The organism is Frondihabitans sp. GW821-FHT04F02, assembly GCF_059420045.1.
On the sequence record NZ_JBWKSZ010000001.1, the window covers coordinates 417,890 to 475,091 of the forward strand.

The 57,202-nt window shown below is 69.8% G+C and carries 55 protein-coding genes (2 of these 55 cut by a window edge); 38 read left to right on the forward strand and 17 right to left on the reverse strand.

Features of this window, described 5'->3' with window-relative positions; translation table 11 throughout:
- Positions 1–746 carry the 5' portion of an asparaginase gene (locus tag AC07TY_RS01995; RefSeq protein WP_494784186.1) on the reverse strand. Its footprint begins 274 nt before the window's first position, so only the first 746 of its 1,020 coding nucleotides appear in the window; its start codon is at positions 744–746; the stop codon falls past the left edge of the window.
- A 45-nt stretch (positions 747–791) separates the two neighbouring features.
- On the opposite strand from AC07TY_RS01995, the gene AC07TY_RS02000 reads away from it, so the two are divergent.
- The 16 genes from AC07TY_RS02000 to rbfA all read left to right on the forward strand — a co-directional run bounded on the left by AC07TY_RS02000 (position 792) and on the right by rbfA (position 18,361).
- Entirely contained in the window at positions 792–1,280 is a 489-nt protein-coding gene (locus AC07TY_RS02000) for an OsmC family protein (RefSeq protein WP_494784187.1), read from the forward strand.
- 93 nt (positions 1,281–1,373) lie between these two features.
- The gene (locus AC07TY_RS02005; RefSeq protein WP_494784188.1) at positions 1,374–2,366 is read left to right on the forward strand and encodes an FKBP-type peptidyl-prolyl cis-trans isomerase; all 993 of its coding nucleotides are present in this window, start codon (positions 1,374–1,376) and stop codon (positions 2,364–2,366) included.
- A 73-nt stretch (positions 2,367–2,439) separates the two neighbouring features.
- Complete coding sequence (gene dxr, locus AC07TY_RS02010; RefSeq protein WP_494784189.1) at positions 2,440–3,522, forward strand: 1-deoxy-D-xylulose-5-phosphate reductoisomerase; 1,083 nt, start codon at positions 2,440–2,442, stop codon at positions 3,520–3,522.
- Between the two features lie 104 nt (positions 3,523–3,626).
- Positions 3,627–4,994, forward strand: a complete 1,368-nt coding sequence (locus AC07TY_RS02015; RefSeq protein WP_488626420.1) for a M50 family metallopeptidase — start codon at positions 3,627–3,629, stop codon at positions 4,992–4,994.
- Positions 4,995–5,144: 150 nt separating this feature from the next.
- Positions 5,145–6,293, forward strand: a complete 1,149-nt coding sequence (gene ispG / locus AC07TY_RS02020) for a flavodoxin-dependent (E)-4-hydroxy-3-methylbut-2-enyl-diphosphate synthase (protein ID WP_199738177.1) — start codon at positions 5,145–5,147, stop codon at positions 6,291–6,293.
- Positions 6,290–7,318 (forward strand): AAA family ATPase, encoded by a 1,029-nt coding sequence (locus tag AC07TY_RS02025; RefSeq protein ID WP_123504804.1) that lies wholly within the window; start codon positions 6,290–6,292, stop codon positions 7,316–7,318. The genes ispG and AC07TY_RS02025 overlap by 4 nt, the downstream gene beginning before the upstream one ends.
- 3 nt (positions 7,319–7,321) lie before the next feature.
- Positions 7,322–8,209, forward strand: a complete 888-nt coding sequence (locus AC07TY_RS02030; RefSeq protein ID WP_494784190.1) for a DUF58 domain-containing protein — start codon at positions 7,322–7,324, stop codon at positions 8,207–8,209.
- Entirely contained in the window at positions 8,196–8,672 is a 477-nt protein-coding gene (locus tag AC07TY_RS02035) for a hypothetical protein (RefSeq protein WP_494784191.1), read from the forward strand. The genes AC07TY_RS02030 and AC07TY_RS02035 overlap by 14 nt, the downstream gene beginning before the upstream one ends.
- Entirely contained in the window at positions 8,663–9,664 is a 1,002-nt protein-coding gene (locus AC07TY_RS02040) for a VWA domain-containing protein (protein WP_494784192.1), read from the forward strand. The genes AC07TY_RS02035 and AC07TY_RS02040 overlap by 10 nt, the downstream gene beginning before the upstream one ends.
- Positions 9,661–10,692, forward strand: a complete 1,032-nt coding sequence (locus AC07TY_RS02045) for a VWA domain-containing protein (RefSeq protein ID WP_494784193.1) — start codon at positions 9,661–9,663, stop codon at positions 10,690–10,692. Before AC07TY_RS02040 ends, AC07TY_RS02045 begins: the two co-directional genes overlap by 4 nt.
- Positions 10,689–11,615, forward strand: a complete 927-nt coding sequence (locus AC07TY_RS02050; RefSeq protein ID WP_494784194.1) for a hypothetical protein — start codon at positions 10,689–10,691, stop codon at positions 11,613–11,615. Before AC07TY_RS02045 ends, AC07TY_RS02050 begins: the two co-directional genes overlap by 4 nt.
- Before the next feature lie 49 nt (positions 11,616–11,664).
- Complete coding sequence (locus tag AC07TY_RS02055) at positions 11,665–13,416, forward strand: proline--tRNA ligase (protein ID WP_494784195.1); 1,752 nt, start codon at positions 11,665–11,667, stop codon at positions 13,414–13,416.
- 62 nt (positions 13,417–13,478) lie between these two features.
- Positions 13,479–14,492 (forward strand): transcription termination factor NusA, encoded by a 1,014-nt coding sequence (gene nusA, locus AC07TY_RS02060; protein ID WP_123504797.1) that lies wholly within the window; start codon positions 13,479–13,481, stop codon positions 14,490–14,492.
- Positions 14,493–14,539: 47 nt separating this feature from the next.
- Positions 14,540–14,818 carry a YlxR family protein gene (locus AC07TY_RS02065; protein ID WP_494784196.1) on the forward strand — a complete coding sequence of 93 codons (279 nt, stop codon included), beginning with the start codon at positions 14,540–14,542 and terminating at the stop codon, positions 14,816–14,818.
- Positions 14,819–14,984: 166 nt separating this feature from the next.
- Positions 14,985–17,777, forward strand: coding sequence for a translation initiation factor IF-2 (infB, locus tag AC07TY_RS02070; protein WP_494784197.1), 2,793 nt, complete (start codon positions 14,985–14,987; stop codon positions 17,775–17,777).
- A gap of 83 nt (positions 17,778–17,860) precedes the next feature.
- A complete protein-coding gene (gene rbfA / locus AC07TY_RS02075; protein ID WP_494784198.1) occupies positions 17,861–18,361 on the forward strand; it encodes a 30S ribosome-binding factor RbfA in 501 nt (166 codons plus the stop codon).
- 97 nt (positions 18,362–18,458) lie between these two features.
- Here the strand turns inward: rbfA and AC07TY_RS02080 are convergent, their stop codons facing one another.
- Entirely contained in the window at positions 18,459–19,328 is an 870-nt protein-coding gene (locus AC07TY_RS02080) for an HhH-GPD family protein (RefSeq protein WP_494784199.1), read from the reverse strand.
- A 23-nt stretch (positions 19,329–19,351) separates the two neighbouring features.
- Here AC07TY_RS02080 and AC07TY_RS02085 point away from each other — a divergent pair, with 23 nt between their 5' ends.
- The 9 genes from AC07TY_RS02085 (at position 19,352) to AC07TY_RS02125 (ending at position 26,988) form a co-directional block, all read left to right on the forward strand.
- Positions 19,352–19,915, forward strand: a complete 564-nt coding sequence (locus tag AC07TY_RS02085) for a nucleoside/nucleotide kinase family protein (protein WP_494784200.1) — start codon at positions 19,352–19,354, stop codon at positions 19,913–19,915.
- A 31-nt stretch (positions 19,916–19,946) separates the two neighbouring features.
- Positions 19,947–20,864 (forward strand): tRNA pseudouridine(55) synthase TruB, encoded by a 918-nt coding sequence (gene truB, locus AC07TY_RS02090; protein ID WP_494784545.1) that lies wholly within the window; start codon positions 19,947–19,949, stop codon positions 20,862–20,864.
- Positions 20,861–21,229, forward strand: a complete 369-nt coding sequence (locus AC07TY_RS02095) for a hypothetical protein (RefSeq protein WP_123504791.1) — start codon at positions 20,861–20,863, stop codon at positions 21,227–21,229. Before truB ends, AC07TY_RS02095 begins: the two co-directional genes overlap by 4 nt.
- 46 nt (positions 21,230–21,275) lie before the next feature.
- Positions 21,276–21,743, forward strand: a complete 468-nt coding sequence (locus tag AC07TY_RS02100) for a hypothetical protein (protein ID WP_494784546.1) — start codon at positions 21,276–21,278, stop codon at positions 21,741–21,743.
- A 2-nt stretch (positions 21,744–21,745) separates the two neighbouring features.
- Positions 21,746–22,738: a bifunctional riboflavin kinase/FAD synthetase gene (locus tag AC07TY_RS02105; RefSeq protein ID WP_494784201.1), complete on the forward strand. Its 993-nt coding sequence runs from the start codon at positions 21,746–21,748 to the stop codon at positions 22,736–22,738.
- Positions 22,739–22,771: 33 nt separating this feature from the next.
- Positions 22,772–24,325 carry an SDR family oxidoreductase gene (locus AC07TY_RS02110; RefSeq protein WP_494784202.1) on the forward strand — a complete coding sequence of 518 codons (1,554 nt, stop codon included), beginning with the start codon at positions 22,772–22,774 and terminating at the stop codon, positions 24,323–24,325.
- Positions 24,322–24,897, forward strand: coding sequence for a GDSL-type esterase/lipase family protein (locus AC07TY_RS02115; protein WP_123504788.1), 576 nt, complete (start codon positions 24,322–24,324; stop codon positions 24,895–24,897). Before AC07TY_RS02110 ends, AC07TY_RS02115 begins: the two co-directional genes overlap by 4 nt.
- Positions 24,898–24,938: 41 nt before the next feature.
- Positions 24,939–25,313, forward strand: coding sequence for a DUF6804 family protein (locus AC07TY_RS02120; protein ID WP_488626409.1), 375 nt, complete (start codon positions 24,939–24,941; stop codon positions 25,311–25,313).
- A 148-nt stretch (positions 25,314–25,461) separates the two neighbouring features.
- A complete protein-coding gene (locus AC07TY_RS02125) occupies positions 25,462–26,988 on the forward strand; it encodes a stealth family protein (RefSeq protein WP_494784203.1) in 1,527 nt (508 codons plus the stop codon).
- 22 nt (positions 26,989–27,010) lie between these two features.
- On the opposite strand, the gene AC07TY_RS02130 is transcribed toward AC07TY_RS02125, so the two are convergent.
- The 3 genes from AC07TY_RS02130 to rplU all read right to left on the reverse strand — a co-directional run bounded on the left by AC07TY_RS02130 (position 27,011) and on the right by rplU (position 28,859).
- Entirely contained in the window at positions 27,011–27,976 is a 966-nt protein-coding gene (locus tag AC07TY_RS02130) for a phosphodiesterase (RefSeq protein WP_123504785.1), read from the reverse strand.
- A 301-nt stretch (positions 27,977–28,277) separates the two neighbouring features.
- Positions 28,278–28,532, reverse strand: coding sequence for a 50S ribosomal protein L27 (gene rpmA, locus AC07TY_RS02135; protein ID WP_123504784.1), 255 nt, complete (start codon positions 28,530–28,532; stop codon positions 28,278–28,280).
- Between the two features lie 15 nt (positions 28,533–28,547).
- Positions 28,548–28,859, reverse strand: a complete 312-nt coding sequence (gene rplU / locus AC07TY_RS02140; protein ID WP_488625879.1) for a 50S ribosomal protein L21 — start codon at positions 28,857–28,859, stop codon at positions 28,548–28,550.
- A gap of 133 nt (positions 28,860–28,992) precedes the next feature.
- On the opposite strand from rplU, the gene AC07TY_RS02145 reads away from it, so the two are divergent.
- Positions 28,993–29,562 carry a hypothetical protein gene (locus tag AC07TY_RS02145; protein WP_494784204.1) on the forward strand — a complete coding sequence of 190 codons (570 nt, stop codon included), beginning with the start codon at positions 28,993–28,995 and terminating at the stop codon, positions 29,560–29,562.
- A gap of 15 nt (positions 29,563–29,577) precedes the next feature.
- Here the strand turns inward: AC07TY_RS02145 and AC07TY_RS02150 are convergent, their stop codons facing one another.
- The 4 genes from AC07TY_RS02150 to AC07TY_RS02165 all read right to left on the reverse strand — a co-directional run bounded on the left by AC07TY_RS02150 (position 29,578) and on the right by AC07TY_RS02165 (position 33,889).
- Positions 29,578–29,985 carry a DUF779 domain-containing protein gene (locus AC07TY_RS02150; protein ID WP_488626406.1) on the reverse strand — a complete coding sequence of 136 codons (408 nt, stop codon included), beginning with the start codon at positions 29,983–29,985 and terminating at the stop codon, positions 29,578–29,580.
- A complete protein-coding gene (gene exaC, locus AC07TY_RS02155; RefSeq protein WP_494784205.1) occupies positions 29,985–31,526 on the reverse strand; it encodes an acetaldehyde dehydrogenase ExaC in 1,542 nt (513 codons plus the stop codon). The genes AC07TY_RS02150 and exaC overlap by 1 nt, the downstream gene beginning before the upstream one ends.
- A 113-nt stretch (positions 31,527–31,639) precedes the next feature.
- Positions 31,640–32,905, reverse strand: coding sequence for a GAF domain-containing protein (locus AC07TY_RS02160; protein WP_494784206.1), 1,266 nt, complete (start codon positions 32,903–32,905; stop codon positions 31,640–31,642).
- Positions 32,906–32,968: 63 nt separating this feature from the next.
- Complete coding sequence (locus tag AC07TY_RS02165; RefSeq protein WP_494784207.1) at positions 32,969–33,889, reverse strand: NAD(P)-binding domain-containing protein; 921 nt, start codon at positions 33,887–33,889, stop codon at positions 32,969–32,971.
- 115 nt (positions 33,890–34,004) lie between these two features.
- Here AC07TY_RS02165 and AC07TY_RS02170 point away from each other — a divergent pair, with 115 nt between their 5' ends.
- The gene (locus AC07TY_RS02170; RefSeq protein WP_494784208.1) at positions 34,005–34,730 is read left to right on the forward strand and encodes a TetR/AcrR family transcriptional regulator; all 726 of its coding nucleotides are present in this window, start codon (positions 34,005–34,007) and stop codon (positions 34,728–34,730) included.
- 7 nt (positions 34,731–34,737) lie between these two features.
- On the opposite strand, the gene AC07TY_RS02175 is transcribed toward AC07TY_RS02170, so the two are convergent.
- The 3 genes from AC07TY_RS02175 to AC07TY_RS02185 all read right to left on the reverse strand — a co-directional run bounded on the left by AC07TY_RS02175 (position 34,738) and on the right by AC07TY_RS02185 (position 39,966).
- On the reverse strand, positions 34,738–35,205 hold the full coding sequence (locus AC07TY_RS02175; protein ID WP_494784209.1) for a TraR/DksA family transcriptional regulator: 468 nt from the start codon (positions 35,203–35,205) through the stop codon (positions 34,738–34,740).
- A complete protein-coding gene (locus tag AC07TY_RS02180; RefSeq protein ID WP_494784210.1) occupies positions 35,202–36,239 on the reverse strand; it encodes a glutathione S-transferase family protein in 1,038 nt (345 codons plus the stop codon). The genes AC07TY_RS02175 and AC07TY_RS02180 overlap by 4 nt, the downstream gene beginning before the upstream one ends.
- Positions 36,240–36,468: 229 nt before the next feature.
- A complete protein-coding gene (locus AC07TY_RS02185; protein ID WP_494784211.1) occupies positions 36,469–39,966 on the reverse strand; it encodes a DNA polymerase III subunit alpha in 3,498 nt (1,165 codons plus the stop codon).
- A 303-nt stretch (positions 39,967–40,269) separates the two neighbouring features.
- On the opposite strand from AC07TY_RS02185, the gene AC07TY_RS02190 reads away from it, so the two are divergent.
- Entirely contained in the window at positions 40,270–41,646 is a 1,377-nt protein-coding gene (locus AC07TY_RS02190) for a glucose-6-phosphate dehydrogenase (RefSeq protein ID WP_199738176.1), read from the forward strand.
- Between the two features lie 185 nt (positions 41,647–41,831).
- Here AC07TY_RS02190 and AC07TY_RS02195 read toward each other — a convergent pair whose 3' ends face one another.
- The gene (locus AC07TY_RS02195; protein WP_494784212.1) at positions 41,832–43,688 is read right to left on the reverse strand and encodes a glycoside hydrolase family 15 protein; all 1,857 of its coding nucleotides are present in this window, start codon (positions 43,686–43,688) and stop codon (positions 41,832–41,834) included.
- Between the two features lie 60 nt (positions 43,689–43,748).
- Positions 43,749–44,090 carry a DUF6504 family protein gene (locus AC07TY_RS02200; RefSeq protein ID WP_123504773.1) on the reverse strand — a complete coding sequence of 114 codons (342 nt, stop codon included), beginning with the start codon at positions 44,088–44,090 and terminating at the stop codon, positions 43,749–43,751.
- Positions 44,091–44,255: 165 nt separating this feature from the next.
- Here AC07TY_RS02200 and AC07TY_RS02205 point away from each other — a divergent pair, with 165 nt between their 5' ends.
- Complete coding sequence (locus tag AC07TY_RS02205; protein WP_123504772.1) at positions 44,256–45,008, forward strand: SDR family oxidoreductase; 753 nt, start codon at positions 44,256–44,258, stop codon at positions 45,006–45,008.
- Between the two features lie 24 nt (positions 45,009–45,032).
- Here AC07TY_RS02205 and AC07TY_RS02210 read toward each other — a convergent pair whose 3' ends face one another.
- From AC07TY_RS02210 to AC07TY_RS02220, 3 genes are all read right to left on the reverse strand, one after another.
- A complete protein-coding gene (locus AC07TY_RS02210) occupies positions 45,033–45,521 on the reverse strand; it encodes a GNAT family N-acetyltransferase (protein ID WP_494784213.1) in 489 nt (162 codons plus the stop codon).
- A gap of 65 nt (positions 45,522–45,586) precedes the next feature.
- The gene (locus AC07TY_RS02215; protein WP_123505170.1) at positions 45,587–46,594 is read right to left on the reverse strand and encodes an App1 family protein phosphatidate phosphatase; all 1,008 of its coding nucleotides are present in this window, start codon (positions 46,592–46,594) and stop codon (positions 45,587–45,589) included.
- A 113-nt stretch (positions 46,595–46,707) separates the two neighbouring features.
- A complete protein-coding gene (locus AC07TY_RS02220) occupies positions 46,708–47,412 on the reverse strand; it encodes an SOS response-associated peptidase (protein ID WP_488626398.1) in 705 nt (234 codons plus the stop codon).
- A 92-nt stretch (positions 47,413–47,504) separates the two neighbouring features.
- Here AC07TY_RS02220 and AC07TY_RS02225 point away from each other — a divergent pair, with 92 nt between their 5' ends.
- The 9 genes from AC07TY_RS02225 to cydC form a co-directional block, all read left to right on the forward strand.
- Entirely contained in the window at positions 47,505–48,143 is a 639-nt protein-coding gene (locus AC07TY_RS02225; RefSeq protein ID WP_488626397.1) for a TetR/AcrR family transcriptional regulator, read from the forward strand.
- A 152-nt stretch (positions 48,144–48,295) separates the two neighbouring features.
- The gene (locus AC07TY_RS02230) at positions 48,296–49,141 is read left to right on the forward strand and encodes an ABC transporter ATP-binding protein (protein WP_494784214.1); all 846 of its coding nucleotides are present in this window, start codon (positions 48,296–48,298) and stop codon (positions 49,139–49,141) included.
- A complete protein-coding gene (locus tag AC07TY_RS02235; RefSeq protein ID WP_123504767.1) occupies positions 49,138–49,818 on the forward strand; it encodes an ABC transporter permease in 681 nt (226 codons plus the stop codon). The genes AC07TY_RS02230 and AC07TY_RS02235 overlap by 4 nt, the downstream gene beginning before the upstream one ends.
- Positions 49,755–50,561, forward strand: a complete 807-nt coding sequence (locus tag AC07TY_RS02240) for an ABC transporter permease (RefSeq protein WP_494784215.1) — start codon at positions 49,755–49,757, stop codon at positions 50,559–50,561. Before AC07TY_RS02235 ends, AC07TY_RS02240 begins: the two co-directional genes overlap by 64 nt.
- Complete coding sequence (locus AC07TY_RS02245) at positions 50,561–51,487, forward strand: ABC transporter substrate-binding protein (RefSeq protein WP_123504766.1); 927 nt, start codon at positions 50,561–50,563, stop codon at positions 51,485–51,487. The genes AC07TY_RS02240 and AC07TY_RS02245 overlap by 1 nt, the downstream gene beginning before the upstream one ends.
- A 254-nt stretch (positions 51,488–51,741) precedes the next feature.
- On the forward strand, positions 51,742–53,154 hold the full coding sequence (locus AC07TY_RS02250) for a cytochrome ubiquinol oxidase subunit I (protein ID WP_494784216.1): 1,413 nt from the start codon (positions 51,742–51,744) through the stop codon (positions 53,152–53,154).
- A gap of 17 nt (positions 53,155–53,171) precedes the next feature.
- The gene (cydB, locus tag AC07TY_RS02255) at positions 53,172–54,176 is read left to right on the forward strand and encodes a cytochrome d ubiquinol oxidase subunit II (RefSeq protein ID WP_488626393.1); all 1,005 of its coding nucleotides are present in this window, start codon (positions 53,172–53,174) and stop codon (positions 54,174–54,176) included.
- 21 nt (positions 54,177–54,197) lie between these two features.
- Positions 54,198–55,874 (forward strand): thiol reductant ABC exporter subunit CydD, encoded by a 1,677-nt coding sequence (gene cydD, locus AC07TY_RS02260; protein WP_494784217.1) that lies wholly within the window; start codon positions 54,198–54,200, stop codon positions 55,872–55,874.
- Positions 55,871–57,202 carry the 5' portion of a thiol reductant ABC exporter subunit CydC gene (gene cydC / locus AC07TY_RS02265; protein WP_494784218.1) on the forward strand. The gene runs 345 nt beyond the window's last position, so only the first 1,332 of its 1,677 coding nucleotides appear in the window; its start codon is at positions 55,871–55,873; the stop codon falls past the right edge of the window. The genes cydD and cydC overlap by 4 nt, the downstream gene beginning before the upstream one ends.

Genomic DNA, 57,202 nt, shown 5'->3' on the forward strand with positions numbered 1-57,202 from the left:
TTGGCGCGGCCGGGGCCGTCGATGGCCCACGCGTCCGAGAAGACAGCTCGCGCGAGGTGGCCGGCGTCGGGGTCGGCGTTCGTCGTCGCCGAGTGCACGAGCCGGCCGATGCCGCCGGCGAGCCCGGCGAGGGTGAGCGCGAAGACGGGAGCGCCGCAGCCGTCGATGCCGATCTGGTCGACGTGCTCGCCGAGGGAGTCCTCGACGGTCGCCCGCACGGCGGCCTGCAGCGGGTGGTCGAGGTCGTCATAGCGCGCGGGGTCCCAGCCGTTCTCGGCGCAGGCGAGGAGGAAGCCGGCGTGCTTGCCGCTGCAGTTCATCGTGAGGCGGCGGGGCTCGGCCGCGGCCCGTGCCGTCTCGCGGTCGAACGGCCAGTCGACGGGACACAGGAGGTCGGCCTCGGTCGCGTCGATGCGGGCCAGCATGTCGAGCACGACCCGCTGGTGGCGCTCGGTACCCGCGTGGCTCGCCGTGGCCAGGACGGCCTGCGGCCCGTCGAGCGACACGCCTGACCGGAGCACGGTGAGCGCCTGGAACGGCTTCATGCACGACCGCGGGTAGATCGAGGCCGAGGCATCGCCGAGCGACCGCACCAGGGTTCCGTCGGCGTCGACCACGGCCGCGGCGCCGATGTGGCGGCTCTCGACCATTCCCGAGCGGGTCAGCACCGCGAGCTCGACGCTTCCGGCGACCTCCAGCGGGTGGCGGGTGGCGAGATCGGCGAGTTCCTGGTGCTGGTGCGTCATGCCACCGAGTGTAACTTTGGAGGCCCGCAGCGACAGGAGCACCCCGTGATCGACCACCACTACGCGCTGAAGACCGTCTGGACAGGCGACCGCGGCCAGGGCACCGCCGACTACCGCTCGTACGGGCGCGACCACACCCTGTCAGTGGCAGGCAAGCCCGACATCCTCGGCTCCGCCGACAAGCCGTTCCGCGGCGACGTCGACCGCTGGAACCCGGAAGAGATGCTGCTCGGCGCCCTCTCGCAGTGCCACCTGCTGAGCTACCTCTGGGTGTGCACGACGGTCGACGTCGTGGTGACCGGCTACGTCGACGACGCCGTCGGGACGATGGTGCAGACGACAGACGGCGGCGGTCACTTCACGGAGGTGGTCCTCCGCCCGACTGTCAGCGTCGCCGACGAGTCGATGGTCGAGCGGGCCCGCGCAGCCCACCGCGAGGCGTCGGAGAAGTGCTTCATCGCGTCGTCGATGAACTTCCCCGTGCGGCACGAGCCGACGATCGTCGTCCGGGAGAGCACTCAGCTTCCCGCCTGATTCGTCGGCGAGACTGCTCCTTCCGCGCCCGGAAGCGCGCCCTGCCCGAGGGCCGGCCACGACGACCGGGTCAGCTCCCGATCGAAAGCCGTCATGCGCCGCAGAAACCTCAGCCTCCTCGCCCTCGTCCCCGTCGTCGCCGTCGCGCTGGCAGGCTGCACGTCGAGCGGCTCGGCCGACAGCACTGCCACCGCCACGGCGACCGCCAAGGCCGAGTCGCAGACGAACTGCACTGCTCTCGCGTCGGGCGCGGCGTCGAAGTCGGTGAAAGTCACCGGCGCGCTCGACGCCGCGCCGACGGTGAAGTTCGCCAAGGGGCTGTCGGTGTCGAGCACCCAGCGCTCCACCGTCATCGAGGGCACCGGAGAGAAGGCCCTGACCGGCACGCTGCTCGACGTGGCGTTCACGATCTACGACGCGAAGACCGGCAAGCAGGTGTCGCAGGCCGGCTACAAGGGCACGGACGCGACGCAGTTCACGGTCTCGAAGAAGCTCTACCTCGCCGGCCTGGTCGACGGCATGCACTGCGCCGCCATCGGCTCGCGCACCGTGACCGTCGCCGACGCCGCCGACATGTTCGGCTCCACCGGCTCCGAGTCGCTCGGCGTGGGAGCGAACGACGACATGGTCGTCGTCATGGACCTCCTGTCGAAGGTCGCGACCACGGCGACCGGCACCGATGTCGCGCCGAAGAGCGGGTTCCCGACCGTGAAGCTCGCCGACGACGGCAAGCCGACCGTCACGATCCCGAAGACGAAGGCGCCCTCGACGTTCAAGCTCGAGGTGCTCAAGAAGGGCGACGGTGCGAAGGTCGCCAGCGGCGCCACGGTCACCGTCCAGTACCAGGGCACCCTCTGGCGCACCGGAAAGGTGTTCGACCAGAGCTGGGGGAGCGGCCCCACCTCCTTCTCGACGTCGTCGGTCGTCGCCGGCTTCAAGAAGGCGCTCGTGGGCCAGACCGTCGGCTCGCAGGTCGTCGCGATCCTTCCGCCCGCCGACGGCTACGGCACCGGCGGCAACGAGACCGCCGGCATCAAGGGCACCGACACGCTCGTCTTCGTCGTCGACATCCTGGCGACCAACTAGCCAGGACCAGACCGCCAGCCAGGACCAGACCGTCAGCCGGAACCAGACCGCCAGTCGGAACTAGGCTGGCCGAATGCGACGCATCACGGTTCTCGGCTCCACCGGCTCCATCGGGGTCCAGGCCCTCGAGGTCATCGAAGCCAACCCCCACCTGTTCCAGCTCGTCGGCCTCTCGGCCGGCACCAACCGCGAGGCGATGGAGCAGCAGGCCGCGAAGTTCGGCGTGGAGCACACCGCGCTCGGCACCGAGGAGTCCGTGGCGCTGGTGCACGACGTCGAGACCGACGTCGTCCTGAACGGGATCACCGGGTCGGTCGGGCTCGGCCCGACGCTCGCCGCGCTGGAGTCGGGCGCGACACTCGCTCTCGCGAACAAGGAGAGCCTGATCGTCGGCGGCGACCTGGTGAAGGCGAAGGCCTCGCCCGGCCAGCTGGTGCCGGTCGACTCCGAGCACAGCGCCATCGCCCAGGCGCTCCGCTCGGGCACGGCGGGCGAGGTGCGTCGACTGGTGCTCACCGCGTCGGGCGGCCCGTTCCGAGGCCGGAGCCGCGACGAGCTGACAGACGTCACGCCGCGCGAGGCCCTCGCCCACCCGACCTGGGACATGGGCCTCGTCGTCACGACGAACTCGTCGACCCTGGTCAACAAGGGCCTCGAGGTCATCGAGGCCCACCTGCTCTTCGACGTCGACTACGACCGCATCGACGTCACCGTCCACCCGCAGTCGATCGTCCACTCGATGGTCGAGTTCGTTGACGGCTCCACCCTCGCGCAGGCGTCGCCGCCCGACATGCGGCTCCCCATCGCCCTCGGAATGGCCTGGCCCGACCGGGTCCCCGGGGTCGGCGTGCCGCTCGACTGGACGACGGCCTCCACCTGGACGTTCGAGCCCCTCGACGCCGAGGCGTTCCCGAGCGTCGGCCTCGCCAAGCAGGTCGGTACCGCAGGATCGACTTACCCCGCCGTCTTCAACGCCGCGAACGAGCAGGCCGTCCTCGCCTTCCACGCCGGCCGCATCGGCTACCTCGACATCGTCGACACGATCCGCGCCGTGGTCGACCTCCACGAGCCCGCAGCCGAGCTCGACCTCGAGGCGGTGCTGGCCGCCGAGGTGTGGGCGCGCGCGGAGGCCGACCGCGTGCTGGCCTCGCGCTAGTTCCGGCGCCCGAAAAGGGGCCCCGCGAAGGGAGCGCACCCCCAATCCGGGCTGGTTCCGCCCCGCTCGGCTCCCTCACTGAGTGAGTCCCGTACTGTGCACACGTGGAAACTGTCCTGCTCTACATCGTCGGCATCCTGATCGTCGTCGTCGGCCTGGTGCTGTCGATCGGCCTGCACGAGATCGGTCACCTGGTTCCGGCCAAGGCGTTCGGCGTCAAGGTGGGTCAGTACATGATCGGCTTCGGGCCGACCGTCTTCTCGCGCACGAAGGGCGAGACCGAGTACGGCGTCAAGGCGATCCCGCTGGGCGGCTACATCTCGATGTCGGGCATGTTCCCGCCGCAGAAGACCGCCGTCGTCGCCGAGGACGCCCTGGCCACGAACCACCGGGCGCAGGGCGGCCGCACGTCGACCACCGGCATCTTCCAGACCCTCGTGCAGGATGCCCGCACCGCCAGCGCCGAGACCATCGACGAGGGCGACGAGAAGCGCACCTTCTACCGCCTGGCCGTGCCGAAGCGCATCGTCATCATGCTCGGCGGCCCGGTGATGAACCTCCTCATCGCGATCGTGCTGTTCGGCGTCGTGCTCTGCGGCTTCGGCGTGCAGCAGGCGTCGACGACCGTGGGCAGCGTCTCGCAGTGCGTGCTCCCCGCGGGCTCGACCGAGACGACCTGCCCGGCGAACGCCACGCCGTCGCCCGGTGCCGCCGCGGGCATCAAGCCCGGCGACCGGATCCTGAGCATCGGCGGCACCGCCATCGACAACTGGGACCAGTCGACCGCCCTGATCCAGAAGGCCGCGGGCACGACCGTCGACTTCGTCGTCCTCCGCGACGGCGCCAAGACCACCCTCGAGGTCACCCCGCTGCTCACCAAGCGCTACGTGACCGATGCGAACGGCAACTACGTCACCGACTCGAGCGGGGCGAAAGAGACCCAGGAGGTCGGCTTCGTCGGCATCGGCGCCGCCTACGCCCGCACCCAGCAGCCGGTGACCGCGGTCATCCCGGCCGTCTGGTCGAACGTCACCAACGTCGGCAATCTCATCATCCACCTGCCGCAGCGCCTCGTCGGCGTCGCCCAGGCGGCCTTCGGCGGCGGCGAGCGCGATGCGAACGGCCCCGTCAGCGTCGTCGGAGTCGGCCGCATGGCCGGCGAGGTCGCCAGCCTCGACTCGGTGCCGATCCTCGACCGCGCCAGCTACCTCGTCGGCCTGCTGGCGAGCCTCAACGTCGCCCTCTTCGTCTTCAACCTGATCCCGCTGATGCCGCTCGACGGCGGCCACGTCGCCGGCGCGATCATCGAGGGAGTCCGCCGCTTCTTCGCGAAGCTCTTCGGACGCCCTGATCCGGGCCCGGTCGACACCGCCAAGGTGATCCCGCTCACGTTCGTGGTCGTGGCCATCCTCGGCGCCATGAGCCTCCTGCTGATCTACGCCGATCTGGTCAACCCGATCTCCGTCGGCTGATTCGGGAGAGCATCCAGGGGGGCCACTCGCCGCCCGCCGCGCCGGGGGCTCCCGCCGGCCCGTGCCGGGTTGCGTCCCTCTCGCCTGGCAGCCCGCTGAGCGACACACGCGGCTCGCGCCTCTTCCAGCCCGCGAGGCTTACGATGAAGCGTGCCTGCAGTCAATCTCGGAATGCCCAAGATCCCCGAAGTCCTTGCGCCGCGCCGCAAGTCGCGCCAGATCAAGGTCGGCAAGGTGCTCGTCGGCGGTGACGCTCAAGTGAGCGTCCAGTCGATGTGCACGACGCCGACGACGAACATCAACGCCACCCTCCAGCAGATCGCCGAGCTCACCGCCTCGGGCTGCGACATCGTCCGCGTGGCCGTTCCGAGCCGCGACGACGCGGAGGCCCTGCCGATCATCGCCAAGAAAAGCAACATCCCGGTGATCGCCGACATCCACTTCCAGCCGAACTACGTCTACGCGGCCATCGACGCAGGCTGCGCCGCCGTCCGGGTGAACCCGGGCAACATCCGCAAGTTCGACGACCAGGTCGGCAAGATCGCCGCGGCCGCGAAGGCCGCCGACGTGTCGATCCGCATCGGCGTCAACGCCGGCTCGCTCGAGCCGAGCATCATGCAGAAGTACGGCAAGGCCACGGCCGAGGCGCTCGTCGAGAGCGCCGTCTGGGAGGCCAGCCTCTTCGAGGAGCACGACTTCCACGACTTCAAGATCTCGGTCAAGCACAACGACCCGATCGTCATGGTCAAGGCCTACCGCCTGCTCGCCGAGCGCGGCGACTGGCCCCTCCACCTCGGGGTGACCGAGGCCGGCCCCGCTTTCCAGGGCACGATCAAGAGCGCCACGGCGTTCGGCATCCTGCTCTCCGAGGGCATCGGCGACACCATCCGCGTGTCGCTGAGCGCGCCCCCGGCCGAAGAGGTCAAGGTCGGCCTGCAGATCCTGCAGTCGCTCAACCTCCGCGAGCGCAAGCTCGAGATCGTCTCGTGCCCGAGCTGCGGCCGCGCCCAGGTCGACGTCTACAAGCTCGCCAACGACGTGACCGACGGCCTCGAGGGCATGACCGTGCCGCTCCGCGTCGCCGTCATGGGCTGCGTCGTCAACGGCCCGGGCGAGGCGCGCGACGCCGACCTCGGCGTCGCCTCCGGCAACGGCAAGGGCCAGATCTTCGTCAAGGGCGAGGTCATCGCGACCGTGCCCGAGGCCGACATCGTCGAGACGCTCATCCGCGAGGCGAACCGCCTCGCCGACGAGATGCCTCCCGGAGAGATCGGCTCGCCCGAGGTCGTCACCGCGTGACGGACGTCTCGACCACCCCCACGGCCGAGGCCCCCGGTCCTCGCCCGGTCACGGCGGCCGAGCTCGAGCGGGCGACCGCGATCGTGAAGCGGGTGTCGACGGCGTTCGAGGCGAAGGTCGTGGGCCAGACCGGTCTGCGCGAGGCGCTGCTCGTCGCTCTCCTGACTGGGGGCCACGTGCTGCTCGAGAGCGTGCCCGGGCTCGCCAAGACCACGGCGGCGCAGACTCTGGCACAGGCGGTCGAGGCGAGCTTCCGGCGCATCCAGTGCACACCCGACCTCCTGCCGAGCGACATCACGGGCACGCAGATCTACGACGCGCAGAAGGCGACGTTCGTCACCCAGCTCGGCCCCGTGCACTCGAACTTCGTGCTCCTCGACGAGATCAACCGCTCCAGTGCCAAGACGCAGAGCGCGATGCTCGAGGCGATGCAGGAGCAGCAGACGTCGATCGGCGGAACCGTGTACCGCCTTCCGCAGCCGTTCCTCGTCCTCGCGACGCAGAACCCGATCGAGCAGGAGGGCACGTACCAGCTGCCCGAGGCCCAGCTCGACCGGTTCCTCCTCAAAGAGGTGCTCGACTACCCGACTCCCGCCGAGGAGGCCGAGATCATTCGGCGCATCGAGTCCGGGGTGTACGACCGCGGCGACACTGCGACGGGTGTGCATCTCGACGATGTCACGTTCCTGCAGGATGTCGCGAAGCGCGTCTACATCGACCAGTCGATCGTCAACTACATCGTGCAGGTCATCTACGTGACCCGTCATCCGCACCAGTACATCCCCGGCACGATGGCCGACTACATCCAGTTCGGCGCCAGCCCTCGGGCGAGCATCGCGTTCACGCGCGCCGCCCGGGCACTCGCCGTGCTCAACGGCCGCGACTACGTGATCCCGGACGACGTCAAGCACCTCCGCCACTCGGTCCTGCGCCACCGCCTGATCCTCGGCTATGAGGCCGCGGCCGACGAGGTGAAGCCCGAGACGATCATCGACGCCATCTTCGGCGCCGTCCAGACCCCCTGATCCGTGGCGGGCCTCCTCCTCCGGGTGAAGACGAAGATGAGCCTCTTCGCCCACCGAAAGACCCTCGACCTGCTCGAGGGCGGCTACGCGTCGGTCCATCGCGCGCGCAGCCACGACTTCGACGACCTGCGCGAGTACGTGCCGGGCGACGAGGTGAAAGACATCGACTGGAAGGCCACCGCCCGCCACGGCGAGCCCCTGGTCAAGCGCTACGTCGCGGCCCGGCGGCACCACCTGGTGCTGCTCATGGACACCGGCCGCAACATGGCGGCGACCGCCGAGAGCGGCGAGCCGAAGAAGGACATCGCGATCATGGCCTCGGGAGCCCTGGCCTCGATCGCCACCGGCCACGGCGACGTCGTCTCGCTGATCGTCGGCGACGACGGCGGCTCGCGCAGCTACCCGCCCGGGCAGAAAGAAGAGCACCTCGAGCGGCTGCTCCGCGCCGTCGACGAGCGGATCACCCTCGAGTCGCCCCGCAGCGACGTCGTGGGCCTGCTCGAGCACGTGGCCCGGCGTCTCACGACCCGCTCGATGCTGCTGGTCGTCACCGACGACGTCCGGCTCGCCGACGAGCACTTCGCGCTGCTGAAGCGGCTCCGCGTGCGGCACGAGGTGCTCTGGCTCACGATCGGCGACGCCGACCTCATGCACCCGGCGCGCGGCGGTCGCGAGGTCTACGACGTTCAGGAAATCGCAGCGCTGCCCGCCTACGTGCGGTCGAACCGGTCGCTCCAGGTGCTGTTCGCTCAGGAGGCGTCCGTCACCGTCGAGTCCACCGAGCGCGAGCTGCGGCAGCTCGGCGTCACCAGCCACCGCATCGCCTCTCAGTCCGACGTCGTCCCCGGTCTGTTCGCCCTCCTCGAGAAGCACCGCCGTGCTGGACGATAGGGGCTTCTTCGGGCCGGCCCAGTACGACCGGTTCGTCCTGTACCTCGTGATCGGTGTGCTGCTGGTCGCGCTTCTCATCGCCTGGTACGTGTTCCTGGTGCGGTTCTCGCGCACGCGCTTCCCGCGCCCGGTGGTCGACGGCCCGAAGCCGCGCGTCGAGCTCGGCCTCCTGCAGGTGAAGTACGGCGCGATGATCGACGAGGTGAACGCGCTCTCCGAGACGGGCGAGCTCTCCGAGCGCGCCGTCCACGGCCGCCTCAGCCTGCTCCTGCGCTTCTTCGCCTCCGAGGCGTCCGGCATCGAGGCGCAGGTCATGACGCTGTCCGACCTCCGGAGCGCGTCGCTTCCGCGCGTCACCGGCGCCGTCGAGCAGTACTATCCGCCGGCGTTCCAGAAGCAGCACCCCGGCGACCCTGCCGCCGCCGTCGCGACGGCCCGCGAGGTGGTGCGCTCGTGGAGCTGATCTTCTGGTGGATGCCGCTCGCCGCCCTCGGCCTGGCGATCGTGGGCGCAGCGCTCTACGTGCGCTGGCGTCGCCGTACCCACGACCTCCTGCGCCGTGACGGCGTGCCGGTCGCGCACAGCGAGCGCCTCACCGAGCTGCCCGAGTACCGCCGCGTGATGCGCCGGTATCGCGCCCTCCTCGGCGCCCTGCTCGCCGTCGTCGTCGTCGCGGCCGGCTCGGGCGTGCTCCTGGCGTCGCGGGTGTCGAGCGTCGAGACCGTCGAGCCGCAGTCGTACAAGCGCGACATCATGCTCTGCCTCGACGTCTCGGGGTCGATGACCGACGTCGACGCGAAGATCGTCGACACCTTCGCCTCGCTCGCCGAGGGCCTGAACGGCGAGCGGATCGGCCTCACCGTGTTCGACAGCTCGGCCGTCCAGGTGTTCCCGCTCACCGACGACTACGACTACATCACCGCGCAGCTGAAGACCTACCGCGACTCGTTCCAGACGCAGGGCGACACCGGCGTCCGCTACTGGACCGGCACCGACCTCGGCCAGGGTGCCTCGCTCATCGGCGACGGGCTCGGCTCGTGCGTGCTCGGGTTCGACGGCGACACCTCGTCGAAGCGGCCGAAGTCGATCATCCTGGCGACCGACAACTACGTGAACGGCAGCCCGATCCTGACTCTGAAGCAGGCCGGCGCCCTGGCGACCAAGCGAGGCATCCGGGTCTACTCGATCGATCCGGTCGCCGGCTCCTCCGAGAGCACGAGCGACACGGTCGCCGCCGAGCTCAAGAGCGTCGTCGACTCGACGAACGGCGGCTTCTACGGCCTGTCGGGCACCGATACCGTGCCGGCCATCGTCAAGCGCATCGACGAGCAGGAGGCCGGCCTCTTCACGGGGGCGCGGCGGCTCGTGGTCGCCGACAACCCGGTGCCGCTCACGATCGCCGGGATCCTGCTGGTGATGGGGGCCCTGGGGCTGCTCTGGCGGGTGAGACTGTGAGAGACCTCGTCTGGCGTCCGGTCCTGCCCTGGCCGCTGCTCGTCGTGGCGGCGGTCGTGCTCGTGGGCTTCGTCGCCTGGCGCATCGTCTCGGAGCGCGGCGACCGCCGCATGCTGACCGCGTGGGTGCGGCGTGCCGCCATCGTGGCCCTGCTGCTGGTCATCGCCGCGCGTCCGGGCATCCCCGGCGGCACGGCCAAGGCGTCGGTCGCCGAGCTGAACGTCTTCTTCGTCGTCGACACGACGTCGAGCTCCGCGGCGGAGGACTGGGACGGCACCGAGCCCCGCCTCGACGGCATGCGCGCCGACATCGAGTCGATCACCGCCGACCTCGCCGGGGCCCGGTTCTCGCTGATCTCCTTCGACCAGACCGCCATTCAGCGGGTTCCGCTGACCGAAGACGCGTCGGCCGTGGTGACCTCGGCGAAGAGCATGCGGCAAGAGATCACCTACTACTCCAAGGGAAGCACCATCTCGGAGGCCGCCTCCCTCCTCGGGGACCGGCTCACGGCCGCCCACACGGCCGACCCGCGCCGCGCGAACGTCGTCTACTACCTCGGCGACGGCGAGCAGACCGCCGACACCGCCCCCGGCTCGTTCTCCGCCGACCGGGCGTCGACCGACGGAGGGGGAGTCCTGGGCTACGGAACCGCCGCTGGCGGACGCATGAAGGTCTTCGACGGCTACGGCGACCAGTACTCCGCCAAGGGCTACATCGAAGACAAGACGAAGTCGGGCTCGCCCGATGCCGTCTCGGTGATCGACCAGGGCAACCTGAACACGATCGCCTCGCAGCTCGGGGTGCCGTACCTGCACCGGGAGGCGGGAGGGTCGCTGGCCTCGGTCGTCGACGATGCGAAGAAAGGCCACGTCACCAGCGCCGCGGGCAGCACGGCCAGCACGCGCGACCTCTACTGGATCCCCGCGATCGCCCTGTTCCTGCTCCTGTTCGTCGAGATCGCCGTGGTCGCCCGCGCCCTCGGCGACGTGCGACCGCGCCGGATCGCGGCCGGGGGAGGTCGCCCATGACCACCACGCTCCTGCCGCCCGTCGCGCCGCCCCCGCCGCCCGACGACGTCGACGCTCTCGACGCCGCTCCCGAGGTGCCGACCGACCTCGTGGCCTACCGCCGTCGCTACCGGCGCCGCCTGTTTTGGTGGTCGCTCGTGCCGGTGCTCCTGGTCCTCGTCGTCGCCGTCAAGCTGGTCAGCATGCCGATTCTCGCCGGTGTCGCCCAGGGGCAGTACGAGCGCAGGAACTTCGACCAGGTCGTCGCCGCCTCGGACGGTCTCGGTCCGGGGAACGTCCTCGAGCCCTGGGTCCGCCACTTCGACCGCGGCACGGGTCTGGCGGGCATCGGGGTCCTCGTCGACTCCCGCACGGAGCTCGAACGCGCGCTCGCGCTCGTGCCCGCCTCCAACGTCGCCGCGACCTGCCGGGTGCAGACCGACCTGGCGCTGGTCGTCGAGCAGCAGGGCGACAGCGCGGTGCTCGACGGCGATCTCGACAAGGCGTCAGCCTTCTACACGCACGCTCTCGCGCTCATCGACCAGGCGCCGGACGGCTGCTTCGACGATCCCGAGAGCGCCTCGGCGCCGCCGAGCAAGAAGCCCCTCGACGACGCCAAGAGCCGGCTCGAGCAGAAGCAGCAGCAGGCGCAGGGGCAGGGGCAGTCCGGCGGCTCGCAGGGTCAGGGCGGCGACCAGCAGGGCGATCAGGGCCAGGGGGGCGGCCAGGGCGACCAGTCGAAGGGCGGCTCCGGCCAAGGCGGCGACTCCGGCTCGGGAAGCGGCTCGGGTTCCGACCAGGGGACCGGGAGCGGCTCGGGCTCCGACCCGCTCGACAAGCTGCAGCAGCAGAACGGCGACGCGCAGGAGCAGCAGCAGCGCAACAACGACCGCAACCGCCAGTTCGACCAGACGCCGAAGGACTACACGGGCAAGCCCTGGTAGGGGTGAGCGCGTGAATCCCGGAGTTGCGGGCGGTCGGTAAGCTTGCGGCGTGTCTACGCGCCTCTCTCAGCTCTTCGTCCGCACCCTCCGTGAAGACCCCTCCGACGCGGAGGTGACCAGCCACCGCCTGCTCGTGCGGGCCGGCTACATCCGGCGCCAGGCGCCGGGCATCTTCGCGTGGCTGCCGCTGGGGCTGCGAGTCAAGGCCAAGATCGAGGCGATCATCCGCGACGAGATGACGGCCGCCGGCGCACAGGAGGTGCACTTCCCCGCGCTCCTGCCCCGCGAGCCCTACGAGGCGACCGGCCGCTGGACCGAGTACGGCGAGGGCATGTTCCGCCTGCAGGACCGCAAGGACGCCGACTACCTCCTCGCGCCCACCCACGAGGAGGCCTTCACGCTGCTCGTCAAAGACCTGTACTCGTCGTACAAGGACCTCCCTCTCACCCTGTTCCAGATCCAGGACAAGTACCGTGACGAGGCCCGCCCCCGTGCCGGCCTCCTGCGCGGACGCGAGTTCACGATGAAGGACGCCTACTCGTTCGACTCGTCCGACGCCGGTCTCGACGCCAGCTACCAGCTGCAGCGAGACGCGTACGAGCGCATCTTCGCCAAGCTCGGGCTCTCGTACGTGATCGTGAAGGCCGACGCCGGCGCGATGGGCGGCTCGAAGAGCGAGGAGTTCCTGCACCCCATGGAAGCGGGCGAGGACACCTTCGTGCGCTCGGCCGGCGGCTACGCGGCGAACGTCGAGGCCTTCACCACCATCGTCCCCGACGAGATCGCACTCGAGGGGCTCGCCGAGGCGACCCTGCTCGACCCGCACGACACTCCCACGATCGCGACGCTCGTCGAGCACCTGAACGCCACGCAGCCTCGTGATTCCGGCGAGTGGACGGCGTCCGAGACGCTCAAGAACGTCATCGTGGCGCTCACGCACCTCGACGGCACACGCGAGATCATCGCGCTCGGCCTCCCCGGCGACCGCGACGTCGACATGAAGCGCGTCGAGGTGGCCTTCTACCCCGCCGAGGTCGAGGCCGCCGGCGAAGCCGACTTCGCGAAGAAACCGCTGCTCGTGAAGGGCTACATCGGCCCGCAGGTGCTGGGCTCGGAGAGCGAGTCGGGCATCCGCTACTACGTCGACCCCCGCGTCGTGTCCGGAAGCTCCTGGGTCACCGGCGCCAACGAAGACGGCGTGCACGTGCGCGACCTGGTCATGGGCCGCGACTTCGCCGCCGATGGCGTCTACGAGATCGCTCAGGTGCGCGAGGGCGACCCCGCGCCCGACGGCTCCGGCCCCATCGAGACCGCCCGCGGCATGGAGATCGGACACGTCTTCCAGCTCGGGCGCAAGTTCGCCGATGCCCTCGGGCTGAAGGTGCTCGACGAGAACGGCAAGCAGGTGACCGTCACGATGGGCTCGTACGGCATCGGCGTCACGCGCATCCTCGCCGTCATCGCCGAGTCAAACAACGACGACAAGGGCCTGATCTGGCCCGAGAACGTCGCTCCGTTCGACGTGCACGTGGTCGCCACGGGCAAGGACGCCGTCGTCTACGAGGTCGCGGAAGAACTCGTGTCGGCCCTCGAGGGCGCGCGCCTCGACGTGCTGTTCGACGACCGGCCCAAGGTCTCGCCCGGTGTCAAGTTCGGCGACGCCGAGCTGCTGGGCGTGCCGCAGATCGTCGTCGTGGGCCGCTCGGCCGGCGAGGGGATCGTCGAGCTGTGGGACCGCCGCACGGGCGAGCGGACCCCTGTTCCCGTGGCGGAGGCCGTCGCCGCTCTGACGACCAGGTAGACTGCTTGTTGCTGTTCGGCCACCGCTAGAACGGCACGATTCTTAAATATTGGAGGCCCTCAGTGGACATCGACCTGAGTGTGCTGCGACTCATGGAGCGCGAGCGCGAGATTCCCTTCGACGAACTCGTGGAGATCATCGAGCAGGCCATTCTCACGGCCTACCTGAAGCACGAAGGCAACGGCGAGGGCCACGGGGCCGAGGCACCCGGAGCCGAGTCGCGCTCGTCGGCCCGCGTCGAGCTCGACCGCAAGACCGGCCACGTCTCGGTCTTCTCGATCGAGCACGACGACAACGGCGAGGTCGTCGGCGAGGCGATCGAGACCCCGGACGACTTCGGCCGCATCGCCGCCTTCGCCGCGAAGCAGGTCATCAACCAGCGTCTGCGCGACATCGGCGACGACAAGGTCCTCGGGCAGTTCAAGGGCCGCGAGGGCGAGATCGTCGCCGGCGTGATCCAGCAGGGTCCCAACCCGCGCATGATCCACGTCGACCTCGGCTCGTTCGAGGCGATCCTGCCCCCCGAGGAGCAGGTGCCCGGCGAAGACTACTCGCACGGGCGACGCATCCGCGTCTACGTGACCAGCGTCTCGAAGGGCTTGAAGGGCCCCAGCGTGACCGTCTCGCGAACCCACCCCTCGCTGGTGCGCAAGCTGTTCGCGCTCGAGGTTCCCGAGATCGCGTCGGGTGTGGTCGAGATCGTGTCACTGGCTCGCGAGGCCGGCCACCGCACGAAGATCGCCGTCCGCGCGACCGAGCCCGGGGTCAACGCCAAGGGTGCCTGCATCGGCGAGCTGGGCCAGCGCGTCCGGGCCGTCACCGCCGAGCTCAACAACGAGAAGATCGATATCGTCGACTACTCGGCCGACCTGCCGACGTTCGTCGCGAGCGCCCTGTCGCCCGCCAAGGTGTCGAGCGCGTTCGTGATCGACGCCGCGACCAAGGCGGTCCGCGCGCTCGTGCCCGACTACCAGCTGTCGCTCGCCATCGGCAAGGAGGGCCAGAACGCCCGCCTCGCCGCCAAGCTCACGGGCGCCCGCATCGACATCCAGCCCGACTCGATCCTCGAGGATTAAGCCGGTTCGCTCGTGGCGTCTGGGCGTCCGAGCGAGGGAGGGGTAGAGTGGAACCCGTCAGAACGTGCATCGGCACTCGAACGCGCGCTCCACGATCCTCTCTTCTGAGGGTCATTGCCCTCGAAGGGCGCGTCGTACCCGATACGGCAGCGTCGCTCCCCGGGCGGGGCGCCTGGTTGACCCCGTCGATGCCGGCGTTCGAATCAGCAGTCAAGCGCAGGGCGTTTCGCCGGGCACTCCGACTCGATTCCGAACCCGACACCAGTGCGCTCCGCGAGTTTCTCGAGGCGCGTGCGACACCTCCCGCAGAAGTCGTCACCTCGTGACGGCCGCCGCGAACTAGCCAGTGGCGCCAACCGGGCGCCGCGAGTCACTACACAGACAGAAAAGGCTGATCAGCCCATGGACAACTAATGAGCACCTCGAAATGAGTTGCGTCCAGCACTAATGGCTTCCTCCTGACCCCGGGTGGAGGCCCGAGACAGGAGAACAGTGGCAAAACCACGCGTACACGAGATCGCAAGCGAGCTCGGTATCGAATCGAAAGCAGCGCTCGAGAAGCTGAAAGAGATGGGCGAGTTCGTCAAGGGCCCGTCGTCCAGCATCGAGCCGCCCGTCGCGCGCAAGCTGCGCGCCGCCTTCGCCGGCCAGTCCGGCTCGGCCGCTGCGGCACCGGCTGTCAAAGCACCCGCTGCCAAGGCGCCCGCCGCCACGGCCCCGGCGACCGCTGCCAGCAGCGCGCCGCGACCCGGCGCTCCGCGCCCCGCCGCGCCCACCCCCGGCCCGGCGGCTCCCAAGCCCCCCGTCGCCGAGACCCCGGCCCCCGAGGCCGAGCCGGCACCAGCCGCCGAGGTCCCGGTGACGCCGGCGCCCCTGACGGTCGCCGAGCGCCAGGCTCAGGCCGAAGCCGCTCGCAACGCCCCGAAGGCCGACGCGGACACCGCGGAGGCCACCTCGGGTGCGCCTCGTCCCGGCGGTCCTCGTCCCGGCGCTCCGCGTCCGGGCAACAACCCCTTCGCTTCCAACCAGGGCATGGGCCGCCCGTCGGCCCCGCGTCCGGGCGGAACCGGCGCAGCCGGTCCTCGTCCTGGCGGCGCCGCTGGTCCGCGCCCCCAGGCGCCGCGCCCCGGGGCACCCCGTCCGGGCGCTCCGCGTCCGGGTGGCGCACCGCGCCCCGGCGGCTTCGGCCAGCGTCCGGCCGGTGCGGGCTCGCGCCCCGGCGGCTTCCAGCGCCCCGGCGGCCCTGGTGCCGGCGCGGGTGCAGGCGCACCCGGTGGATTCCGACCCGGCTTCGGCGCTCCGCGCCCGGCCGGCGGCGGTGGCGGCGGTCGCGGTCGCGGCCCCGGTGGTGGTACCGCCGGTGCGTTCGGTCGCGGTGGCGGCAAGAGCAAGGCACGCAAGTCGAAGCGGACGAAGAGGGCCGAATTCGAGATGCGCCAGGCACCGTCGCTCGGCGGTGTCAGCGTCCCGCGTGGCGACGGCACGACCGTCGTCCGCCTGCGTCGCGGCGCGTCCATCTCGGACTTCGCCGACAAGATCGACGCGAGCCCCGGCAACCTCGTGACCGTGCTGTTCCACCTCGGTGAGATGGCCACGGCGACCGAGTCGCTCGACGAGGCCACCTTCGAGGTGCTCGGCGAAGAGCTCGGCTACCGCATCCAGGTCGTCTCGCCGGAAGACGAAGACAAAGAGCTCCTCGAGGGCTTCGACATCGACCTCGAGCAGGAGCTCGAAGACGAAGACGAGTCGGTTCTCCAGATCCGTCCTCCCGTCGTCACGGTCATGGGTCACGTCGACCACGGTAAGACGCGACTTCTCGACGCCATCCGCAACGCGAACGTCGTCGCGGGTGAAGCCGGCGGAATCACGCAGCACATCGGCGCCTACCAGGTGTGGGCTCCGCACGAGGGCGTCGAGCGCGCCATCACCTTCATCGACACCCCCGGTCACGAGGCGTTCACCGCCATGCGTGCCCGTGGTGCCCAGGTCACCGACATCGCGATCCTCGTGGTCGCAGCCGACGACGGCATCATGCCGCAGACGGTGGAGGCGCTGAACCACGCCCAGGCGGCAGGAGTGCCGATCGTGGTCGCGGTCAACAAGATCGACAAGGAGGGGGCCAACCCCGCCAAGGTCCGTCAGCAGCTGACCGAGTACGGGCTCGTCGCGGAGGAGTACGGCGGAGACGTCATGTTCGTTGACGTGTCGGCTCGCGACCACAAGAACATCGACAAGCTGCTCGAGGCTGTCCTCCTCACGGCCGACGCGGGTCTCGATCTGCGTGCGAACCCCGAGAAGGACGCCCGCGGTATCGCGATCGAGGCGCGACTCGACAAGGGCCGCGGTGCTGTCGCCACCGTCCTCATCCAGTCCGGAACCCTCCGGGTCGGAGACGCCATCGTCGCGGGAACGGCTTACGGCCGCGTCCGCGCCATGATGGACGAGAACGGCGACCCGGTCGACGAGGCCTACCCCTCGCGTCCCGTCCAGGTGCAGGGCCTCTCGAGTGTTCCGCGAGCCGGCGACACCTTCCTCGTCACCGAGGAAGACCGCACGGCCCGTCAGATCGCCGAGAAGCGCGAAGCCGTCGAGCGCAATGCCCAGCTGGCCAAGGCCCGCAAGCGCATCTCGCTCGAGGACTTCACCCGTGCACTCGAAGAGGGCAAGGTCGAAGCGCTCAACATCATCATCAAGGGCGACGTCTCGGGTGCCGTCGAGGCACTCGAAGAGTCGCTGCTCAAGATCGAGGTGGACGACAGCGTGCAGCTGCGCATCATCCACCGTGGTGTGGGTGCGGTCACCGAGAGCGACGTCAACCTGGCGACCGTCGACAACGCGGTCATCATCGGGTTCAACGTGCGCCCCGACACGAAGGCGCGCGAGCGTGCTGCCCGCGAGGGAGTGGACATCCGCTTCTACTCGGTCATCTACGGCGCCCTCGAAGACATCGAGAACTCGCTCAAGGGCATGCTCAAGCCCGAGTTCGAAGAGGTCCAGTCGGGCGTGGCCGAGATCCGCGAGATCTTCCGCTCCTCCAAGGTCGGAAACATCGCGGGTGTCATCGTCCGCTCCGGAACGATCACGCGCAACGCCAAGGCGCGCGTCATCCGCGACGGCGTGGTGGTCGGCGACAACCTCGCCATCGACTCGCTGCGTCGCTTCAAGGACGACGTCACCGAGGTCCGCACGGACTTCGAGGCCGGTATCGGTCTGGGCAAGTTCAACGACATCCAGATCGGCGACGAGATCGAGACCATCGAGATGGTCGAAAAGCCCCGCGTGTAGAACGTGAGGCACTGGGCCCGCAGGATCACGTGATCCTGCGGGCCCTTCCCCCTGCAAGGCCAGTACCCCGGAAAGAAGGCCCCATGGTCGACGCACAGCGCGCCAGCAAGATGGCCGATCGCATTCAGCAGATCGTCGCCCGCCGCCTCGAGCGCGGTATCAAGGATCCCCGCATCGGCTTCGTCACCATCACCGATGTGAAGGTCACGGGCGATCTCCAGCACGCCTCGATCTTCTACACGGTCTACGGCTCCGACGAGGAGCGCGCCGACACCGCCGCAGGACTCAAGGCGGCCACCGGCATGTTCCGCTCGGAGGTCGGCAAGAACATCACGGCGCGGCTCACCCCGTCGCTGGAGTTCATCCCCGACGGCATCCCTGAGAATGCGGCGGCCATCGACGCCCTGCTCATCGAGGCACGACAGCGCGACGCCGAGAGCATCGCGCTGGCCTCGACGGCCGAGTACGCCGGCGACGAGGACCCGTACGTCAAGCCGCGCGAGCTCCACGACGACGACGAGGCGGAGTACTCGCTCGACGGTCCCGCGGGCGGCTCGGAGGAGCCCGACGGCGGCACCCGCTAGTTCCTGCACCGGCTGAGGGCTGAACCCTCTCGATCGGCCTGGGCGCCAGTCCGCGGACACGTGCACTGGCCGATCCGAGGGGTCTAGCCCCCGCGCGTCAGTCGGGCAGGCCGTATCCGGCCGACGGCGTCCCGACCACCAGGCCGTCGCGCACGAGGCTGGCGAGTGCTCGCGACCGCTGCACGTCGTCGCCCCACACATCGTCGAGCTCCGAGGCGGGCACCGGGATCTCGCTCGCCCGCAGGGCCCCCAGCAGCAGGCCGCGGACCTGGCGGTCCGACCCCGCGTACTTCTTCTGCGTGCGGCGCGGCGGCCCGTCGTGGGCGGGACGGCCTCTGAGCACCCACGCGCACTGGGCCTCGAGGGGGCACTCGGCGCAGCGGGGCGAGCGGGCCGTGCAGACGAGAGCCCCCAGTTCCATCGTCCCGGCATTCGTGTCGTGCGCGTCGGCGAGGTCGTCGGGCAGCTGCGACTCCATCAGCGGCAGGTCGCGCTTCGCGTGGGGGGAGCCCGGTTCGGCCAGGCCCTCGACGGCCCGGGCCAGCACCCTCCGCACGTTGGTATCGACGACAGGGACTCGCTTGCCGTACGCGAACACCGCGATCGCCCGCGCGGTGTAGTCGCCGATCCCGGGCAGGGCGAGGAGCTCGTCGACGTCGGACGGCACGACGCCGCCGTGCTTCTCGGTGATGGCCACGGCGCAGGCATGCAGATTGAGGGCGCGGCGGGGGTAGCCGAGGCGATCCCAGGCGCGCACGGCCTCCGAGGCGGGGGAGGCGGCGAGCGACTCCGGGGTCGGCCAGCGCTCCAGCCAGGCCTCGAGCTTGGGGATCACGCGCACGACCGGGGTCTGCTGCAGCATGAACTCGCTGACGAGCGTGCCCCAGGCGGGGAAGCCGGGCTGCCGCCAGGGGAGGTCGCGGCCGTTCTCGCGGAACCACGAGACGATCGCGGGGGAGATTGTCACCCGTCGAGCCTAGGCTCTGAGCCATGATGCGATGGGCACCCGAGAAGAAAGACACCGTTCGCGCCCTGGCGGACGAGATCCTGCACAACTACGGCCGTGGCCGGGTGCTCGTCGCGGTCGACGGGCCCGACCGGGCCGCCGCGGCGGTGTTCGGCGACGACCTCGTCGAATCCCTGCACGAGGCCGGCCACGGCGCGTTCCGCGCCTCGGTCGACGACTTCCTGCTGCCCCGGGCCGAGCGCGAGCGCCGAGGCGACGACTCCGCGGTCGACGAGTCGGCGCTCCGCCGCATGCTGATCGAGCCGTTCCGCCTGGGCGGCAGCGCCGCGTGGGTGCCGGCGGCCTTCGATGCGGTGGCCGACCGGCAGGTCGAGGCCGACTGGGTCACCGGTCCGGCCGACGCCGTCCTGGTCGTCGACGGGGCGCTCGAGGGCCGTTCTGCTCTCGGCACCCTGTGGCACTATGCGGTCTGGGTCGAGGGCTCCGACGCGGGCGACCGCAGTCCCGATGGCCGAAGGCGCGCTCAGGCGACCATCGACAACACCGACCCCGAGCACCCGCGCCGTCTCTTCGACGACGCGTGCTGAGGCCGGCGCACCCCGCCCGCTAGGCTAGGCGATCGTGAACAGCGGCCCCCAGCACAGCGGCATCCTCCTCGTCGACAAGCCGCAGGGCACCACGAGCCACGACGTCGTGTCGCGTGTCCGCAAAGCCGCCGGCACGCGCAAGGTCGGCCACGCGGGCACCCTCGACCCGATGGCGACCGGACTCCTCGTCACGGGTGTCAACTCGTCGACCCGCCTCCTCACCTTCCTGGTCGGCCTCGGCAAGACCTACGAGGCGACCATCCGCCTCGGCTCCTCGACCGACAGCGACGACGCCGACGGCACGGTCACGGCGACGGCCGATCCCGATGCGATCGCAGCCGTGGCCGACGACCTCATCGCGGCGGGCGTGGCCGAGCTCACCGGCGACATCCAGCAGGTGCCGACGACCGTCAGCGCGATCAAGGTCGACGGCAGGCGCGCCTACGACTTGGCCCGCGAAGGTGTCGAGGTCGAGCTGAAAGCCCGGGCCGTCACGGTATCGCGCTTCGAGATCGTCGGGCGCCAGGATTCGTCCGACGCGATCGACCTCGACGTCGTCGTCGACTGCTCCTCCGGCACCTACATCCGTGCACTGGCGCGCGATCTCGGCGCGGCTCTCGGCGTCGGCGGCCACCTCACCGCCCTCCGGCGCACGAAGATCGGACCGTTCGACGTGGCCGACGCGATCGAGACGCTCGACGCCGAGTCGGTCCGGCCCGCGCTGCTGGCGCCCGCCGTCGTCGCCCGTCGGCTCTTCCCCGTGCTCGAGCTGACCGCCGAGCAGGCGGTCGACCTCGGTCACGGCAAGAAGCTGGCCGTCGACCTCGCCGACACGAAGCGCCCCGTCGCGGCGATCTCGCCCGGCGAGCGGCTCGTCGGGCTCGTCTCGGTGTCCCGGGGCACGGCCCGTCCCATCGTCAACTTCCCTACGGACGAGGTCCGGTCATGATCGAGTGGTTCACCTGGGTCCAGGCCGCCATCGGCGCCGCCGTCGCGCTGTTCTGCATCGTGATGGGGCTGGCCCGCCGCATCCCCAACGACTACACGCTCGGCGCCGTCGCCCTGGTCGAGCTGCTTCTGATCGCCCAGCTGGTGGTGGCGATCATCGCCCCGTTCGCCGGCAACCGCGCCTCGGGCAGCGTCCTCGAGTTCTTCATCTACCTCGTCGTCGCCCTGCTCCTGCCGCCCCTCGCGGTCGTGTGGGCTCTCGTCGACCGCACCCGCTGGAGCAACGTCGTGCTCGGCGCCGCCGTCTTCGCTGTCGCCGTGATGGTCGTGCGCATGCTTCAGATCTGGACGGCGACGGCCTCGTGACCGTCGCGGTCGCCGCCGGTGCCCGCCGGGTCATATCCTTGTCATGATGGTCCAGAAGCAGTCAACACGAGCGGTCGGCATCGGCCGCGTCCTCATCGCCGTCTACGCGATCCTCGCCCTCGCGGCGACCGGACGCTCGGTGTTCCAGATCGCGACCCAGTTCGAGCAGGCGCCGCTGGCGTACTCGCTCAGCGGGCTGTCGGCCGTCGTCTACATCGTCGCGACCATCGCGCTGATCGTGCCGGGTCGCAAGTCGTACGGCCTCGCCTGGGCGACGATCACCTTCGAGCTGGCCGGCGTGGTGCTGGTCGGCCTCATGTCGATCATCGCTCCCGAGGTCTTCGTGCCGAGCGCCGAGTACGCCCACTCCGACCACTCCACCGTCTGGACCTACTTCGGCATCGGCTACGGCTTCGTGCCGCTCGTGCTGCCGATCCTCGGGATGCTGTGGCTGCGCCGCACCCGCCCCTCCCGCGGCGACGCGCCCGTCGGGGCCGCACCGCGAGAGGTCTGAGCGTGGACTTCTTCACGAACCTCGCCGACGTGCCGGCGGGCTTCGGGCCCTCCGCGGTCACGATCGGCAAGTTCGACGGAGTCCACCTGGGCCACCGAGCCGTCATTGCGGCGCTCCAGACCGTGGCGCGCGACCGCGATCTCGTGTCGGCGGTCGTCACCTTCGACCGCCACCCGCTGGCGGTGCTCCACCCCGGCGCCGTGCCCGAGGCGCTGACGAGCAACCGCCAGAAGCGCGAGCTGCTCGAGTCGACCGGCGTCGAGGCGACGCTGATGCTGACCTTCGACGAGCACCTCCGCGACCTGACCCCCGAGGAGTTCGTCGACCGCGTGCTGGTCGAGGCGATGCAGGCCGAGGTGATCCTGGTCGGGGGCGACTTCCGCTTCGGCAAGGGCGGCGCCGGCACCGTCGACACCCTGCGCGAGCTCGGGCGCACGCGGGGGTTCGACGTCGAGCTGATCCCCGACGTGCTCTTCGAGATCGGCTCTCTCGTCGAGTCCGGGGCGCTCGTCGAGTCCGGAGCGCCGGAGCTGGGCGAACGCCGCGTCTCCTCGACCTGGATCCGCCAGCTCCTCGACGCCGGCCGCATCGTCGAGGCCACCGCCCTGCTCGGTCGCGCGCCGTCCGTCCGCGGGGTCGTCGTGCACGGTGAGATGCGCGGGCGCGAGCTCGGCTTCCCCACCGCCAACCTCGAGCCGAAGAGCGAGGGGTTCGTGCCGGCCGACGGCGTCTACGCGGCCGACGTCATCATCGACGGCCTGGCGCACGGTGCGGCCGTGTCCGTGGGCAACAACCCGACCTTCCAGGGCGTGCCCGAGAAGCAGGTCGAGGCGAACCTCCTCGACTTCGACGGCGACCTCTACGGCAAGGAGGTCACGGTGTCGTTCCTCAGCTGGGTGCGCGGCAACGTGAAGTTCGACGGGCTCGAGTCGCTGATCGCGCAGATCACGAGAGACGTGGCCGAGATCCGCGCCTATCTCGACGCCCGCGGCTGAGAGGCTGCCGCAACCGCGGCGTAGGTTGGGCCGATGCCCGACTCGCCAGAACAGCCTCACGCCCCGCAGCACCGCCGGTCGACGCCGAAGCGCCGTGTCCTGGTCACCGGAGCCACCGGCTACATCGGCGGCCGCCTCGCGCCCCGCCTCATCGAGGCCGGGTTCGACGTGCGCGTCTTCGTCCGCAGCCCCGACAAGCTCATCGGAGTGCCGTGGGCCGGTGACGTCGAGGTCGCCCAGGGCGACCTGACCGACGCCGACTCGGTCAGGGCGGCGCTCGAGGGCGTCGACGTGCTCTACTACCTGGCGCACGCCATGGCCGGCAAGGGGGCGTTCGAGGAGACCGAGGCCGAGGCGGCCCGGACGGTGGCGCCCGAGGCGAAGGCGGCCGGAGTCTCGCGCATCGTCTATCTCGGCGGACTGCACCCCGACGGGCCGCTGTCGCCCCACCTGGAGTCGCGCAAGAGGGTCGGCGAGATCCTGCTCGCCTCGGGGGTTCCGACTGCGGCCCTGCAGGCGGGTGTCGTCATCGGGTCGGGGTCGGCCTCGTTCGAGATGATCCGCCACCTCACCGACGTGCTGCCGTACATGCCCGCGCCGCGCTGGGTGCGCAACTGGATCCAGCCGATCGCCGTGCGCGACGTGCTCCACTACCTGATCGGCTCGGCCGACGTGCCCGCGGATGTGAACCGCGCCTTCGACATCGGCGGCCCCGACGTGCTCCGCTACGGGCAGATGATGAACGGCTACGCGGTCGAGGCGGGCCTGAAGCAGCGGCCGATCGCGCCCCTGCCGGTCCTGACCCCGTGGCTGGCGTCGCAGTGGGTCAACCTCGTCACACCCATTCCGCGGTCGTTGGCCATCCCTCTCGTGGCGTCGCTGCAGTACGACTGCGTGGTGCGCGAGCACGACATCGACAAGGTCGTGCCGAAACCCGAGGGCGGCCTGACCGGCTACCGTCGAGCCGTGCGCCTGGCCCTTGGCAAGATGCGCGACGGCGAGGTCGAGACCAGCTGGCAGGACGGCTCCGTCGACGGCGCCCCCAGCGACCCGCTGCCGAGCGACCCCGACTGGTCGGGCCACACCGTCTTCACCGACGACCGCTCCACCGACATGAAGGCGTCGCCCGAGCAGCTCTGGCGGGTCATCGAGGGGATCGGCGGCGACAACGGCTGGTACTCGTTCCCCTTGGCCTGGGCCGCGCGCGGCTGGATGGACCGGCTCGTCGGGGGAGTGGGCCTGCGTCGAGGCCGCCGCAGCCCCACGAGCCTCCGCCCCGGCGACGCTCTCGACTGGTGGCGGGTGGAGAGCATCGAGCGCAGGAACTTCCTGCGGCTCCGAGCCGAGATGAAGGTCCCGGGCAAGGCGTGGCTCGAGATGTTCGTGTCGGACGGCCCCGAGGGCGGGGCCCACTACCGGCAGCGTGCCGTGTTCTTCCCGACCGGGTTGAGCGGGCGGCTCTACTGGTTCGCGATCCTGCCCTTCCACGGAGTCATCTTCTCCGGCATGCTGAACAGGATCTCCGCCGCCGCATCGAAAGAACCGGTCGAGCGGCCGGCGGTCTCCGAGCAGGAAAGAAGGCGATGACGATGGGCGAGAAGCTCGTGTTCTTGGGCGACAGCCTCACCGAGGGCGGCGACTGGGCGGCGCGGTTCCCGAACGACGAGGTCGTGAACCTCGGTGTCGGCGGCGACACCACGATGGATGTGCTCGCGCGAATCGACGACGTCGTGGCGGCCGACCCCGACTCGATCGTGCTGCTGATCGGCACGAACGACTTCGCGTCGAAGCGGAGCGTCGAGCAGGTGGTGCGCAATATCGAGACCATTCTCGTCGACCTGCGGCGCCTGCTGCCGGGAGTCCGCCTGCTGCTGCAGTCGATCGCCCCGCGCGACGTCGAGTACTCCGCGCGCATCCAGGACGCCAACCGGCACCTCCGCCAGTTCGCGGCGACCGTTCGAGCGCAGTACCTCGACCTGTGGCCCGCCCTGGCCGTGGGCGACGCGCTCGACCCCGACTTCACCGAGGACGGCCTGCACCTCACGACGGCCGGCTACGACGCCTGGGTGTCGGAGCTCGAGCCCGGGCTCGAGCGGCTGCGCGAGGAGCCGCCGATGAGCAGGCCGATCACGATCATCCGGCCGAGCGAGGCTCGCTGACGCCGCCCGGCCGGTCCCGCCGCGGGCGCTAGGATCGGAGCATGCCCACACCGCAGAAGGCCGCGTTCACGCGTCCGGCGTTGGCACCGGGGCTGTTGGCCGCGATCGCTCTGATCGCCGGCGGTGCCCTGATCTCGAGCGATGCGTTCGTGCTCTTCCGCTACGTCGTGGCGATCCTCGCCCTGATCGTGCTGGTCTTCGCCTGGCGGGGCAGGGCGTGGGGCTACCTGCCGTTCCTTGCCGCGATCGCGGTGCTCTGGAATCCGGTGTGGCCTGTGCCGATCACGGGACAGCTCTGGCAGGGCATGCAGTTCGCGGCCGCGGCGGTGTTCATCGTCGTGGGCGTCCGGGTGAAAGTGGCGTCGGCCGACGCTCCGGCCTCGACGACTCCGGCTCGTACTCCTCGCTCTCGCTAGGCCCACCGCACCGGTATCGGCACCACGTCAGCGCAACCGGTCGCCGACAGAGTAAAATCGTCTAATTGCACTCATGGCCGCCCGGGCCGTCGCAGGAAGTGGAGTCTGAATGGCTACGGAGATCGTCGGCTCGGCGGAGAGTCCTCTCTTGACCCCCCGTTCCACCACCGGCGGTCGCGACCGCGAAGGCGCCGCTCTCAAGCGCGACGACCTCGTGATCCGCAAGGGGCAGTACACGCTCCTCAACGGCCATCTCACCCCGCAGCAGTCCATGCTCGAAGACCTCGCCTTCGTGAAGGGCGTGCTCGACGATTCCGGGATTCCGCACCTGCTCGTCCGTGGCAACGGGGAGCGTCCCGTCATCGCCGTCGACGCCGAGCGACGCGCCGAGTTCGAGACGGCCTTTCGCGCCGCAGCTCAGGGCGAGCCGTTCTACTCGAAGGGCAGCCACGGTCGCGCGGCCCTCGTGATCGCCGACGGCTTTGGCTCCGAGACCGAGCGCGTCATCCGCCTGTTCCGCCCGCGCGTCGAGCCGCTCGGCCGTCTCCGCTACGGCGCCGGCTTCGCTGTCCAGGTCGAGTTCTGGATCACCACCGAGACCGAGGTGCTCGCCCCGGTCGAGAACGCTCTCATGCGCAGGACCCTCCCGCTCGATGAGGCGAACCTGACCGACATCGAACGCTACGGCTTCCACTGGCAGACGATCGAGCACATGTTCGACGACCATGCGACCGACATCACCTTCGACGTCGACATCGTCTTCTCATGGGTCGACGGCAACTCCGTCGAGTACCAGCGGGCCCGAGCCGCCCGAGAGAAGAAGCACGTGCTCGGCGAGGGCGACGACGCTCCCGCCCGGTTCCGGCAGATCGACGAGCTCAAGTACGCTCTGCGCTCCGTCTACATGTTCGCGCCGTGGATCCGCACCATCTACATCGCGACCGACTCGCCGGCCCCGGCCTGGCTCGCCGATCACCCGCGCGTGCGCATCGTCCGCAGCGAGGAGTTCTTCGCCGACCCGTCCGTCCTGCCGACGCACAACTCGCTCGCCGTCGAGTCGCAGCTGCACCACATCGACGGCCTCAGCGAGCACTTCCTGTACTCGAACGACGACATGTTCTTCGGCCGGCCGGTCAGCCCGAGCATGTTCTTCTCACCGGGCTCGGTCACGAAGTTCATCGAGGCGGACACCAGGATCGGCCTGGGGCTGAACAACGCGACGCGATCCGGGCACGAGAACGCCGCCCGAGTCAACCGCCAGCTGCTGCAGCAGCGGTTCGGACGCGTCACCACTCGCCACCTCGAGCACACGGCCACGCCGCTGCGCAAGAGCGTGCTGTTCGAGATGGAGCACGAGTTCGCGGCCGACTTCGCGTCGACCGCCGCCTCGCCGTTCCGGGCCGCGACCAACATCTCGGTGACGAACTCGTTCTACCACTACTACGCGCTGGTCACGGGGCGCGCCATCGTGCAGGAGAACGCGAAGGTGAGCTACGTCGACACGACGATGGTCGCCGGTCTCGCCATCCTGTCCGAGCTCCTGAAGAAGCGCTCTGACGACTTCTTCTGCCTCAACGACGGCAGCTTCCCCGAGGTCACCGACGAAGAGCGCACCGCGGTCGTCACCGACTTCCTCGAGCGCTACTTCCCCTTCAGGGCACCCTGGGAGCACTGACCGTTCGAGGCGGGCCCAGCGGCTAGAGGGTGCCGATGGGGCCCGTGAGCGACAGGTCGCGCGTCGGAACGGTGAGCACGTCGGGCTCGGCGCGGTGGCGCGGACGAGCGGCGGGGATGACGACGCCGGCCTCGGCGAGTCGCGCGGCGACCTGCTCGGGGCCCACGTACTCGCCGACGGTGCGGTAGCTGCCGATGGGGACGACCGAGCTGACGATGGTCTCGGGGTAGACGTGCATCAGGTTGTACGACTGCGCGCCGTCCTGGCCGCGGGTCGCACCGGTCGGGATGTTGAGGTCGGCGGTGTAGCAGGTGGCTGAGGCGACCGAGACCGGGATGCCGGCGAACATGGCGTTCGTCGAGAAGTGCAGGTGGCCCGCGATGATCGAGCGCACATCGCTGCCTTCGACGACTTCGGCGAGCGAGGCCTGATCGCGCAGCTCGACGAGCACGGTGAGGTCTTTGATGCTCGGTACCGGCGGGTGGTGCATGGCCAGGATCGTGCCGTCGGGAGCAGACACCGACAGCTCTTCGGCCAGCCAGTCGAGCTGGGCGCCGGTGAGCTCGCCGTAGTGGTGGCCCGGCACGGTGGTGTCGAGCGTGATGATGCGGAGTCCGTTGACGTCGTAGACGAAGTCGACGGGGCGGTCGCTCGGAATCTGGCCGAAGAGCTCGGAGCGGAATGCGCCCCGGTCGTCGTGGTTGCCCATCGCCCAGATGATCTGGGCGCCGAGACGGAGCGCCACAGGCTCCATCAGCGCGCGGAGCTTGCGATAGGCTCCCGGCTCGCCCTTGTCGGCGAGGTCGCCGGTGACGACGATCGCTTCGGGTCGAGCCCCGGAGTCTTCGAGCTCGGCCAGGATCTGGCGGAGACGGCTGGCACTGTCGACATCGCCGTAGAGGTCGGAGTCGGCCTCGATGAGATGCGTGTCGCTGAGGTGGAGGATGAAGTGGTCGGGCCGAGCGTGCTCAGCCGTGCGGAGACCCATGATTCTCGCATTCGCGTGGTACAGATGGAGCCAGTCTGACGTGGGCGAGTGTGACGCTCACGCTCGTGCAAGGTGTTCGTAGCCAAGTCCACCATCTGTTTGCTGGTCGTACGGTGAATCAGACCGCGCGAGTCGGTTAACCATGTGAGAACAACTGCTGAACCCGGTCGACATTAGCGGGGTGCACCGGCCAGGGCGAGGCCCCCATTCGAGTCCTTGCCGACTTATTACCTTCTTCAATGACGGTGCGCGAAAAAGGCGGGCCACCGTGAGGTGGCCCGCCTTTTCGAGATTGCTGCAGTCAGACGCCTGCGACGATGTTGACGACCTTGCGGCCGCCCTTGGCGCCGAACTCGACGCTGCCTGCGGCGAGGGCGAAGAGGGTGTCGTCGCCGCCGCGGCCGACGTTCACGCCGGGGTGGAAGTGGGTGCCGCGCTGGCGGACGAGGATCTCGCCGGCCGAGACGACCTGGCCGCCGAAGCGCTTGACGCCGAGGCGCTGCGCGTTCGAGTCGCGGCCGTTACGGGTGGATGATGCGCCCTTTTTGTGTGCCATGAGTCAGCTCCTCGACTAGTTGGTGGTGATCTTGGTGATCTTGACGCGGGTCAGGTCGGCACGGAAGCCCATGCGACGCTTGTAGCCGGTCTTGTTCCTGTAGTTCTGGATCACGATCTTCGGGCCGCGGAGGTCGTTCAGGACCTCGCCCTCGACGGTGACGGTGCCGAGCTGGTCGCCCGAGAGGATGGTGTCGCCGTCGACGTGCAGGACGGGGACGAACGAGACGGTGTCGGACTCGGCGGCCTTGAGACGGTCGACGGTCAGAATCGTTCCGACCTCGACCTTCTCCTGACGGCCGCCGGCGCGCACGATTGCGAAAGCCATGGGTACTCCTTGAAGAAAGACTGTGGTGTTCAGTAGCGCGATGGTGCCCGGTTCGCCGGACAACTTGTAGAGTCTTTCACAAATGTCAGGATCAATCAAACTTCGCAGGCCGCCGCGATTCACGGCGGAGATCGTGGCCGACGCCCGTGAGCGGATCGCCGAGATCGTCGCCGACCTCGAGCAGCTCACGACCGACTACGCCGACGACATCGAGGTCTGGGGCTCGGCGGTGACCACCGCCGGCTGGGAGATCGCGAGCCTCGGCCAGTGGCTCGGCCTCGAGGGCGAGGCGACCCTGCTGCTCGGCGGCGCGTCGTACCCGGAGATCGCGGAGCACCAGGGCACCAGCCAGTCGAACGTCTACAACCGCGTCGGCCGGTCGCTGACCCTCGCTCCGTATGCCAAGGCGTCGGGCGCCGTGACCCGCGTGTCGGCCGAGGGCCTGGCCGACGCACGGCGCGAGTACGCGATGGACGAGCCGGGCGGGGCGGGGGAGCCGGGGCCCGACGCGTCGAGCCTCGCCGAGAGGATCCCCGAGTTCCTGCGCCCGGGGCCCTCGTCGACCACCGAGATCGTGGCGGGCCTGCCGGACTACCGCCGGTCGAGCGTGCTCTCGACGCTCTCGGTGCTCGCCCGCCGCGGTGTCGTGGTCAGGACAGGCCACGGCGTCTACGCTCTGCCGCCCGAACCGGGCAGAGCGTAGACGTCGCGGCAGCTCTCAGATCAGGTCGAAGGCCTTCAGCTCGGCGTCGTCGAGCATGCGCGACCGGATCAGGAAGCGCTTGCCCTCGGGGGATTCGACACTGAACCCGGCACCGCGGCCGGCCACCACGTCGATGGTGAGGTGCGTGTACTTCCAGTACTCGAACTGGCTCCTCGACATGTAGACCTCGATCGGGTCGATCCCGTCGATGTGCAGGTCGCCCAGGTGGACGTCGACCGCGCCGATCCGGAAGAAGCCGACCGGGTAGCACATCGGCGAGCTGCCGTCGCAGCACCCGCCCGACTGGTGGAACATCAGCGGGCCGTGCTGCTCCGTCAGCTCGACGAGGAAGGCGGCTGCCGCGGGTGAGACGTCGACCCGCGACAGCGCCTGCTGGGTATCGGACACCGAGGTGTCCGGCATCAGAAGAATCCCATCGGGCCGTCCGCGTACGACACGAGGAGGTTCTTCGTCTGCTGGTAGTGGTCGAGCATCATCTTGTGGTTCTCCCGGCCGATGCCCGACTGCTTGTAGCCGCCGAACGCGGCTCCCGCCGGGTACTGGTGGTAGGTGTTCGACCAGACGCGGCCGGCCTGGATGTCGCGGCCCGCCCTGTACAGCTGAGCGCCGTTGCGGCTCCACACGCCGGCGCCGAGGCCGTAGAGGGTGTCGTTGGCGATCTTGATGGCGTCGTCGTAGTCGCTGAAGCTCGTCAGCGAGAGGACAGGGCCGAAGATCTCCTCCTGGAAGATGCGCATCGAGTTGCGGCCCTCGAAGATCGTCGGGTTGACGTAGTAGCCGTCGGTGAGGTCGCCGCCCAGGTCGGCACGGTCGCCGCCGAGGAGCAGCTTCGCGCCCTCCTGCTTGCCGATGTCCATGTAGCTGAGGATCTTCTCGAGCTGGTCGTTCGACGCCTGAGCACCGATCATGGTGTCGAGCGAGAGCGGGTTGCCCTGCTTGACCTGCTTGACGCGCTCCACTCCGTCGGCGGTGAACTGGTCGTAGATGCTCTGCTGGACCAGCGCGCGGGACGGGCACGTGCAGACCTCGCCCGAGTTCAGGTTGAAGAACGAGAAGCCTTCGAGCGCCTTGTCGTAGAAGTCGTCGCGCTCGTCGGCCACGTCGGCGAAGAAGACGTTCGGGCTCTTGCCGCCGAGCTCGAGGGTCACCGGGATCAGGTTCTCGGATGCCATCTGCATGATCAGGCGGCCGGTCGTCGTCTCGCCGGTGAAGGCGATCTTCCGGATGTTCGGGTGGGAGGCGAGGGGAGCGCCCGCCTCGACGCCGAAGCCGTTCACGATGTTCAGGACGCCGGCGGGGAGGAGATCCTGAATCAGCTCCATGAACACGTGGATCGACGCGGGTGTCTGCTCGGCCGGCTTCAGCACGACGCAGTTGCCGGCCGCCAGCGCCGGGGCGAGCTTCCAGACGGCCATGAGGAGCGGGAAGTTCCAGGGGATGATCTGGCCGACGACGCCGAGCGGCTCGTGGAAGTGATAGGCCACGGTGTCGTTGTCGATCTCGCCGGTCGAGCCCTCCTGCGCGCGGATCGCGCCGGCGAAGTAGCGGAAGTGGTCGATGGCCAGCGGCACGTCGGCGGCGAGAGCCTCGCGGATCGGCTTGCCGTTGTCCCAGGTCTCGGCGACGGCGAGCATCTCGAGGTTCTGCTCCATGCGGTCGGCGATCTTGTTCAGGATGATCGCGCGCTGGGTGATCGTGGTCTTCTTCCACGAGTCGAAGGCGCGCCAGGCTGCCTCGACGGCCCTGTCGACGTCGGCCGCATTGCCGCGCGCGACCTCGGTGAAGACCTTGCCGTTGACGGGCGACGGGTTCTCGAAGTACTTGCCGGACGAGGGGGCGACGTACTCGCCGCCGATGAAGTGGTCGTAGCGGGGCTTGAACTGCACCTTGGCATCCGGGCTGCCGGGGTTCGCGAAGGTGCTCGGAGGAGTCGTGACGGTCATTGTCGTATCCCTTTCGACGTCGTTGTCGGTCGCCGCGGGTAGCGGCGTCCCTCCACGATACGAACGGGCAGGTTGCGAACGGTTGCGCTGCGCGCTGTGCACGGGCGCAGGAACTAGAGGCGGTCCAGCTGCTCCAGACGCGCCACTATCCCCGCCCGGCGCGGCGATCGCGGAGGCAGCATGCCGAGGGCGGCCATCAGGATCTCCCGGTCGGACTCGGCCGCCGAGCTCCTGGCGTAGTCGAGCAGCACGTCGACGCCGGCGTCCGAGAGGAGGGACTCGCGCACGCGGGCGGCCAGGAGGTCGCGGATCTCCTCGATGCCGGGCGCCGTCGAGTTCGGGAGCACGGGGCCGGTGTACGCCTCGACGGCCCGCCGGTACGAGCCGCGGTCGAGCAGCGACATCACCTTCCCGACGTCGGTCTCGAGCGGGCTGATCAGACGGTAGGGGCGCGAGAGGGGAGCCATCCGGGGGTCGAGCACCTCGAGGGCGTGACGCAGGCGCACCATCTCGGAGCGCAGGGTGACGATCGCATGCGGATCGCCGTAGACGAGGGAGGCGAGCTCGTTGGCTCCGAGGCCGCGCTGGTGCCAGGAGAGAAGCGTCATCAGCTCGCTGTGCCGGGCGCTCAGGCTGACGATCCGGCGGCCGTCCGACATGAGGGCGACGTCGCGCCCGAGGGTGGTGAGGCTCGCCGGGGCTGAGGCGGTCGGCCGGGCGATGCGCTGGCGGGCCGGCGTCGAGCGGGGCGGAGCCGACGTGAGGCGCGACACCATGAGCTCGGCCTCCATCGCGGTGGCCGTGGCCTCGAGGAGAGCGAGGGTGTGGGGGCCGACAGCCCGCTCGTCGCCGGTGATGTCGAGGAAGCCGAGGATCCGGCGGGTCACCGGGTCGTGCACCGGGACCGCGGAGCAGCTCCAGTTCTGCACGAAGACGTTGTAGTGCTCGTGGCCGCGGATCTGCACGCCGTGGTCGAGCACCAGAGCCGTGCCGGGAGCCGAGGTGCCCACTCGGCTCTCGGCCCAGCCTGCCCCCTCGACGAAGCGCATGTCCTCCGCAGAGCGCTTCGCCGAGTTGTCGCCCTCGACCCAGAGGAGGCGTCCCTGCTCGTCGCCCATGGCGACGATGAGACCCGAGCCCTCAATGTCGCGCAGCAGGAGGGTGCGGGCGACCGGGAGGAGAAGGGAGAGCGGGTGCGCGCTGCGGTAGTCCGCGAGCATGTCTTCGGGAAGCTCGACGTCGGCCAGCACGCTCTCGGGATCGAGACGGCGGCGGCGGGCGCGCTCCCAGGACTCGCTGACGATGCGGCGGTGGGCGGCCTGCGGGCCCCGCGGAACCTCCGGGGGGAATGAGGCCCACGGGCTCGGACTGAATGCCATGCCACACCAATCGACGGCGATTGCGCAGATGCTCTGATCAGCACCTGTGTGATGGGGGTCAGCCTAGACCTGGCGTCCGTACGAGTCCAGAGTGGCCGACAGCGCCTCGGCCCACGGGGTCGCGGTGATCCCGAGCGCCCGCTCCGACTCGGCCGAGTCGACGAGGAACGGCGCTGTGAACTGATACGACATCGCCTTCACCTCGCGGATGAACGGCATCGCCAGCGCCATCGCGCCGAACACGACGCCCGGGTAGCTGCGGGCCGTTCCGTTCCGGCCGGTGATCGAGTTGACCTGGGCGACGATCTCGCGGCGGGAGATGCTCGTCGAGTGCGGGGCCATCCACGCGCGGCCGGTCTGGTCGGCGTCGGCTGCTGCGATCAGCGTGTCGACGACGTCGGGAAGGTAGGCCCACGCGTGCGGCTGCGTCGGGTCGCCGACGCACCAGGCTGTCCTGCCCTTCAGGAGCGGGCGGAAGAAGTTGCCGCCGATGTGCGCGTTGGCGCCGGCGCCGAGGCCGAAGTAGTCGCTGGCCCGGACCTCGGCGACGCGCAGGTCGCCGCGGCGCTCGGCGTCGAGCAGGCGGTTCCAGCCGGCGACGCGGATCATCCCCTTCTTCTCCGTCGTGGCGAGCGGGGTGTCGACGCCCATGACGCCGCTGCCCGCGCCGTACCCGTACAGGTTGCCCATGAGCACGATGCGGGCGCCGGTCGCCGTCGCGGCCCCCTCGAGAGCCGCGAAGATCGGCGGCCACTCGGCGGCCCACTCGGGGTAGGGCGGGTTGGAGCAGACGACGATCGTGTCGGCACCGCGAGCCGCCTCGGTGACGGCCGCGGCGTCTTTCGCGTCGAGCGCGATGGCGCCGGTGCCCGGCAGCTGCGTGCCACGGCGGGTCGCCACTCGGACCGAGTCGCCCCGGGCGACGAGCTTCGCGGCCAGCGGAGTGCCGATGTTCCCTGCGCCGATGATGAGGTGCGTGGCCATGAGTGCTCCTTGAAGTCGTTTAGAGAGCACTGCTCTCGGTCGATGAGACGACCGTAGCGCGTCTGCTGGGCGAATTGCAAGAGCACTGCTCTCATCACTGTGGCAGGATCGGCGCATGAGCCCCTCCGAAACCGGCGTCCGCGCGCGTGCCCGAGCCGAGACCACCGCCCGGGCACTCGCCGTGGCCAACCGCCAGCTCGGCGAGGTCGGCCCCGCGGCCCTGTCGGTGCGGTCCATCGCCCGCGAGCTCGGCATCTCGTCGTCGGCCATCTACCGGTACTTCCCCTCTCGGGACGCCCTGCTGACCCGCCTCATCATCGATGCCTACACCGACCTGGGGGCGGCGGCTGCGGAAGCGGCGGCAGTTCCTGCGGGGGCACCGCGATTTCGGGCCATCGCGAGAGCCGCCCGGAGCTGGTCGCTCGACAATCCGCACCGCTTCGCGCTCCTCTACGGCACTCCGGTGCCCGGGTACGACGCGCCCGCGGACACCACCGGGCCGGCGCTGACCGTGGCGTACCTGCTGCTCGACGCGCTGCTCACGTCGCCCGACGTCGTCTGGCCGCCGGTCAACGAGCGGCTGCGACCCGGGTTCGAGGAGCTGGCGTCGGCGCTGTCTCCGGCCCGGTCGTCTCTGCCGGCTGGGTCGTCTTCGATGACTGGGTCGTCTTCAGTGGATGCGCCCGCCGAGTCGATCGCCGCGGGGGTCGCGATCTGGACCGCGCTCTTCGGCCGGCTCTCGTTCGAGGTGTTCGGCCAGTACACGAACGTGGTCGCCGACCGCGACGCGTGGTTCGAGGCGTTCCTCGACGAGGAGCTCGGCCGGGTGGGGCTGCGGTAGCTCCGTTCTAGACGGCGTGCTCGATGCACCGGGTGGCCGTGGGCCGGGCCTCGAGACGGGCCGGTGCGATGGGGCGGCCGCAGACCTCGCAGACGCCGTAGGTTCCGGCGGCGAGTCGTGCGAGGGCGGCGTCGGCGGCTGCCATGCGCTCGAGGGTCGACTTTCGGATCGCCTCGAGCTGCGAGCGCTCGAATGCGATCGTCGCGCCCTCCGGGTCGTGCTCGTCGTCGACGTTCGACGACTCGCGGGCGTCGGAGACGGCCTCCATGTCGAGCAGGAGACGGTCGGCGAGGCGTCGTGCGTCGGCGCGGATGCCCTCGAGGCGGGCCTGCACGTCGGGGGACGCCTCGCTGTCGTGTGCCGAGCGGCCCACGTGTGCCGAGCGGCCGACGTGAGCCCTCTGGCCGTCGTGTGCCGAGCGGCTGCCGTCTGCCGAGTGGCTGTCGCCCGCCGCCTCGTCGTCGCGGGCGGTCACGCGGCGAGGATCGGAGGGACCTCTTCGCCGGGGCGTGGCGGCGGAGGCGGAGTCCCGTCGCCGAACGGGCGCCCGCCCAGCTCGTCGCGGCCGTGAGGTCGCAGCCACCCGCGCGGATCCGGGCCGGCCGGGACGATCCCCGTCGGATTGATGTCGCTGTGGACGATGTAGTAGTGCTTCTTGATCTGCTCGAAGTCGATGGTGTCGCCGAACCCGGGCGTCTGGAACAGATCGCGCGCGTAGGCCCAGAGCACCGGCATCTCGGTCAGCTTGTTCCGGTTGCACTTGAAGTGGCCGTGATACACCGCGTCGAACCGGGCGAGGGTAGTGAACAGCCGGATGTCCACCTCGGTGATCGTGTCGCCGACCAGGTACCGCTGGGTCTCGAGGCGCTGCTCGAGCCAGTCGAGCCGGTCGAACAGCCGCGTGTAGGCGCGCTCGTAGCTGCCCTGCGACCCGGCGAAGCCGGCGCGGTACACGCCGTTGTTGACGTCGCGGAAGACGACCTCGGCGACGTCGTCGATCTCGTCGCGCTTCCCGTCGGGGTAGAGGTCGGGTGCGCCGTCGCGCTGAAAGTCGGTCCACTCCGTGGCGAGGTCGAGCGTGATCTGCGGGAAGTTGTTGGTGACGACCTTGCCGGTCGGAACGTCGACGATGGCCGGCACCGTGATGCCGCGCGGGTAGCCGGGCGTCCGCTTCTCGAAGGCGTCCTTCAGGCGCTCGATGCCGAGCACCGGGTCGCGTCCGTCAGGGTCGAGGTCGAACGTCCAGGAGCGGGCGTCATGCGTCGGGCCGGGGAGGCCGAGCGAGATCGCGTCCTCCAGGCCGAGAAGCCTCCTCGAGATGACGGAGCGGTTCGCCCACGGGCAGGCCCGGGCGGCGACGAGGCGATAGCGGCCGGCCTCGACCGGCCAGCCGTCGACGGCGTCCTTCGTGATGCGGTCCTCGATGTAGTTGGTGTCGCGGGTGTACTCCTGGCCCGGGGTGACGTAGGTGCCGGGTTCGTCGGTGCTGGCCGTGCTGCTGTCGCTCATGCGGCTCACCCTACGCGCGGCTTCGGAAGGATCTGCGAGGTAGGCATCCTTGCGGGGCGGGCGTGCGGCGGGGATTCTCCTTGTGGGGCGTGCGCGGCGGCGTGGTTCTCCTTGTGAGCGGGCAGGGTGTCCTTCCATAAGGACTGCACGAACGACACGAACGACACGAACGACGTGGTCGACACGAACGACGTGGCCGACAGGGCGACACGGACGCCAGGCAGTCGGCTCAGGTGAGGACGTCGTGGCCGGCGGCCGCGCGGGTCGCCTGCCAGTCGCGCCACAGCGCCTTGAGATCCCACGCATTGTCGGCCTCGAGAGAGATGCCGCGCTCGCCGGTGCGGCGGGTGCGCCCCTGGATCAGCAGCAGCTTCGTGCCGAACAGGAGGGAGCCGGCGCGATTCTGGGCCTCCTCGAAGAAGGTGGAGTCGGAGCACCCCGAGCCGTCGTCGAGGCTGATGAACACGACCCGCTTGCCGCTGCGCATCGGCGGCGTCTGCGTGGCGATGCGGATGCCGGCGACGAGGACGGTGGTGCCGTTCCAGTTGTCGATGAGGTCGGCCGCGCGGATCACCCCGAGGTCGTCGAGCATGGGCCGGTAGCTCTCGATGACGTGCTCGGTGACCTCCATCGACAGGATGTCGAGCTCGCGGCTGATCCGCTCGTGCGCCGGCATCTCGGCGCTGCCCGTGGGGACCGAGGCCGAGTCGTCGACATCGAAGTCGAGCTGGTTGATCGTGTCGGCGGGCTTCGGACGCGATGCCCGGCTCGTCAGCTGCCGGATGCGCGCCATCACATCGCCCCGGTTGCGCCCGTCGCCTCCCAGCGAGTCGAGTGCGCCGACCTGGCCGAGCCGCTCGAAGAGCCGCCGCGAAGGCGTGGCCCGCTGGTAGAAGTCGGCGATCGACGTGAACGGGCGGTTCTCGAGGATCCGGGTGGTCTCGTGCTCGGTGATGCCCTGCACGTCGAGGAGCGAGAGGCGGATGCCGAGGTCGCCGGCGTAGGTGCGCGCGACGGGCGTCCGCGGGGGGCGCAGCCGCTCGACGTGGTAGACCTCGCTCGACGCGTTGACGTCGAGCGGCAGGACCGGCACGCCCATCCGCTTCGCCTCGGCGAGCAGCAGCCGCTTCGGGTACATGCCGGGATCGTGGGTGAGGATGCCTGCCAGGAACTCCGCCGGGTAGTGCGTCTTCAGCCACGCCGTCTGGTAGGTCGGCAGGGCGAACGCCGCACCGTGCGCCTTGCAGAACCCGAACGACCCGAAGCCCTTCAGCACGCCCCAGATCCGGTCGATCTCTTTGTCGGTGTAGCGCCGTCTGCCGTGCTCGTCGACGTTCGCGGCGGTCTTGCTGCGGAACTCGTCCTCGAGGTCGGCGCGCTTCTCCATCTGCCGGCGCATCTCGTCGGCCTCGGCGAGCGAGATGCCCATGGTCGCGTTGAGGATCCGCAGCACGTGCTCGTGGTAGATCACGACCCCGTAGCTGTCCTGGAGGAAGGGCGCGAAGGTCGGATGGATGTAGTCGGGCTTCTGGAACCCGTGCTTGGTGTCGAGGTAGGGCGCGACCATGTTGCCCTTCATCGGGCCGGGGCGGAACAGCGAGATGTCGGCGATGAGGTCTTCGTACTGGTCGGGCTGCATCTTGCCGATCAGCTCGCGCTGGCCCGGGCTCTCGATCTGGAACATGCCGAGCGTGTGCGTGGTGCGGATCGCCTCGTACGTCGGCTCGTCGTCGTGGGGGATCGCGTCGAGCTCGATCCGCCCCTGGCGGTTCACATAGGGCGCGTCGATCGGCAGGGCGCCGGCGAGGGCGGTGCGCGGACCGTTCAGCCGCTCGATCTCGCCGAGGGCGAAGGCCATCGACGACTGCATGCGCACGCCGAGCACGTCGAGCTTGAGCAGGCCGGCGTCGTTCATGTCGTGCTTGTCGAACTGGCTCATCGGCAGGCCCATGCCGCTCGGCTGCACCGGAGTCATGCTGAGCAGGTCGGAATTGCCCAGGATCACCCCGCACGGGTGCATCGAGATGTGGCGGGGGAGTCGGTCGAGCCGCTCGGTGAGGTCGACCAGCAGGTCGATCTGGGCGTTGGTCTTGACGAGGTCGGCGATCTGGCGGAGCTCGGGTTTCTCCGTGAGAGCCTTGCGCATGTCGCGGGCGTTCGAGCGCCAGACGTTGTTCGCGACGAGATCGATCTGGTCTTCGTCGAGTCCCAGCGCCAGCCCGGCGTCGCGGACGGCGCCGCGCCCGCGGTAGGTCGACTGCATCGACATCAGCGTGACGCGGTTGCTGCCGTAGCGGTCGAAGATCGCCCGGTACACCTCGTGCCTCCGGGCCGACTCGACGTCGATGTCGATGTCGGGCAGCGTCTCGCGCTTGTTGCCGAGGAACCTCTCGAACAGCAGGTCGTGCTCGAGCGGGTCGACGTTCGAGATCCGGAGCAGGTAGGTGACGAGGCTGCCGGCGCCCGAGCCGCGCGCGGCGTTCCGCACCCGCATGTCGCGCATCATCGCCGAGACGTCGGCGACGGTCAGGAAGTACCCGGCGAAGCCGAACGAGGTGATCGTCTCGAGCTCGTCGCGCATGCGCCGCTCGATCTGCTCGCGCTTGGCCATCGACGCGTCGCCGAAGCGCTCGGTCACCCCGGCCTCGGCCCGCCGCCACAGCACCTGGTCGGGGTCGCCCTCGACGCCGATCGCCGACAGCTCGGGCACCTTCGCGCGACGCCAGCCGAGGTCGACGTCGGGGTCGAGCCGACACCGGTCGGCGAGCTCCTCGGTGGCGGCGAGCATCTCCTCGGCCGCGCGGCGGTCGAGCGACGACGCGTCGGCGATCATCCGGGCGAGCGTGCGCATCGCGTCGGGGGTCTTGAGGAAGGCCTGGGCGTTGGGCTGCGGCTCGAAGCTGCCGAGCGCCGCGAGGTGCCCGGCGGCGTCGAGCACGTCGGCGGTGAGGGCCTCGTCGGGCTCGCGGTAGCGCACGGCATTGGTGAGCACCGCAGGAACTCGCCCGGCGTCGGCGAGCTCGAGCATCCGCGCGGCGTGGCGCAGGCTGCGGCTCTCGCCCGGCTCGGTGAGGTGGCAGACGACCTCGATGGCGACGCCGCCGGGCACCTCCGCCTTCCAGGCCTCGAGCAGTGCGGCCGCCCGGCCGTGCGCGCCGTGCGCCACAGCTCGTCCGACGTCGGAGTCGGGGCCGAGCAGCACCGTGCCGGTGGGGCCGTCGTCGCCCATCAGGAAGGCGCGGACCCGGGCGCGGGGGATCGTCGCCACGCTGTTCGCGCTGCCGTTGACCTTGCGTGTGGCGCGGCCGTGAGCCGCGCTGATGAGGCGGCAGAGGGAGGCCCAGCCGGCGCCCGGGCCGACCCCGACGGCGCCGCCGCCGTGGGCGAGGAACACGACGCGGTCGGCGTCGGCGGCGATGGGCGGGGAGCCGCTAGGAGGTCCGGCGGGATGCTGCCCTGCGGGGCGCTGCCCTGCGGGATGCCGCCCTGGGCTGTCGTGGTCGTCGGAGGAGGGGGTCGATACGCCCAGCTCGACGCCGACGATGGGATCGATGCCGAGCGCGCGGCACGCGCCGACGTGGCGGATCGCTCCGTAGAGGCCGTCGCGGTCGGTGATCGCCGCTGCGTCGGCGCCGTTCGAGGCGGCCTGAGCGGCGAGGTGGCCCGGCTGCGCAGTGCCGTAGTGGGCGCTGAACGCCGAGGCGACGTGCAGGTGCGTGAAGCTCATGGCCGCCCTCTTGTTCGAACGTGTGTTCGAACAGTGTAGGTCATTCGCCAGGCGGCGGGAGAGGGGTTTCCACAGGGCTGGTCAGGTGCGTACCGGAGTCGCCGCAGAGCAGTACGGTTGATGGTGGCATCGTGGCCACTCGCGCCCGTGCCCCTTCTCTCGCATCCTCGAACCTCATGGGAATGCCTGCCGGTCCGGTGTGTTGAGCCACGTGGACCACAGCTAGGTTCACCTCGAAAGGAAGTCCATGACCACCCGCACTGCGCCTTCCAGCGCCGCGACTCGCTCCGAGCAGACCGTCTGATGGCGGAGACGAGCACCCTCATCATCCTCGGCGCTTCCGGTGACCTCACCGAGCGCCTCCTCCTCCCCGGCCTCGCGAGCCTGCTCAAGAGCGACCGCGGCGTCGACGTGAAGCTGATCGGCACCGGCCGCAGCGAGCGCAGCCCCGAAGAATGGGACGACGTCGTCAAGACGGCCTTCAACGGCGATGCCGGCTCGGAGCTCGCCAAGAAGACCCTCGCCTCGAGCGAGTACATCCAGGGCGACCCGACCGACCCCGAGCACCTGAAGAAGCTCTTCGCGGCCTCCGAGGGCGAGCCGGTCATGTACTTCGCGCTCCCGCCGGCCATCTCGACGAAGGTCATCAAGGCCCTCGAGGAGATCGACGTGCCCGACGGCCTCCGGCTGGCCCTCGAGAAGCCCTTCGGCAGCGACGAGCAGGGTGCTCGCGAGCTGAACGAGGAGCTCCTCAAGGTGATCCCGGAGGAGCGCATCCACCGCACCGACCACTTCCTCGGCCGCTCGACCGTGCTGAACATGATCGGCCTCCGCTTCGCCAACCGCCTCTTCGAGCCGGTCTGGAACAGCGACAACATCGAGAAGGTCGAGATCTTCTACGACGAGGTCCTCGGCCTCGAGGGTCGCGCCCAGTACTACGACAAGGCCGGCGCTCTCGTCGACATGATCCAGAGCCACCTCCTGCAGGTGCTCGCCGTCATCGCGATGGACGCCCCGTCGTCGATCGACGCCGTCGAGCTCCGCAGCGAGATCGCCCGCGTCCTGCGCGCCACCTGGGTGAAAGACGGAGACCCCGTCGCCAACAGCCGTCGCGGCCAGTACGCGGCCGGCACGATCTCGGGTAAAGACGTCCCCGCGTACTCCGACGAGGACGGCGTCGACAACTCCCGCGAGACCGAGACGCTCGCCGAGGTCGAATTCGAGATCAAGACACGTCGGTGGGCCGGCGTGCCGTTCATCCTGCGCTCCGGCAAGGGGATGACCAAGGTCCGCAAGGAGGTGCTGATCACCTTCAAGCCGGTGCCGGCGCTGCCCGAGGGGCTCCAGGGCTCGTCGTCGCCCGACACGCTCAAGATCGAGATCAGCCCCGAGACCATCGAGCTCGGAGTCACGACCAACGGTCAGGGCAACCCGTTCCACCTCGAGAAGTCGACCCTGTCGACCGACCTGGGCAAGCCCGAGCTGACCCCCTACGGCGAGGTGCTCTCGGGCATCTTCCACGATGACCCCACCCTCTCCATCCGCGGCGACGTGGCCGAGCGGTGCTGGGCGATCGTCGCGCCGGTCGTCGATGCCTGGGAGTCGGGCGAGGTTCCGCTCGACAAGTACCCCGCCGGGTCGGCCGGTCCGGCCCACTGGACCACCTCGAAAGAGGCGTAGCCACCCGCTCGCGAAGCCCCGCCGAACCTGGTTCGGCGGGGCTTCGTCGTGCCGGGACCAGAAGCGGGGCGGCCCGGACCCGCGGGTTCGGCGCAGACCCCGTGGTCAGGCCCGGATGCCTGTCCGCGGCGCGGCGTATGGGCCGAACCGGGGTGTCCGGCCGCCAGGGTCCGGCGGCGGCCGGGTTAGGCCCGCGCCCGCCGCGCCTCGCCGCCGCGCGAATGCTCGATCGCCGTCTGGATGGCGTCGGCCGCGCGCACCAGCGCCAGGTGCGACAGGGCCTGCGGGGTGTTGCCGACGTGGCGCCCCGTCGCGACCTCGATCTCTTCGGAGAGCATCCCGACGTCGTTGCGAAACCCGACGAGGCGGTCCATCAGCGCGGTCGCGTCGTCGAGCCGGCCGCTGCGGGCGTACTGCTCGACGAGCCAGAACGAGCAGGCGAGGAACGGGTTCTCGGTGCCGGACAGCCCGTCGACACCCGACTGCGTGCGGTAGCGCAGCAGCAGGCCGTCGTGCAGGAGGTCGTGCTCGATCGCCTTCACGGTGCCGAGCATGCGCGGATCGTGCGCATCGACGTAGCCCACCTGCGACAGCTGCAGCAGGGAGGCGTCGACCTCGTGCGACCCGTAGTACTGCACGTAGCACCCGCGCTCCGCGTCGTAGCCGTTGGTCTCGATCTCGTCGCGGATCTTCTCGCGCAGGGCGAGCCACCGCTCGACGGGACCGTCGAGGTGAAACTCCTGCGCGCCTCGGACGGCCCGGTCGATGGCGGCCCAGAGCATGACGCGCGAGTGAGTGAAGTGCTGCTCGGGCCCTCGGATCTCCCAGATGCCGTTGTCGGGCTTCGACCAGTTCTCCTCGACGTGCTGGATCAGCGCGCGCTGGAGCGCCCACGAGTCGTAGGTCTCCTCGCTGCCGAGCTGGCGGGCCTCGTGGAGTGCGACCATCACCTCGCCGAACACGTCACCCTGATACTGCGTGTAGGCGCCGTTGCCGATGCGGACGGGCGAGGCGCCCTGGTAGCCGGGCAGCTCGTCGAGGGTGGTCTCGGCGAGGTACCGCTCGCCGCCGAGGCCGTACATGATCTGGACGTCGTCGGGATCGCCCGCGATGGCGCGGAGCAGCCAGCCGCGCCAGCCCATCGCCTCGTCGGCGTAGCCGTGCGAGAACAGCGCCTGCAGCGTCATCGAGGCGTCGCGGAGCCAGACGTAGCGGTAGTCCCAGTTGCGGCCGCCGCCGAACTGCTCGGGGAGGCTCGTCGTGGCCGCGGCCACGATGCCGCTGGTGTCTTCGTGGGTCAGGGCGCGCAGGATCAGGAGCGAGCGATGGACCGCCTCGCCGTACGCCTCGGGCGCCTCGGAGTGCGACGCCCAGTCGCGCCACCAGTCGATCGTCGTGTCGATGCTGGCCGACACGTCGATCGGCGCCGGCGGCTCGCGGTACGACGGGTACCAGGTCATCACGAGGTCGACGGTGTCGCCGGCCGTCACGTCGAAGGCGGCGCGGTGGGCGTGGTCGCTGGCCGTGAGCCTCGGCCCGCGGACGACGACCGCGTCGGGCCCGGCGACGGCGACGAGCGTGCCTCGGCCGGCGGTCTCGGCCTCGTGCGGCATGGACGAGTCGTCGGGCGGGGTGTCGTCGTCGAGCTGCCGGATCCACGGGATCGCCGTCGTGTAGCCGAAGCGGATGCGGAGGTCTTCGGTCATCGTGACGGTGCCCGAGATGCCCCGCACGCGGCGCACCAGGTCGGCTCGGCGGTCGCCGTACGGCATGAGGTCGGTGACCTCGACCTCGCCGGTCGGCGTCGACCAGCGGGTGACGAGCACGAACGTGTCGTCGACGTAGCGTCGGGTGGCAGTCGCGGTCGGGTCGGCCGGCGCGAGCAGCCAGCGACCGCTGTCGTCGTCGCCGAGGAGGCCGGCGAACAGGGAGGGGGAGTCGAAGCGCGGCAGGCAGAGCCAGTCGATGCTGCCGTTCCGGCCGACGAGGGCGGCCGTGTGGCAGTCGCCGATCAGTGCGTAGTCTTCGATCGCTAGGGGCATGCGCTCATCCAATCAGCCGATGCCATGAAAGCCCGCCGTGGCATGCTGAGGCGGGCCGGCTCACGCGAACAGCTGCTGGTCGATCTGGTCGTCGAACACCCCGAGCAGCAGCCACTCGCGGCTGATCGGGTCTCGCGCGAGGTCGAACGTGCCGTCGACCCGGTGCGCGCCGTCGGTGAGCGGCAGCGCGTCGACGCGCCAGACGTGCATCTCGAGCAGCTCGCTGCCGGAGCCGCGCGGGGCCCGCGTCGCGCTGCGCCACCAGGCCTGCCGGGTGATCCACACCTCGGGTGCGCTCACCACGCCGTAGACGACCCGCCGCCAGGTGAATCGGAGGGGCGTGCCCTCGTCGGTAGTCTCGACGGCGATCCGCTCGTCGATCCGCTGCGCGTCGATCCGCATGCTGGCCCCTCTGGCTCTGTTCGAAAGTATGTTCGAACTCTACGTCGCGCCTCCGACATTCGCGACCCCGCGACCAGAAGCCCCGAGCCGTGAGAAGGGACGGACTGCGAATCCCCGGCTGACCGCTCCCTTCACGTCGTCCGAGCGCGGCGCCACAGTAGAGACATGAAAACGACTGGAAACACCATCCTCATCACCGGCGGCACCTCGGGTCTGGGCCTGGGCCTCGCGCAGCGCTTCGCGGCGGCGGGTAACACCGTCGTCGTGGCCGGACGCCGCACGGCGCTCCTGGCCGAGATCGAAGCGGAGAACCCGGGGATCACGGGCCTCGAGATGGACGTCGCAGTTCCTGCGTCCATTCAGAACGGGTTCGAGACGATCACCGCGAGCCACCCCGACCTCAACGTCGTCATCACGATGGCCGGCATCATGCAGCCCGAAGACCTGACGACCGCGGGCTTCCTCGAGACGGCCGAGGCGACCATCACCACGAACCTGCTCGGCACGATCCGGACCGTCGCGGCGTTCACCGAGTTCTTGCAGGGCAGGCCCGACGCCGCGTTCATGACCGTCTCGTCGGGACTCGCCTTCGTGCCGCTCGCGATGACGCCGACCTACAACGCCACGAAGGCCGCGGTGCACTCGTTCACCGAGATCCTGCGCCTGCAGCTCGCCGAGTCGGGCGTCGAGGTGCTCGAGCTGATCCCGCCGGCAGTTGCGACGACGCTGCTCGGTCAGGACGAGGACACCAGCGGCCGGGCCATGCCGGTCGACGAGTACCTCGACGAGGTGTTCGAGATCCTGAGCACGCGGCCCGACGAGAAGCAGGTCATGGTCGAGCGGGTCAAGATGCTGCGCTTCGCCGAGGTCGACGGCGCCTACGACCGGGTGCTGCACATGCTCGCCGGCTCGCACTGATCCGCCTCGCATCGGCGGCCCCGGTCAGCCGAAGGTCGTGCCGAGCACGGTGCGCCACCCCGTCGTCCCGAGCTCGCGCAGCCCAATCTTCTCGGCCACCCGCCGTGAGGCCGTGTTCGCCGGATCGATGATGGCGACCAGCTCCGCGGCCCCCAGCTCGTCGCGCGCGAGATCGCGGCACGCTCCCGCGGCCTCCGTGGCGAGCCCCCGGCGCAGGAACTCGGTGCCCACGTGGTACCCGACCTCGAGCCGGAGCACCCCGTCGACGTCCTGCCACGTCAGCCCGCAGTCTCCGACGAAGGCTCCGCCGTGCGTCTCGATGATCCAGAGTCCGTAGCCGTGCTCGGCGTAGTTGCGCTGGCTCCAGGCGATCCACGCGGCGGCCTCGTCGCGCGTCTTCGGCGCCGGGTAGAACTCCATCACGCGGGGGTCGCCGAGCAGGCCGGCCATGGCGTCGAGGTCGGCGGCGCCCATCTCGCGGAAGCGCAGGCGCAGGGTCGGTCGGGGGAGCACTCGTCGACGATACCGGCCGGGCCCGGCGGCCCGGCGGGCGTGGTGCGAAGCCGACGGCGAGAGCGCTACGCCCCGCCGACCATGCCCTTCTCGACGAGCTGGTCCCAGATGCCGGCACCGTCGGGCGCGTAGATCCACGGCGTCTTCGTGGTGCGCTCGTGCTCCTCGGCCCGCGAGCGGCCTCCGGCGAAGACGGCCTCGGTCGACGACAGCTGGCGGATGGCCACGCCGGCGACGTTCGACGGGTGCTCCGCGAGGAAGTTGCCGTAGGTGTCCTCGTCGTGCTGGCCGTCGTCGCCGACGAGCAGCCACTTCATCTCGGGGAACTCGGCGGCGATGCGCCGCAGGGTCTGGTACTTGTGCTGGCGGCCGCTGCGGAACCAGCGATCGTGCGTCGGCCCCCAGTCGGTCAGCAGCAGCGGGCCCCGCGGGTAGAAGTTGCGGGTCAGGAACCGGTTGAGCGTCGGCGCCACGTTCCAGGCGCCCGTCGACACGTAGATGACGGGGGTGCCGGGCGCCGAAGCACGGAGGCGCTCGTAGAGCACCGCCATCCCGGGCACGGGTCGGCGCGCGTGCTCGTCGAGCACGAAGGTGTTCCAGGCCGCGAGGAACGGCCGGGGCAGGGCCGTCACCATGACGGTGTCGTCGATGTCGGAGATGATGCCGAACTTGACGGCGGGGTCGATCACGAAGACGGGCGCGTGCACCTCGAGCGATCCCTCGGTGCGCAGCACGATCGAGTGCCAGCCCGGCTGGAGGTCGACCTCGATGCGCGTGTCGACGACCCCGCCGCGGTCGGCGGTCATGTGGTGCGTGACCCCGTCGATCACGGCGTCGACCACGACCTCGTTGATCGGCACGCTCGTGAAACTGCGCCAGCCGCGCACGTGGGTGTGCCCGGTCGACAGCTTCTCTCCCTCCTTGGTCAGGAGCACGCGGCAGAGCACGCGGATCCAGCCGGGAGCGCCGTAGCCGGTGTACGGCACGATGGTCGGGATCAGGCCGCGTCGGCGGGCGTTCTGCTCGCGGAACTCGTGGATCGCGTCTTCCATCCGCGCGGCTCGGTGCAGCATCGGCTCGACGCTCTGCGCGACCACCGCCTGCGCGTTCGACCCGAACGCGGCGGGAGGCGCGGAAGAGGCTTTGCGGTGACCCGGCATGCCCTCATTGTGGCATGCCCGCCCCCTCACTCCGTGGGCGGCGGCGTCCCGTGCGGTCCGTCCGTCGGCTCGATGCGCACGCGGGCGGCGTGCTGCTCCGCCTCGCCGGCGATGCCCTCAAGCAGGTCGGCGTCGCCCTCGGTGTGCGGGTCGAGCCAGTCGTCCATGATGTCGGCGCCGACGAACACCGGCATCCTGTCGTGGACCCCCCGGAGCGGTCCGGTCGAGTCGCGCGTGAGGATCGTGGTGCTGAGCACCCAGCGCGACGGGTCGTCCGGAGCCTTCTTCGGGTCGCGCCACCACTCGTAGAGCGCGGCGAACAGCATGAGCTCGTCGTCGGGCAGCGAGATCGACATCGGCACCTTCGCGCCCTCGGGGCCGGTCGTCCACTCGTAGTAGCTCGACGCCGGAACGATGCCCCGTCGCGAGACGACGGCGTCGCGGAACGTCGGCTTCTCGGCCGCCGTCTCGACCCGGGCATTAAACGCCCGGGCGCCGACGGCCGGATCGTCGGCCCACGCCGGGATCAGCCCCCACCGGGCGGAGGCCAGGCGGCGCACCGGGGGCCCGCCGGCATCCTCGCCGCGAGGCGCGGCATCGACGATCAGACTCACCGGCGCGGTCGGAGCGATATTCCAGGAAGGCTCTGGAAGAGTATCTCCCGTCACGTCGACGTCGAAGAGGGCCACCAGGTCGCTCGAGGCGCGCGACATCACGAATCTTCCGCACATGACCACAAGTCAAGCGCATGCGTCGGACATCGAGCGACAGCAGCGGCCTCGCCGGTCGCACGAGACGCGCCGCTCATACTGAAGGAGACCCATTGCTCGTCACCGAGACCAATGAAGCACTGCCCGGGGGATCATCACTGCTCAGGAACGAGCCGGTCCAGGCGCGGAGCTCGGCTCGGCTGACAGGCCTCCTCGATGCGGCGGCGGCGATCATCGACGAGATCGGCTTCGAGCGCCTCACGACGGCCATGGTGGCCGAGCGCGCCGGCGCCTCCATCGGCACCGTCTACCGCTACTTCCCCGACCGCATCGCCGTCGTCGAGGCCCTCGCGGCCCGCTGCGTCGGGCGTCTCATGGAGCGCATCGACGGGGTCATCGTCGAGAGCGGGTCGCAGGAGTGGCACGACGCCGTCGACTTCGCCATCGACGCGCAGGTCGACATGTACCGCACCGAGCCCGGCTTCCGCGCTATCCGCTTCGGCGATGCCGAGGTCGCCGACACCACGTCCGACGAGACCGAGGGGCGTCGCCCCTTCGCCGAGCAGATGTCGGCGCTCCTCGCCGTCCGCTACCCGGTCGAGCGATCGGCCGACCTCGACTTCGCTCTCGACGTCGCGATCGAGATGGGCAGCGCGATCCTGGCCCGTGCGTTCCAGGCCTCGCCGGAGGGCGATTCGCGGTTCATCGAGGAATGCCGTTCCGTGGTCACGGGTTACCTCGCCGGGGCCTGAATGACGCCGTGGGTCGAATCATTACGACTCCGTGACAGTAAACGACAGCCGTGTAACGCCTATCGATGATCTGTGGTTCAGTTGACGCCCTGGCAAGTGTCGATTCGTGTTGCCCACGAGGAATGAGCCACCGCAATGATTGAACGACAGCGATGATCGAGTTCCGCTCGGTCACCAAGCAGTATCCCGACGGAACCCGAGCCGTCGAAGATTTCAGCCTCGTGATCCCGTCACGGAAGACCACCGTCTTCGTCGGGTCCAGCGGCTGCGGCAAGACCACCATCCTCCGGATGATCAACCGCATGGTCGACCCGTCGTCCGGCAGCATCCAGATCGACGGCAAAGACATCGGCGGGCTCGAGCCCGTCGGCCTGCGTCGCAGCATCGGCTACGTCATGCAGAACTCCGGGCTCCTTCCGCACCGCAAGGTCGTCGACAACATCGCGACCGTACCGCTCCTCAAAGGCGTCAAGAAGCGGGAGGCCCGCCTGCAGGCCCTTGAGCTGATGGACACCGTCGGCCTCGACCGCGCCTTCGCCGACCGCTACCCGAGTCAGCTCTCGGGCGGTCAGCAGCAGCGTGTGGGCGTCGCCCGCGGTCTCGCCGTCGACCCGAACATCCTGCTGATGGACGAGCCGTTCGGAGCCGTCGACCCGCTCGTGCGCTCCGACCTCCAAGAGGAGCTGATCCGCCTTCAGCGCGACCTCGACAAGACCGTCGTCTTCGTCACGCACGACATCGACGAGGCCTTCTACCTCGGCGACCAGGTCGTGATCCTGAAGAAGGGCGGCCACATCGCGCAGGTCGGCTCGCCCGCCGAGATCCTCGCCGACCCCGCCGACGACTTCGTCGCCAACTTCATCGGGGCGAACCGCGGCAAGCGCGCGCTGCACATCGAGGAGACCGCCACCGGCTCCATCCTCGTCGACGACGACGGTCGGCCCGCCGGAACGCTCACCGGGTCGGTCCCGGCAGCCGGCGGTCGGGCCCAGCCGTGAACTGGGTCGTCCAGAACGCCTCGTACGTGGGCGACTCGGCACTGGCCCACCTGCAGCTCAGCATCCCGCCGATCATCCTCTCGTTCGTGCTGAGCGTTCCGCTCGGCTGGGTCGCCAACCGGTACCGGCCCGTGCGCGGCGTCCTCCTCACGGTCGCCGGCCTGCTGTACGCGATCCCGTCGCTGCCGCTCCTGATCGTGCTGCCGCTGTTCATCGGGACGGGCCTCCGGAGTCCCGTGAACGTGATCGTCGTCCTCACGCTCTACGGCATGGCCCTGATGGTCCGGTCGACGGCCGACGCTCTCGAAGCGGTCGAGCCGGATGTCCGCCAGTCGGCCACCGCCGTCGGGTTCAGCCCCTGGGGTCGCTTCTGGTCGGTCGACTTCCCCCTGGCCGGTCCGGTCCTGCTCGCCGGCATGCGCGTCGTCGTCGTGAGCACGGTCAGCCTCGTGACCGTCGGAGGCGTGCTCGGCGTCAACGGGCTCGGCCTGCTCTTCACCGACGGACTGCAGCGCGCGATCATCCCCGAGATCGTGACGGGCATCGTCCTCGTCGTCGTCATGGCCCTCATCCTCGACGCGCTCCTCGTGCTGCTCGGGCGCGCGCTCATGCCGTGGACCAGGGCGACGGCGACACCCAGCCGACGAGCCGCGCGAAGGGTCCTGGCAACCGCATGAACTACTTCGGCTCGGCTTTCGCCTTCATCCTCAACCCGGTCAACTGGAGCGCGTCGGCGGCGAACCCGATCGGGTCGCGCCTGGGCGAGCACCTCTGGTACACCCTCCTCGCGCTCGTAATCTCGGCTGCGATCGCGCTCCCCATCGGCCTGCTCATCGGCCACACGGGCCGCGGTCGCCAGGCGGCGGTCCTGATCTCGGGTGGAGCCAGGGCGCTGCCCACGCTGGGTGTGATCACACTGCTGGCCGTCTTGATCGGCATCGGCCTCCGCGCGCCGCTCATCGCGTTCGTGATCCTGGCGATCCCGTCGATCCTGGCGGGTGCCTACTCGGGCCTCGAGGCGGTCGACCGGAAGACCATCGACGCGGCCCGCGCCATGGGCATGACCGAGTGGCAGATCCTCCGCCAGGTGGAGGTGCCCCTCGGGCTGCCGCTGATCATCGGAGGACTCCGGTCGGCGACGCTTCAGATCGTCGCCACGGCTACCCTCGCCTACTACGTCGGCGCCGAGGGGCTCGGAAGCTTCATCTTCCTCGGCCTCGGCACCAACGACTACCCGACCACCCTCGTCGGCGCCATCCTCGTCGTCGCCTTGGCGGTCGTCCTGGAGATCGTCTACTCGATCATCCAGCGCCTCGTCGTGCCCGCGGGTGTCCGCGCGATACGACCTCAGAACGACCGGTCGGGAGCAACCCGCTCCCGCTCGGTAGTGGGTTCTCCACTCCAGGAAGGAAACAAGTGATGTTCACAGCGAAGAGAGGCCGACTCGCCCTGGTGGGCGCAGTCGCGATCGGGGCTATGGTCGCCCTGGCAGGGTGCTCGTCCGGCGATCCGCTCAAGTCGGGATCGGATTCCAGCGCCTCGGGCGACACCATCGTGATCGGCTCGCAGCAGTACTACTCGAACGAGATCATCGCGGAGGCATACGCGCAGGCTCTCGAGAACGCCGGCTTCAAGGTCGACCGCCAGTTCAACATCGGCCAGCGCAGCGTATACCTGCCCGAGCTCGAGAAGGGGACCATCGACGTGATCCCCGACTACAGCGGCAGCCTGCTGCAGTACTACGACGCCAAGACGACCGCCAAGTCGGAGTCCGACATCGAGTCGGCTCTCCCCGACGCGCTTCCGTCGGGCCTGAAGACCCTCAAGGCCGCCGAGGCGACCGACCAGGACACCTACACCGTGACGAAGGACTTCTCGACGAAGAACGACATCACGAGCCTCGCCGACCTCAAGGACTACTCCGGCAAGCTCGTCGTCGGCGCCAACGCCGAGTTCCAGACCCGCCCCTACGGCATCACCGGCCTGAAGAGCGTCTACGGCGCGACCGCGACGCTGAAGGCCATCGCCGACTCGGGCGGAGCGAACACCGTCGCCGCGCTCAAGAACGGCCAGGTCCAGCTCGCCGACATCTACTCGGCCAGCCCGGCGATCAAGGCGAACGACTTCGTCAGCTTGGAAGACCCCGAGAACATGATCCTGCCCCAGCACGTCATCCCCGTGGTCGACTCCAAGGTCGACTCGAAGGCGGCCGGGATCATCGAGGACGTCAACGCGAAGCTCACGCAGTCCGCGCTGATCGATCTCAACACGACCAGTGTCGATGACAAGTCGTCGGCCGCTGTGATCGCCAAGAAGTTCCTCAGCGACACGGGCCTCGTCAAGTAGCCCAGCCCCGCGACACGAACGGCCTCCCCGACACCTGTCGGGGAGGCCGTTCTCGTTCGTGCGCCGTCGACGGCCCGGGTCGTGGTGTCTCGGCGTCGAGCAATACCGCCTGTGATCAGGTTCTTCGCAGGTACGACGGCCCGTTCTGCCGCGAACCGCGCCCTAGAGTCGAAGTGTCCTGGAAGTCCCGAAGGCGAGACCCACCACCCCTATCGGTCGAGGAAGCACGACATGCGCCACCGCGTGAGCACGACATGAACGAACTGCTCGATCCCCTCCTGCTGTCCCGCTGGCAGTTCGGTCTGACGACCGTCTACCACTTCCTGTTCGTCCCTCTGACGATCGGCATGGGCTTCACCGTCGCCGTGTTCCAGACGGCCTGGTACCGCACGGGGCGCGCCCACTACCTGCAGCTGACGAAGTTCTTCGGCAAGATCTTCCTGATCAACTTCGCGATGGGCGTCGTCACCGGCATCGTCCAGGAGTTCCAGTTCGGAATGAACTGGTCGGAGTACTCCCGCTTCGTCGGCGACGTCTTCGGCGCGCCTCTCGCCCTGGAGGGCCTGCTGGCCTTCTTCCTCGAGGCGACGTTCCTGGGTGTCTGGATCTTCGGCTGGGACCGCGTCTCCGCCCGCATCCACCTCATGGCGATCTGGGGCGCCACGATCGGCAGCATCCTCTCGGCCTACTTCATCATCTGCGCGAACTCGTTCATGCAGCACCCCGTCGGCTTCGAGATCAACAAGGCCAAGGGCCGCGCCGAGCTCACCGACATCTGGGCGGTGCTGACCAACAAGGTCGCGCTGGCCGCCTTCCCGCACACGCTGTTCGCCTGCTTCATGGTGTCGGCCGCGGTCATCGTGTCCGTCGCCGCGTACCACCTGCACCGCAACCAGAACCTCGACACCATGCGTCCGGCCCTCCGCTTCGGCATGTGGATGATGATCGCCTCCGGTGCTCTCACCATCCTCTCGGGCGACCAGCTCGGCCTCGCCATGGTCGAGACCCAGCCGATGAAGATGGCTTCGGCCGAGGCGCTCTACAAGACGTCGACGGGCTTCGACGCCTCCTTCTCGATCTTCACGCTCGGCACCCCCGACGGCGTGCACGAGCTCTTCAGCATCCGGGTGCCGTACCTCCTGTCGTTCCTGTCGACCCACACCTTCGACGGCACGGTCGAGGGCATCAACAACCTCCAGGCTCAGTACACCGCGGCCTACGGCCCCGGCGACTACTCGCCGATCATCTGGGTCACGTACTGGTCCTTCCGCTGGATGATGGGCCTCGGCATGATCGCCATCCTCATCTCGGCGGTCGGCCTCTGGATCACCCGCAAGGGCCGCATGCCCGCGAACAAGTGGGTCTGGCGAGCCGCGACCTGGAGCTTCCCGCTCCCGCTCGCCGCGATGGTCATCGGCTGGGTCTTCACCGAGATGGGCCGGCAGCCCTGGCTGGTGTTCGGGCTGCTGAAGACCAGCGACGGCGTCTCACCGGGCACCACCGGTGTCGAGGTCCTGATCTCGCTGGTCGCCTTCACCGCCATCTACGCGACGCTCGCCGTCGTCGAGTTCCGGCTCATCCTCAGGGCGGCGCAGAAGGGCCCCGAAGCGCCCACGAAGGTCGACGAGACCACGGGCAGGCTCCTCCACGAGGCGACGGTGTACTAGAAAGTGACTGCGCGATCATGACTCTGCCCGACCTCTGGTTCCTCCTCATCGGCCTGTTCTTCACCGGCTACTTCGTGCTCGACGGCTTCGACTTCGGCGTCGGGATGTCGCTGCCGTTCCTCGGCCGCGACGACACCGACCGCCGCGTCCTCATCAACACCATCGGCCCGGTCTGGGATCTCAACGAGACCTGGGTCATCGTCGCCGGCGCCGCCATGTTCGCCGCGTTCCCGGAGTGGTACGCGACGGTGTTCAGCGGCTTCTACCTGATCATGCTGATGATCCTGCTGGCGCTGATCCTGCGCGGCGTCTCGTTCGAGTACCGCCACCAGCGGCCCGACCACAGGTGGAAGCGCAACTTCGACCGGATGATCTTCGTCGGGTCGGTCGTCCCGGCGTTCCTCTGGGGCGTGGTGTTCGCCAACATCGTGCGCGGCATGGCCCTCGACAGCAACTTCGACTACATCGGCTCGCTCGGCGACCTCTTCAACTGGTACGCGATCGCCGGCGGCCTCGCCACCCTGCTGCTGTTCTTCCTGCACGGCACGTTCTTCATCGCGCTGAAGACCGACGGCGAGATCCGGCTCCGCGCTCGTCGGCTCGCGGTCCGCGTCGGCGTCGCCACGGTCGTCGTCGGCGGCGGGTTCCTGGTCGCCACGGTCGTCGCGTTCGGCACGCCGGTCTCGACGGCCCTCGCCGCGGTCGCGGTCGTCGCTCTGGTCGTCGCGTTCACCGCCAACCTCCGTGGTCGCGAGGGTGTCGCGTTCGGCTTCATGGCGCTGACCATCACCGCCGTCGTGGCCAGCCTGTTCGCGACGCTGTTCCCGAACGTCCTCGTCGCGACGAACGATCCGGCCAACACGATGACCATCGAGAACGCGGCGAGCGGCACGTACACGCTCCAGCTGATGAGCTGGATCTCGTTGATCTTCGTGCCGCTGATCCTGCTCTACCAGGGGTTCACCTACTGGATGTTCCGCAAGCGGGTCACCCGGGCGGTCGTCACCGCCTCGGCGCACTGATCTCGTGAAGGCACCGTCATCGTGAAGCCCCTCGATCCGAGGCTCCTCCGCTACGCCCGGAGCGTGCGCGGCTTCCTCGGCCTGGGCGCCGTCCTCGGCGTGGTCCAGACCATCGCGACCGTGGCGTTCGCGTTCTTCGTCTCGCGTGCCGTGGTGACCGTCGTCGACGGCCACGCCGACCGCCTTCCCGGCTATCTCGTCGGCATCGGCATCACCGTGGTCGTCCGGTCGGTGCTGATCTGGGGGCTGGAGTCGCTGGCGACGCGCACGGCCGTCCGGGTCAAGAGCGAGCTCCGAGGCCAGGTCGTCGACGCGGTCGTCCGGCGCGGTGGCGGCTGGGTGGCGAAGACGGGCTCGGCGCGACTCGCGACGCTGACAGGCCCCGGCCTCGACGCCCTCGACGACTACTTCGCGAAGTACGTCCCCCAGCTGATCCTCACGGCTCTGGCGACGCCGATCCTGGTCGTCGTGATGTTCTCGCAGGATCTCCTGTCGGGCATCATCGTCGTCGTCACCCTGCCGCTCATCCCCGTCTTCATGGTTCTCATCGGGTGGACCACCCGGTCGGCCCAGGCCCGTCAGTGGGATCGCCTGGCGAAGCTCGCGTCATCGTTCCTCGACGCCGTGAGCGGCCTCTCCACGCTCAAGGTCTTCGGACGCGAACGGCGTCAGGTGCGACGCATCGGCGACATCACCGGCGAGTACCGCCGCGAGACGATGAAGGTGCTGCAGGTGTCCTTCCTCTCGGGCTTCGCACTCGAGATGGCGGCGTCGCTGTCGGTCGCCATCGTCGCCGTCACGATCGGCATCCGGCTGGTCGAAGGATCGATGCTGCTGCCCCTCGGCCTCTTCCTCCTGCTGCTCACGCCCGAGGCCTACCTGCCGCTGCGCCAGGTCGGCGCCCACTTCCATGCGGCGGCGGACGGCGTGGCGGCGGCCGAGGAGGTCTTCGCGGTGCTGGAGGAGCCCGACGGCGGGCGGGCAGTTCCTGCGCCCCCGGCGTCTTCGGCCGTGCCGTCGGCAGGTTTCGCCGTCGGCGCCGTCGGTCTCGAGGTCCGCGGGCTCTCGGTGGCCTACGAGGGGCGGAGCGTGTTCGACGGCGTCGACCTCGACGTGCCGATCGGCGAGATCACAGCGATCGCCGGCCCCAGCGGCGTGGGCAAGTCGAGCCTCGTCGCTGCTCTTCTCGGCACCGTCGCATTCGACGGCGCGGTGCGGTGGGCCGGTGCTGCGTCGGGTGCGCCCTCGCGCGCCGATGTCGCGTGGTCGGGCCAGAGGCCGGGCCTGATGAGGGGCACGGTGGCCTCGAACGTGGCGCTCGGCGCGGCTCTCGATCGTGACGCGGTGCGCGCCGCCCTCGACACCGCGGCGGGCTCCGACGTCGACCTCGACGCCGTGATCGACGCCGGCGGTGCGGGTCTCTCGGGCGGCCAGGCGCAGCGGGTGGCTCTCGCGCGGGCGATCTACCGGGTGCGTCAGCTCGGCGCCCGACTGCTCCTCGTCGACGAGCCGACGTCGGCCCTCGACTCCGAGACGGAGCTTCTCCTGGTCGCCGGCCTGAGGTCGGTCGCGGCGAGCGGCGTCGCCGTGCTGGTCGTCACGCACCGACCGGCGGTCGCCGCGGCCGCCGACCGGGTGCTCACGCTCACCCCCGCGGGACTGGTCGAGCAGGGACGGACCGCCGGAGTGAGAGCATGACCGACTCGATCATCCGGACCGCGCAGCCGCCGCTGTCGCGCAGCTGGCGCGGACTCGCGGCGGGGGCCCTCAGCGCGCTCAGCGGCGTCGCCCTCCTCGCCACCAGCGCTTACCTGATCACGCGCGCCGCCGAGCAGCCGCCGATCCTCTACCTGTCGATCGCCATCGTGTCGGTCCGGCTGTTCTCGCTCACCCGCGCGCTCTTCCGGTATCTGGAACGCCTCCTCAGCCACGACGCCGCCTTCCGTCAGCTCGCGACCGTGCGCACGACGCTCTACCGACGGCTCGTGCGGGTAGCTCCGGCCGGGCTCGGCCGCACGTCGCGCGGCGACCTGCTGAGCCGCGTCGTGTCGGACGTCGACGCCCTCCAGGATCTGCCGCTGCGCGTCGTGCAGCCCCTCGTCATCTCGGGCCTGTCGGCGCTGGCCGCGGTCGTCGTCGTGCTCGTCTTCTCGCCGGCGGCCGGGGTCGTGCTCCTCGCCGGACTCGTCATCGCGTTCGGCGTCGGCTGCCTCGTCGCCACCGTGCTCGCCCGCCGCAGCGAACGCGACCTCGCCGGGCTCCGAGGCGACCTCTCGGCCGCGATCCTCGACACGGTCCAGAACCTCGATGTGCTTGTCGCGTTCGACGCCGTCGATGCCCAGCTCCAGAGGATGACGGACCTCGACTCGCGGCTCCGGACCGTGGCGCTCACGCGGGCCTCCACCTCCGGCGTGGTGACCGCCCTCATCGCACTCGTCTCCGGAGCCACCGTGCTGGGCGCGATCGCCGCCGCCGCCCCGACCGTCGGGCACGGCCTGCTCGGCCCGGAGCTCGCCCTCGTCGCCCTCGTGCCGCTCGCCGTCTTCGAGGTCGTCGGCGCCGTGCCCGTCGCGGTGCTCGCCTGGCGCAAGGTCCGCGCCAGCGCCGCACGCGTCGACACGGCGGCGCCGGCCGAGGTGCCGGCCGGCGTGGTGCTCGACGACGACTCCGACGACGCCGCGGCTCCCGAGCCCCTCGGGCTGGGTGGGCCGGGAGCGGTCGCCCTGCGCCTCAGGGGGGTGGCAGCGACGTGGCCGGGGGCGGGAGTTCCTGCGCTCCGAGGTCTCGACCTCGAGGTCGCCGTGGGGGAGCGGATCGTCGTCGAGGGTCCCAGCGGCGCCGGCAAGTCGACCCTAGCCTCGGTGCTCGTGAGGTTCGTGGACTACTGCGGCTCGTATGAGATCGGCGGGGTCGATGCCCGGACGGTGCGGCCGGCCGACGCGCGCGCCACCGTCGGGCTCCTGGAGCAGACCCCGTACGTGTTCGACGAGAACGTGCGGCAGAATCTGCTGTTCGCGCGCGACACC

Excerpts from the sequence above, each read along its gene's own strand:
- AC07TY_RS02005 (WP_494784188.1), top strand. The coding sequence starts at position 1,374 with ATGCGCCGCAGAAACCTCAGCCTCCTCGCCCTCGTCCCCGTCGTCGCC.
- dxr (WP_494784189.1), top strand. The coding sequence starts at position 2,440 with ATGCGACGCATCACGGTTCTCGGCTCCACCGGCTCCATCGGGGTCCAG.
- AC07TY_RS02050 (WP_494784194.1), top strand. The coding sequence starts at position 10,689 with ATGACCACCACGCTCCTGCCGCCCGTCGCGCCGCCCCCGCCGCCCGAC.
- rbfA (WP_494784198.1), top strand. The coding sequence starts at position 17,861 with ATGGTCGACGCACAGCGCGCCAGCAAGATGGCCGATCGCATTCAGCAG.
- AC07TY_RS02085 (WP_494784200.1), top strand. The coding sequence starts at position 19,352 with ATGATGCGATGGGCACCCGAGAAGAAAGACACCGTTCGCGCCCTGGCG.
- AC07TY_RS02095 (WP_123504791.1), top strand. The coding sequence starts at position 20,861 with ATGATCGAGTGGTTCACCTGGGTCCAGGCCGCCATCGGCGCCGCCGTC.
- AC07TY_RS02100 (WP_494784546.1), top strand. The coding sequence starts at position 21,276 with ATGGTCCAGAAGCAGTCAACACGAGCGGTCGGCATCGGCCGCGTCCTC.
- AC07TY_RS02110 (WP_494784202.1), top strand. The coding sequence starts at position 22,772 with ATGCCCGACTCGCCAGAACAGCCTCACGCCCCGCAGCACCGCCGGTCG.
- AC07TY_RS02115 (WP_123504788.1), top strand. The coding sequence starts at position 24,322 with ATGACGATGGGCGAGAAGCTCGTGTTCTTGGGCGACAGCCTCACCGAG.
- AC07TY_RS02120 (WP_488626409.1), top strand. The coding sequence starts at position 24,939 with ATGCCCACACCGCAGAAGGCCGCGTTCACGCGTCCGGCGTTGGCACCG.
- AC07TY_RS02130 (WP_123504785.1), bottom strand. The coding sequence starts at position 27,976 with ATGGGTCTCCGCACGGCTGAGCACGCTCGGCCCGACCACTTCATCCTC.
- rpmA (WP_123504784.1), bottom strand. The coding sequence starts at position 28,532 with ATGGCACACAAAAAGGGCGCATCATCCACCCGTAACGGCCGCGACTCG.
- rplU (WP_488625879.1), bottom strand. The coding sequence starts at position 28,859 with ATGGCTTTCGCAATCGTGCGCGCCGGCGGCCGTCAGGAGAAGGTCGAG.
- AC07TY_RS02150 (WP_488626406.1), bottom strand. The coding sequence starts at position 29,985 with ATGCCGGACACCTCGGTGTCCGATACCCAGCAGGCGCTGTCGCGGGTC.
- exaC (WP_494784205.1), bottom strand. The coding sequence starts at position 31,526 with ATGACCGTCACGACTCCTCCGAGCACCTTCGCGAACCCCGGCAGCCCG.
- AC07TY_RS02160 (WP_494784206.1), bottom strand. The coding sequence starts at position 32,905 with ATGGCATTCAGTCCGAGCCCGTGGGCCTCATTCCCCCCGGAGGTTCCG.
- AC07TY_RS02165 (WP_494784207.1), bottom strand. The coding sequence starts at position 33,889 with ATGGCCACGCACCTCATCATCGGCGCAGGGAACATCGGCACTCCGCTG.
- AC07TY_RS02170 (WP_494784208.1), top strand. The coding sequence starts at position 34,005 with ATGAGCCCCTCCGAAACCGGCGTCCGCGCGCGTGCCCGAGCCGAGACC.
- AC07TY_RS02180 (WP_494784210.1), bottom strand. The coding sequence starts at position 36,239 with ATGAGCGACAGCAGCACGGCCAGCACCGACGAACCCGGCACCTACGTC.
- AC07TY_RS02185 (WP_494784211.1), bottom strand. The coding sequence starts at position 39,966 with ATGAGCTTCACGCACCTGCACGTCGCCTCGGCGTTCAGCGCCCACTAC.
- AC07TY_RS02190 (WP_199738176.1), top strand. The coding sequence starts at position 40,270 with ATGGCGGAGACGAGCACCCTCATCATCCTCGGCGCTTCCGGTGACCTC.
- AC07TY_RS02195 (WP_494784212.1), bottom strand. The coding sequence starts at position 43,688 with ATGCCCCTAGCGATCGAAGACTACGCACTGATCGGCGACTGCCACACG.
- AC07TY_RS02200 (WP_123504773.1), bottom strand. The coding sequence starts at position 44,090 with ATGCGGATCGACGCGCAGCGGATCGACGAGCGGATCGCCGTCGAGACT.
- AC07TY_RS02205 (WP_123504772.1), top strand. The coding sequence starts at position 44,256 with ATGAAAACGACTGGAAACACCATCCTCATCACCGGCGGCACCTCGGGT.
- AC07TY_RS02215 (WP_123505170.1), bottom strand. The coding sequence starts at position 46,594 with ATGCTGCACCGAGCCGCGCGGATGGAAGACGCGATCCACGAGTTCCGC.
- AC07TY_RS02220 (WP_488626398.1), bottom strand. The coding sequence starts at position 47,412 with ATGTGCGGAAGATTCGTGATGTCGCGCGCCTCGAGCGACCTGGTGGCC.
- AC07TY_RS02230 (WP_494784214.1), top strand. The coding sequence starts at position 48,296 with ATGATCGAGTTCCGCTCGGTCACCAAGCAGTATCCCGACGGAACCCGA.
- AC07TY_RS02245 (WP_123504766.1), top strand. The coding sequence starts at position 50,561 with ATGTTCACAGCGAAGAGAGGCCGACTCGCCCTGGTGGGCGCAGTCGCG.
- AC07TY_RS02250 (WP_494784216.1), top strand. The coding sequence starts at position 51,742 with ATGAACGAACTGCTCGATCCCCTCCTGCTGTCCCGCTGGCAGTTCGGT.
- cydB (WP_488626393.1), top strand. The coding sequence starts at position 53,172 with ATGACTCTGCCCGACCTCTGGTTCCTCCTCATCGGCCTGTTCTTCACC.